This is a genomic window from Streptomyces sp. NPDC050121 (assembly GCF_044460385.1).
In the GTDB taxonomy this organism is placed as follows: Bacteria; Actinomycetota; Actinomycetes; order Streptomycetales; family Streptomycetaceae; genus Streptomyces; species Streptomyces soliscabiei.
The window spans coordinates 1-57,671 of sequence record NZ_JBITJV010000009.1; the positions used below are offsets into that span (position 1 = coordinate 1).

The 57,671-nt window shown below is 69.9% G+C and carries 44 protein-coding genes, 1 tRNA gene and 3 pseudogenes (1 of these 48 running past the window's edge); 18 read left to right on the forward strand and 30 right to left on the reverse strand.

The annotated features are described in order from the left end of the window. The first annotated feature begins 26 nt into the window (after positions 1 to 26). Positions 27 to 353, forward strand: coding sequence for a putative quinol monooxygenase (locus ACIBTS_RS15680; protein ID WP_399319735.1), 327 nt, complete (start codon positions 27 to 29; stop codon positions 351 to 353). Here the strand turns inward: ACIBTS_RS15680 and ACIBTS_RS15685 are convergent. The 4 genes from ACIBTS_RS15685 to ACIBTS_RS15700 are packed head-to-tail and all read right to left on the reverse strand — an operon-like array spanning position 336 to position 3,322. Continuing rightward, on the reverse strand, positions 336 to 1,376 hold the full coding sequence (locus tag ACIBTS_RS15685; protein ID WP_399319737.1) for an NADP-dependent oxidoreductase: 1,041 nt from the start codon (positions 1,374 to 1,376) through the stop codon (positions 336 to 338). The two genes, ACIBTS_RS15680 and ACIBTS_RS15685, sit on opposite strands and share 18 nt — an antisense overlap. 4 nt (positions 1,377 to 1,380) lie before the next feature. Beyond that, positions 1,381 to 1,596: a transposase gene (locus ACIBTS_RS15690; protein WP_399319738.1), complete on the reverse strand. Its 216-nt coding sequence runs from the start codon at positions 1,594 to 1,596 to the stop codon at positions 1,381 to 1,383. Positions 1,597 to 1,604: 8 nt separating this feature from the next. Continuing rightward, positions 1,605 to 1,931, reverse strand: a complete 327-nt coding sequence (locus ACIBTS_RS15695) for a 2Fe-2S iron-sulfur cluster-binding protein (protein ID WP_399319740.1) — start codon at positions 1,929 to 1,931, stop codon at positions 1,605 to 1,607. Beyond that, entirely contained in the window at positions 1,916 to 3,322 is a 1,407-nt protein-coding gene (locus tag ACIBTS_RS15700; RefSeq protein ID WP_399319742.1) for an SRPBCC family protein, read from the reverse strand. Before ACIBTS_RS15700 ends, ACIBTS_RS15695 begins: the two co-directional genes overlap by 16 nt. A 314-nt stretch (positions 3,323 to 3,636) precedes the next feature. Here ACIBTS_RS15700 and ACIBTS_RS15705 point away from each other — a divergent pair, with 314 nt between their 5' ends. From ACIBTS_RS15705 to ACIBTS_RS15720, 4 genes are read left to right on the forward strand one after another with little or no spacing between them, the layout of a single operon-like run. Further along, the gene (locus ACIBTS_RS15705; protein WP_399319743.1) at positions 3,637 to 4,779 is read left to right on the forward strand and encodes a substrate-binding domain-containing protein; all 1,143 of its coding nucleotides are present in this window, start codon (positions 3,637 to 3,639) and stop codon (positions 4,777 to 4,779) included. Then, positions 4,764 to 6,296, forward strand: coding sequence for a sugar ABC transporter ATP-binding protein (locus ACIBTS_RS15710; RefSeq protein WP_399319745.1), 1,533 nt, complete (start codon positions 4,764 to 4,766; stop codon positions 6,294 to 6,296). Before ACIBTS_RS15705 ends, ACIBTS_RS15710 begins: the two co-directional genes overlap by 16 nt. A 27-nt stretch (positions 6,297 to 6,323) precedes the next feature. Further along, positions 6,324 to 7,406, forward strand: a complete 1,083-nt coding sequence (locus ACIBTS_RS15715) for an ABC transporter permease (protein WP_399319746.1) — start codon at positions 6,324 to 6,326, stop codon at positions 7,404 to 7,406. Between the two features lie 2 nt (positions 7,407 to 7,408). Then, positions 7,409 to 8,452 carry an NAD(P)-dependent alcohol dehydrogenase gene (locus ACIBTS_RS15720; protein ID WP_399319748.1) on the forward strand — a complete coding sequence of 348 codons (1,044 nt, stop codon included), beginning with the start codon at positions 7,409 to 7,411 and terminating at the stop codon, positions 8,450 to 8,452. A 34-nt stretch (positions 8,453 to 8,486) separates the two neighbouring features. Here the strand turns inward: ACIBTS_RS15720 and ACIBTS_RS15725 are convergent, their stop codons facing one another. After that, positions 8,487 to 8,696 carry a hypothetical protein gene (locus tag ACIBTS_RS15725; protein ID WP_399319750.1) on the reverse strand — a complete coding sequence of 70 codons (210 nt, stop codon included), beginning with the start codon at positions 8,694 to 8,696 and terminating at the stop codon, positions 8,487 to 8,489. Between ACIBTS_RS15725 and ACIBTS_RS15730 the strand changes: the two are divergent. From ACIBTS_RS15730 to ACIBTS_RS15740, 3 genes and pseudogenes are all read left to right on the forward strand, one after another. Continuing rightward, a pseudogene (locus ACIBTS_RS15730) lies at positions 8,659 to 8,793 on the forward strand (IS3 family transposase); the annotation flags it as partial. The gene ACIBTS_RS15725 and the pseudogene ACIBTS_RS15730 overlap by 38 nt on opposite strands. 49 nt (positions 8,794 to 8,842) lie before the next feature. Then, positions 8,843 to 10,237 (forward strand): IS30 family transposase, encoded by a 1,395-nt coding sequence (locus tag ACIBTS_RS15735; RefSeq protein ID WP_399319751.1) that lies wholly within the window; start codon positions 8,843 to 8,845, stop codon positions 10,235 to 10,237. A gap of 7 nt (positions 10,238 to 10,244) precedes the next feature. Then, a pseudogene (locus ACIBTS_RS15740) lies at positions 10,245 to 10,541 on the forward strand (integrase core domain-containing protein); the annotation flags it as partial. A 126-nt stretch (positions 10,542 to 10,667) separates the two neighbouring features. On the opposite strand, the gene ACIBTS_RS15745 reads toward ACIBTS_RS15740, so the two are convergent. Further along, complete coding sequence (locus ACIBTS_RS15745; protein WP_399319753.1) at positions 10,668 to 12,041, reverse strand: hypothetical protein; 1,374 nt, start codon at positions 12,039 to 12,041, stop codon at positions 10,668 to 10,670. Between the two features lie 757 nt (positions 12,042 to 12,798). Here ACIBTS_RS15745 and ACIBTS_RS15750 point away from each other — a divergent pair. Next, positions 12,799 to 12,987 (forward strand): annotated as a pseudogene (locus ACIBTS_RS15750) (hypothetical protein); the annotation flags it as partial. A 262-nt stretch (positions 12,988 to 13,249) separates the two neighbouring features. Here the strand turns inward: ACIBTS_RS15750 and ACIBTS_RS15755 are convergent. The 14 genes from ACIBTS_RS15755 to bldG form a co-directional block, all read right to left on the reverse strand. After that, positions 13,250 to 14,125, reverse strand: coding sequence for a hypothetical protein (locus ACIBTS_RS15755; RefSeq protein WP_399319755.1), 876 nt, complete (start codon positions 14,123 to 14,125; stop codon positions 13,250 to 13,252). Then, the gene (locus ACIBTS_RS15760) at positions 14,122 to 16,404 is read right to left on the reverse strand and encodes a polymorphic toxin-type HINT domain-containing protein (RefSeq protein ID WP_399319757.1); all 2,283 of its coding nucleotides are present in this window, start codon (positions 16,402 to 16,404) and stop codon (positions 14,122 to 14,124) included. Before ACIBTS_RS15760 ends, ACIBTS_RS15755 begins: the two co-directional genes overlap by 4 nt. A 250-nt stretch (positions 16,405 to 16,654) precedes the next feature. After that, positions 16,655 to 17,830, reverse strand: coding sequence for an acyltransferase family protein (locus tag ACIBTS_RS15765; protein WP_399319759.1), 1,176 nt, complete (start codon positions 17,828 to 17,830; stop codon positions 16,655 to 16,657). A gap of 798 nt (positions 17,831 to 18,628) precedes the next feature. Next, positions 18,629 to 18,705, reverse strand: a tRNA-Thr gene (locus ACIBTS_RS15770). 108 nt (positions 18,706 to 18,813) lie between these two features. Next, on the reverse strand, positions 18,814 to 20,391 hold the full coding sequence (locus ACIBTS_RS15775) for an alpha/beta hydrolase (RefSeq protein ID WP_399319761.1): 1,578 nt from the start codon (positions 20,389 to 20,391) through the stop codon (positions 18,814 to 18,816). A gap of 131 nt (positions 20,392 to 20,522) precedes the next feature. Next, positions 20,523 to 21,728 carry a DNA polymerase III subunit delta' gene (locus ACIBTS_RS15780; RefSeq protein ID WP_399319763.1) on the reverse strand — a complete coding sequence of 402 codons (1,206 nt, stop codon included), beginning with the start codon at positions 21,726 to 21,728 and terminating at the stop codon, positions 20,523 to 20,525. An 87-nt stretch (positions 21,729 to 21,815) separates the two neighbouring features. Continuing rightward, positions 21,816 to 25,046, reverse strand: coding sequence for a dTMP kinase (gene tmk, locus ACIBTS_RS15785; RefSeq protein ID WP_399319764.1), 3,231 nt, complete (start codon positions 25,044 to 25,046; stop codon positions 21,816 to 21,818). 220 nt (positions 25,047 to 25,266) lie between these two features. After that, positions 25,267 to 28,110, reverse strand: a complete 2,844-nt coding sequence (gene topA / locus ACIBTS_RS15790) for a type I DNA topoisomerase (RefSeq protein ID WP_399319766.1) — start codon at positions 28,108 to 28,110, stop codon at positions 25,267 to 25,269. 337 nt (positions 28,111 to 28,447) lie between these two features. Further along, the gene (locus ACIBTS_RS15795) at positions 28,448 to 28,645 is read right to left on the reverse strand and encodes a hypothetical protein (protein ID WP_399319768.1); all 198 of its coding nucleotides are present in this window, start codon (positions 28,643 to 28,645) and stop codon (positions 28,448 to 28,450) included. A gap of 156 nt (positions 28,646 to 28,801) precedes the next feature. Beyond that, entirely contained in the window at positions 28,802 to 30,322 is a 1,521-nt protein-coding gene (locus ACIBTS_RS15800; protein WP_399319770.1) for a methyltransferase, read from the reverse strand. A 101-nt stretch (positions 30,323 to 30,423) separates the two neighbouring features. Beyond that, the gene (locus ACIBTS_RS15805) at positions 30,424 to 31,023 is read right to left on the reverse strand and encodes a small secreted protein (RefSeq protein ID WP_319672388.1); all 600 of its coding nucleotides are present in this window, start codon (positions 31,021 to 31,023) and stop codon (positions 30,424 to 30,426) included. Positions 31,024 to 31,217: 194 nt separating this feature from the next. Then, positions 31,218 to 33,623, reverse strand: coding sequence for a sodium-translocating pyrophosphatase (locus tag ACIBTS_RS15810; RefSeq protein ID WP_399319771.1), 2,406 nt, complete (start codon positions 33,621 to 33,623; stop codon positions 31,218 to 31,220). A 354-nt stretch (positions 33,624 to 33,977) separates the two neighbouring features. Then, a complete protein-coding gene (locus tag ACIBTS_RS15815; protein WP_079660772.1) occupies positions 33,978 to 34,412 on the reverse strand; it encodes an ATP-binding protein in 435 nt (144 codons plus the stop codon). Between the two features lie 117 nt (positions 34,413 to 34,529). Then, the gene (gene bldG, locus ACIBTS_RS15820) at positions 34,530 to 34,871 is read right to left on the reverse strand and encodes an anti-sigma factor antagonist BldG (RefSeq protein WP_009189842.1); all 342 of its coding nucleotides are present in this window, start codon (positions 34,869 to 34,871) and stop codon (positions 34,530 to 34,532) included. An 81-nt stretch (positions 34,872 to 34,952) separates the two neighbouring features. Between bldG and ACIBTS_RS15825 the strand changes: the two genes are divergently transcribed. After that, entirely contained in the window at positions 34,953 to 37,460 is a 2,508-nt protein-coding gene (locus tag ACIBTS_RS15825; protein WP_399319774.1) for a DEAD/DEAH box helicase, read from the forward strand. Here ACIBTS_RS15825 and ACIBTS_RS15830 read toward each other — a convergent pair. The 7 genes from ACIBTS_RS15830 to ssd all read right to left on the reverse strand — a co-directional run bounded on the left by ACIBTS_RS15830 (position 37,372) and on the right by ssd (position 42,716). After that, positions 37,372 to 37,857 carry an Rv3654c family TadE-like protein gene (locus ACIBTS_RS15830; RefSeq protein WP_399319775.1) on the reverse strand — a complete coding sequence of 162 codons (486 nt, stop codon included), beginning with the start codon at positions 37,855 to 37,857 and terminating at the stop codon, positions 37,372 to 37,374. The genes ACIBTS_RS15825 and ACIBTS_RS15830 overlap by 89 nt on opposite strands. Continuing rightward, a complete protein-coding gene (locus ACIBTS_RS15835) occupies positions 37,854 to 38,204 on the reverse strand; it encodes a TadE family type IV pilus minor pilin (RefSeq protein ID WP_399319776.1) in 351 nt (116 codons plus the stop codon). The genes ACIBTS_RS15830 and ACIBTS_RS15835 overlap by 4 nt, the downstream gene beginning before the upstream one ends. Before the next feature lie 58 nt (positions 38,205 to 38,262). After that, entirely contained in the window at positions 38,263 to 38,472 is a 210-nt protein-coding gene (locus ACIBTS_RS15840) for a DUF4244 domain-containing protein (protein ID WP_319672382.1), read from the reverse strand. A gap of 208 nt (positions 38,473 to 38,680) precedes the next feature. Further along, positions 38,681 to 39,466: a type II secretion system F family protein gene (locus tag ACIBTS_RS15845; protein ID WP_399319778.1), complete on the reverse strand. Its 786-nt coding sequence runs from the start codon at positions 39,464 to 39,466 to the stop codon at positions 38,681 to 38,683. 79 nt (positions 39,467 to 39,545) lie between these two features. Then, positions 39,546 to 40,406 carry a type II secretion system F family protein gene (locus ACIBTS_RS15850; protein WP_399319780.1) on the reverse strand — a complete coding sequence of 287 codons (861 nt, stop codon included), beginning with the start codon at positions 40,404 to 40,406 and terminating at the stop codon, positions 39,546 to 39,548. Beyond that, the gene (locus ACIBTS_RS15855; RefSeq protein ID WP_399319782.1) at positions 40,399 to 41,607 is read right to left on the reverse strand and encodes a TadA family conjugal transfer-associated ATPase; all 1,209 of its coding nucleotides are present in this window, start codon (positions 41,605 to 41,607) and stop codon (positions 40,399 to 40,401) included. The genes ACIBTS_RS15850 and ACIBTS_RS15855 overlap by 8 nt, the downstream gene beginning before the upstream one ends. After that, positions 41,604 to 42,716 carry a septum site-determining protein Ssd gene (gene ssd / locus ACIBTS_RS15860; RefSeq protein WP_399319784.1) on the reverse strand — a complete coding sequence of 371 codons (1,113 nt, stop codon included), beginning with the start codon at positions 42,714 to 42,716 and terminating at the stop codon, positions 41,604 to 41,606. Before ssd ends, ACIBTS_RS15855 begins: the two co-directional genes overlap by 4 nt. Positions 42,717 to 43,287: 571 nt before the next feature. On the opposite strand from ssd, the gene ACIBTS_RS15865 reads away from it, so the two are divergent. Then, positions 43,288 to 44,124 carry an HAD family hydrolase gene (locus tag ACIBTS_RS15865; protein WP_399319785.1) on the forward strand — a complete coding sequence of 279 codons (837 nt, stop codon included), beginning with the start codon at positions 43,288 to 43,290 and terminating at the stop codon, positions 44,122 to 44,124. Positions 44,125 to 44,509: 385 nt separating this feature from the next. Here the strand turns inward: ACIBTS_RS15865 and ACIBTS_RS15870 are convergent, their stop codons facing one another. After that, on the reverse strand, positions 44,510 to 45,334 hold the full coding sequence (locus ACIBTS_RS15870; RefSeq protein ID WP_399319786.1) for an oxidoreductase: 825 nt from the start codon (positions 45,332 to 45,334) through the stop codon (positions 44,510 to 44,512). Between the two features lie 101 nt (positions 45,335 to 45,435). Between ACIBTS_RS15870 and ACIBTS_RS15875 the strand changes: the two genes are divergently transcribed. Continuing rightward, complete coding sequence (locus ACIBTS_RS15875) at positions 45,436 to 46,416, forward strand: ATP-binding protein (protein ID WP_399319787.1); 981 nt, start codon at positions 45,436 to 45,438, stop codon at positions 46,414 to 46,416. Between the two features lie 14 nt (positions 46,417 to 46,430). On the opposite strand, the gene ACIBTS_RS15880 is transcribed toward ACIBTS_RS15875, so the two are convergent. Next, positions 46,431 to 47,711, reverse strand: a complete 1,281-nt coding sequence (locus ACIBTS_RS15880; RefSeq protein ID WP_399319788.1) for a hypothetical protein — start codon at positions 47,709 to 47,711, stop codon at positions 46,431 to 46,433. A 336-nt stretch (positions 47,712 to 48,047) separates the two neighbouring features. On the opposite strand from ACIBTS_RS15880, the gene ACIBTS_RS15885 reads away from it, so the two are divergent. The 6 genes from ACIBTS_RS15885 (at position 48,048) to ACIBTS_RS15910 (ending at position 56,591) form a co-directional block, all read left to right on the forward strand. Next, positions 48,048 to 50,810 carry a SulP family inorganic anion transporter gene (locus ACIBTS_RS15885; RefSeq protein ID WP_399319790.1) on the forward strand — a complete coding sequence of 921 codons (2,763 nt, stop codon included), beginning with the start codon at positions 48,048 to 48,050 and terminating at the stop codon, positions 50,808 to 50,810. 341 nt (positions 50,811 to 51,151) lie between these two features. After that, positions 51,152 to 53,110, forward strand: coding sequence for an acetate--CoA ligase (gene acs / locus ACIBTS_RS15890; protein ID WP_399319792.1), 1,959 nt, complete (start codon positions 51,152 to 51,154; stop codon positions 53,108 to 53,110). Between the two features lie 195 nt (positions 53,111 to 53,305). Continuing rightward, positions 53,306 to 54,766: a Na+/H+ antiporter NhaA gene (nhaA, locus tag ACIBTS_RS15895; RefSeq protein WP_399319794.1), complete on the forward strand. Its 1,461-nt coding sequence runs from the start codon at positions 53,306 to 53,308 to the stop codon at positions 54,764 to 54,766. A 79-nt stretch (positions 54,767 to 54,845) separates the two neighbouring features. Continuing rightward, the gene (locus ACIBTS_RS15900) at positions 54,846 to 55,334 is read left to right on the forward strand and encodes a phage holin family protein (RefSeq protein WP_079660787.1); all 489 of its coding nucleotides are present in this window, start codon (positions 54,846 to 54,848) and stop codon (positions 55,332 to 55,334) included. Next, a complete protein-coding gene (locus ACIBTS_RS15905) occupies positions 55,331 to 56,281 on the forward strand; it encodes an alpha/beta hydrolase (RefSeq protein WP_319674912.1) in 951 nt (316 codons plus the stop codon). Before ACIBTS_RS15900 ends, ACIBTS_RS15905 begins: the two co-directional genes overlap by 4 nt. A gap of 127 nt (positions 56,282 to 56,408) precedes the next feature. Next, positions 56,409 to 56,591, forward strand: coding sequence for a hypothetical protein (locus ACIBTS_RS15910; RefSeq protein ID WP_078890568.1), 183 nt, complete (start codon positions 56,409 to 56,411; stop codon positions 56,589 to 56,591). 4 nt (positions 56,592 to 56,595) lie between these two features. Here the strand turns inward: ACIBTS_RS15910 and ACIBTS_RS15915 are convergent, their stop codons facing one another. Next, positions 56,596 to 57,671: the 3' portion of a MarP family serine protease gene (locus ACIBTS_RS15915; protein WP_399319796.1), read on the reverse strand. Its footprint extends 124 nt past the window's final position; only the last 1,076 of its 1,200 coding nucleotides appear in the window; the start codon falls outside the window, past its right edge; its stop codon occupies positions 56,596 to 56,598.

The window sequence follows — 57,671 nt, forward strand, 5'->3', positions numbered from 1 at the left end:
ACCACGAAAGGAACGGGTGACGCGCCATGGAAGAGAAAACCGCAGAGGAAATCATCGTCGCCGGCTGGATGGACTACGAGCCCGGCGACCGCGACAGGATGCTGGAAAACCTGGTCGCACTGGGACACCGGACCCGTGAGGAGGAGCCGGGCTGCCTGGACTACGCGATGACCGCGGACCCCGGCAACGAACAGCGGATCCGTGTGTTCGAGCGGTGGGCCTCGCAGGAAGCCCTCGACGAGCACTTCGCCACCCCGCACATCAAGGACTTCCGGGCGGCCGTGGCCGGGCTGACGCGGGTCGGGGTCTCCTTGCGGGCCCATACCGTGACCTCGTCACGAGCCATGCGCTGACTCTCCGAGCCGCACCAGCATCTTGCCGACGTTGCCGCCGCCGAGCAGGGACAGCAGCGCTCCCGCGGCGTTCTCCAGACCGTCCACGACCGTCTCGCGCGCGGCGATCCGGCCCTCGGCGAGCCAGCCCGCGACCCGCTGCTCGAACTCCGGCCGCAGGTCGTCGTGGTCGCGGACGATGAAACCGCGCAGCGTCAGCCGCTTGAGGACCGCCTGGATCAACTGGTTGATGTCGGCGGAGCGTCGGGCGCCGCCGAACTGCGACATCATGCCGCACAGGGCGACCCGGCCACCGGTCCGCAGCGCGTGCAGGGCGGCGGCGAGCTGTTCACCGCCGACGTTGTCGAAGTACACGTCGATGCCTTCGGGCGCCAGCCGGGCCAGCGCGTCGCGCACCGGCTCGGCACGGTAGTCCGCGGCGGCGTCGTAGCCGAACTCCTTCACCAGCAGGGCGCACTTGTCCGGCCCTCCGGCGGTCCCGAGGACGCGGTCCGCGCCCAGCAGGCGCGCGAACTGGCCGGCGGCGGTGCCGACCGCGCCGGCCGCCGCCGACACGAGGACGGTGTCGCCCGGACGCAGCTCAGCGATCCGGGTCAGGCCCACGTACGCGGTGAATCCGGTCTGGCCGAGCAGGCCCAGCCAGGTAGGCAGCGGGGCGAGCCGCGGGTCGATGCGCCCCGCGCCGTCGGTGTGCGCCGCGTCCAGCACGGCCCGCTCCCGCCAGCCGAGCTGATGGCGTACGTACGTGCCCGGCGGCACCGAGGCACAGCGGCTCTCCTCCACCACGCCGAGGGCCCGGCCGTCGAGCGGTGATCCGGGGGTGAAGTTGTGCGTGTAGTGCTTCTCGGTGCTCTCCAGGCGCCCGCGCATGGACGGGTCGACGCTCATGTAGAGGTTCCGCACGAGCAGTTGCCCCTCCTCCAGGGGAGGCAGGGGGCGTTCCTCGACGGCGAAGTCACCGGGGAGCGGTTCGCCGTCGGGTCGGCGTACCAGACAGACCACCCGGGTGGTACGGGGCGTCACGGGGTCACTGCTCCGGCTGCGGGGGCGTACGCCGCTGGGCGAGGCGGCCGACCCAGCCGGCCATCTGGAGGTCGGCGTGGCGCAGTTCGCCCGACTGCCACCGGGCCTGGAAGTCGAAGACGCCCTGTGCCCCGGTCCTGGGGTCGGTCACCTCGACCAGTCCGTCCTCGGTGAGCCGGTACACATGCCCGGTCAGTGGGTGGATCACTTGCTTGGCCATGGAGGGCCTCACTCCTGCACTCGGCGGCGCACGCCGCGCTTGGTCACGGTCACCGGGCCCTCGACCCGGAGCCGGCAGGCGAGCCGGGTCAGGCCGTCCACCGGCCTGCGCAGGGCCTCGATGCCCTCGCGTTCCAGCGCGCCCACCGGGGAACAGTTCTCGGCGCCCTCCTCCACCTGGACGAAGCAGGTACGGCAGGTGCCCTTGCCGCCGCAGACGGTGGGCCAGCGGTAGCCGAGCCGCCGGGCGGCGGTGAACAGGTCCTCGCCGTCGAGGACTTCGAGCTCGACGCCCAGGGGCCTGACCGCCACCCGGTGGGTCACTTCTCCATCCATTGGTCGAGCGTCCGGTTGAAGTGGCGGATGCGGCTCTCCTGGTAGTTGGCCAGGGTGATGCCCGGCTTGCGCATCGCCTTCAGGCCCTGCTGGACGTAGGGCAGGTTCTCGCAGTCCTGGTCGAAGACGGGTCCGAGCACGCCGAGTTCGGGGATGTCGGCGAAGAGCATGTCCTCCGGCACCCAGCGGATCTTCGCCGGGGGCGGCATCTCGCCGGGCTGCTTCGGGGAGGACATGAAGATGATCTCGGCGGTGCAGGAGTCGGGGTCGAGGCCGTTGGGCCGGAACCGGTAGATGATGTTCGACTTGGCACCGCCCCAGGGGTTGAAGTTGGGGAACAGCAGGTAGTTGATGGCGTCCAGCAGTTCGGTGTCGGCGGTCTGCGAGAAGTCCTGCTGCGCGGTGGCCGCCAGTTGCTCGCGCATCCGCTCGGCGAGGACCTGGCGGGCGGTGCCGCCGGGCGGGATCGCCGGCAGTTCGTCGCCCTCCTGCATCACCAGGTCGCGGCCCTGGGCGGCGGCGTAGAACGCCCGCGAGTCGTAGAAGGTCTCCAGGACGTCCTCCTCCGTGACGGAGTCCGCCACGTGCGGGCTGGGCGCGCCCTGGATGTTGATCATCCGGTTCCAGTTCGGCTGGTCCGCCATGACGTCGTACTGCGAGTTGGCGTCGGCGAGCCACGGCAGCATCTGCGGGTGGGTGGCGATCACATGGAAGGACTCGATGAACGCGTCCTGTGCGATCTTCCAGTTGCAGGGCAGCACCTTGCCGATGTGCAGCGACTTGTAGCGGTTCTCCAGTGGCCAGATGTAGTAGTCGTCGAAGGTGCCGCGGTAGGAGTCGAAGGACTCCGCGTACGGGTCCATGTTGACGAAGACGAAGCCGCGCCAGGTGGCCACCCGGGCCTCGGGAAGGGCGAACTTCTCCGGGGTGACATGCGGGAAGTCCCAGGCGCACGGCGGGGTCTGCATCGTGCCGTCGAGGTTCCAGGCGAAGCCGTGGAACGAGCAGCGGAACTCGCTGACGTTGCCGCCGCCGGTGCGCAGTTTGCGTCCGCGGTGCAGGCAGACGTTGACGAAGGCGCGGATCTCGTCGGGGGCCGTGCGCACGACGATGAGCGAGTCGTCGCCGATCTCGTAGACCTCGTGGTCGCCGACCTCGGGAATCTCGCTCTCCAGGCAGGCGAACTGCCACACGCGCCGCCAGACCTGCCGCATCTCGCGTTCGGCCCACTCGCGGGAGGTGAAGCGGGCGTGGTCGATGTCCTCGCTGCCGAGGTGGTCGTTGCGCTCGTACCTCAGGGCGGGGGGAACGGGGCGGCTGTCCTGGTCGAGGTAGTCCTGGACGCTGGGCCCGGGGCACCGCGCAGTGGCCGGCTCCGATATTTCGTCCATCATCTCTCCTCCAGCAGAAACTTTATAGCGAGTGTAGTTACCAGTCACGGCCGGGAGCAACACTCACGTCGGCGAACGAGCCCGTACCTTCCGAGGCCATCACGTGATTCACCGTGAGCCTGGGACTTTTTACGGCCACCCTCTCCCCAAGCCCGCTGGGGCATGTCACACTCCGACCCACTTGAGGCTGTAGTGCCTCATAAGTTTCTCCGAAGGTTCCTGAATCGATCCGCCTGACCGGAGCCGACCGCCGTGGACGCGAGAGCGACGCGGGTCGCGGCAGCGCAGGCGTCACACCACGGGAGTACTCAACGATGAGTTCCAGACCCCGTCGCGCGGTCCGCCGCGCTCTCACCTCGATCGTCCCCGTCAGCGCCCTGCTCGCCCTGGCGGCGTGCGGCACCGACACGACTCCGGCCGCCGACTCGGCGAAAGCGGCGGCTTCGGACTCCCCCGGCCTGGCCGCCGCCCGCAAGGTCGTGGAGAAGTACTCCGAGCACCCGGCCCGGATCCCGGTCACCGAACCGGTGGGCGAGAAGATCCCCTCGGACAAGACGATCGACTTCATTCTGTGCGGCGTGCAGTCCTGCCAGGACCTGGCCGACTTCTTCACCGCGGGCGCCAACCAGCTCGGCTGGAAGGTGAAGCAGATCGCCACCCAGGGCACGCCCGAGTCCGTCCAGTCCGCCTACGAACAGGCCCTGCGCGACAAGCCGGACGCCGTCGTCTCCTCCGGGTTCCCGCGCGCGGTGTACGCCAAGCAGCTGGCGAAGCTGAAGGCCGCGGGTGTCCCGGTCATCCAGTCGAACGCCGACGACGTGGTGGGCGACGGCGTCTCCCTGCTCAAGAACGGGCCCGAAGACGTCGCCGTCCAGGGCGAGATGCTCGCCTCATGGGTGGTGTCCGACAGCGGCGCCCGGGCCGACACCGTCTACTTCGACCTGCCCGCCTACACCATCCTCAAGCCCGTCAAGGACACGTTCGCGGCCAAGTACAAGGAGTGGTGCGAGGGCTGCGCGCTGGACGCCGTCGACGTGCCGATCACCTCGATCGGCAAGGACATGCCGGACCGGGTGGTGTCGTACCTGCGCTCGCACCCGAAGGTGACCCACGTCGTCTTCTCGCTGGGCCTGCTCAACGTGGGCGTCCCGGCGGCGTTGAAGACCGCTGGCATCACCGGCAGGCACATCGCCGTGAACGTCGGTGACGCGCAGAACTACCAGTACATCCAGAGCGGCCTCAGCGACGCGGCGATGGCACTGAACTCGCACGAGGCCGCCTGGCTCCAGGTCGACGCGCTGGCCCGCCACTTCACTGGCCAGTCCATGGACGTGGACCAGAAGGCCGTACTGCCCAACATGCTGATCACCAAGGACAACCTCCCGAAGGCCATCGGCGACTTCCCGCTCGTCGAGGACTACGAGGCGCAGTTCAAGGCGCTGTGGGGACTGAGTTGACCGGGCCGGTGCTGCGGGTGGCCGCCCTGTCGAAGAGATTCGGCGGCACCCAGGCCCTGAAGGACGTCGATCTCGAGGTGTCGCCCGGCGAGATCCATGCCCTGATCGGACCCAACGGCTCCGGCAAGTCCACCATCATCAAGATCCTCGCCGGCTACCACCACGCGGAGCCGGGCGCGGTGGCCGAACTCGACGGCGAGCCCTTCGACCTCGGCCAGGTCACGGCCTCCCGCCACGACCGGCTGCGCTTCGTTCACCAGGAGCTGGGGCTGGTGGGCGAGTTGAGCGCCATCGACAACCTCGCGCTCAGTCACGGCTTCGCCCGCACGGCCTTCGGCAACATCCGCTGGCCGGAGATGGAGCGGCGGGCGAGCGCCCTCGTCGAACGGTTCGGCCTCGGCATCGACGTCCGCCGGCCGCTGGCGACGGCGACCCCCGTCCAGCGCACGGTGGTGGCCATCGCCGCCGCGCTGCAGGGCTGGGAGGGCCGCCGGGGTGTCCTGGTGCTCGACGAGCCCACGGCCGTGCTGCCGCCCGGGGAGGTGGCCCGTCTGTTCGACATCGTGCGGGAGGTCCGCGACGCCGGCGCCGGCGTGCTGTACGTCTCGCACCGGATGGACGAGATCTTCGCGCTCGCCGACCGGGTCACCGTGATCCGCGGCGGACGCCGGATCGCCACCCGCCCGGTCTCCGAGCTGACTCCGCGTTCGCTGGCGGAGCTGATGGCGGGCGAGGAGATGCAGACCGACCACCGTCCCACGCCTCCTCCCGGCCGCACCGACCCCGTGCTGGAGGTCCGCGACCTGTGGGCCGGGCCGCTGCGGGGAGTCGGCTTCGACCTGGCCAGGGGCGAGCGCCTGGGCGTCACCGGTCTGGTCGGCTCCGGCCACGAGATCATGCCGTACGCGGTGTGCGGGGCCCATGCCGGGCGGGTCAGCGGCAGGCTGCGGCTGCCGGAAAGCTCCGAGCGGTGGACCGAGGCGCGGGACGCCGACGGCCTGGGCCTTCCCCTGGTCCCGGCGGACCGGGCCGGCGAGGGGGTGATCGGCGACTTCTCGGTCGGCGAGAACCTCACCCTGCCGCTCCTGGACCGGCTGCGCGCCCGTTCCGGGCGGCTGCGCCGACGCCGCGAGTCCGCCTTGGCGGAGGACTGGATCCGGCGGGTCGGCGTACGTACGGGCGACCCCCGTCCAGCAGGCGCCAGGATCACCACGCTGAGCGGCGGCAACCAGCAGAAGGTCGTCATGGCCCGCTGTCTGGCCCAGCGTCCGCCGGTGCTGATGCTGTGCGAGCCCACGGCGGGCGTGGACATCGCCACCCGGCTGCAGCTGTACGACCTGATAGAGCGCCAGGCCGACGAGGGCATGGGCGTCATCGTGTCCTCCTCCGACACACAGGACCTGCTCGCGCTGTGCACCCGCGTCCTGGTGGTGCGGGACGGCCGGATCGCGCGGGAGATCAGCGGCCGGGACATCACCGAGTCCGCGCTCCTGCACGCCATGGAAGGAACCGAGTGACATGAGCCCTGGAAGGAACCGAGTGACATGACGTCCACCCCGACCCGGGCGGCGGAGGTCCCGCCGTCCGCACCGGAGAGATCCACGGTATCCGTACCGGGGACAGCGGTCCGACGGGCGGCGGCGGCCCTGTCGTTCCGCAACATCGGCGCCGTGTACGTGTGGCTGGTCATCGTCGTGCTCTTCTCCGTGTGGGCGCCGGACACGTTCCCGACCACCATCACGGTCAAGCAGGTACTCAACGGCAACGCCGTGGCGGGCCTGATGGCACTCAGCGTCGTACCGCCGCTGGCCGCACGCGTCTTCGACCTCTCGATCGCCTACACCATGTCGCTCACCAGCGTGCTGACCGCCCACTTCATGGTCTCCACGAGCCTCGGCCCCTTCGCCGCGATCGCCCTGGCGATGACCGCGGCCCTGCTGGTCGGGGTGGTCAACGGCGTCGTGGTGGTGGTCCTGCGCGTCGACTCGTTCATCGCCACCCTGGCCACCGGCGCGCTGATCCAGTCCCTGATCACCATGGTCACCAACGACAGCTCGATCACCGGTGTGCGGCTGCTCGCCGAGCCGTTCGCGAGCATCGCGCAGCTGGACGTGGGCGGCATCACCCTGCCGGTGCTGTATCTGCTGCTCGCCGCCCTGGCCATCTGGTTCCTGCTGGAACACACCGCCACCGGGCGGCGGTTGTACGCAACCGGTTTCAACGCCGACGCGGCCCGGCTGCAGGGGGTGCGCACCGACCGGCTGCGCTTTCTGACCCTGCTGGCCTCCGCCCTGCTCGCCGGTTTCGCCGGCGTCGTCTTCGCGTCCTCGGTCGGATCCGGATCGCCGACCGCGGGCACCCCGTATCTGCTGTCGGCCTACGCCGCCGCGTTCGTCGGGGCGACCCAGTTGCGCGCGGGCCGCTTCAACGCCTGGGGCACGGTGTTCGCGGTCCTCCTGCTCGGGACGGGCATCACGGGACTCGGGCTCGCCACCAGCGCGCAGTGGGCCGCGAGCCTGTTCACCGGCTCGGTCCTCATCGTGGCGCTGGTCCTCACGGGTGGCCGGATCGCCCTGCCCGCCGTACTGCGCCGCAGGCCTGCTCCGACTTCCGGCAAGGAGAACTGAGGATGAAGGCTGTTCAGTACCGGCGGGTGGGACACGCCCCCGAGGTCGTGGAGGTCCCGGTGCCCGAACCCGGCCCGGGGCAGGTGTTGTTGCGGGTGACGGCGGCGGGGATCTGCCACTCCGATCTGGCGGTGATGGGCTGGCCCGAGGAGCAGTTCCCCTACGCCCTGCCGATGACACTCGGTCACGAGGGTGTGGGGACCGTCGCGGCAGTGGGCGCGGGTGTCACGGCCGTGACGGAGGGCGAGGCGGTGGCGGTGTACGGCCCGTGGGGCTGCGGACGCTGCCCCAAGTGTGCCGAGGGCAAGGAGAACTGCTGTCCGCACTCCGCCGGGCTCGGCATCCTGCCGCCGGGGCTCGGCTCCCCCGGTGCGCTCGCGGAGTACATGCTGGTGGACTCACCCCGCCACCTGGTTCCGCTGAACGGGGTCGACCCTGTCCAGGCCGCGCCCCTCACGGACGCCGGACTGACCCCGTATCACGCCCTCCGCAGGTCCCTGCCGAAGCTGCTGCCCGGCAGCACGGCGGTGGTGATCGGCGTCGGCGGGCTCGGGCATCTCGCCGTGCAGCTGGTGCGCGCGCTGACCCCGGCCCGGGTGGTCGCCCTCGACGTGAGCAAGGAGAAGCTGGAGCTGGCGGCCAGGGTCGGCGCCCACGAGACACTGCTCTCCGACGGTGAGGCGGCCGCGCGGATCCGGGAGCTCACCGGCGGTACGGGAGCGGAGGTCGTCCTGGACTTCGTCGGGGCGCAGGCGACCCTGGCCGTGGCCGCCGCGTCGGTGGCGGTGGAGGGCGATGTCACCGTCGTCGGCCTCGGCGGGGGCACGCTGGCCGTCGGCTTCGGGGGCGGGCTGCCGTTCGAGGTCTCGGCCTCCTTCCCCTACTGGGGCAGCCGGACGGAACTCATGGAGGTCCTGGAGCTCGTGCGGCAGGGGCTGGTGTCCGCCCATGTCGAGACCTTCACGCTGGAACGGGCGCCCGAGGCGTACGAGCGTCTGCACGCCGGTGACATCAACGGCCGCGCGGTGGTACTGCCGCACGGTTGACCCCACGATGCGGACAGGCCGGCGCCGGATCCACTCAGGCGCCGGTCCTCTCCGGCGTGTCCACCACCCGCCGCACACAGCGCCGGAGCACCGTCAGGAACTCCGGTGTCTCCCACGGCCCCAGGTCCACGCGCCCGGTGTCGTCCACGCCGAGGTCCTGCACGTCGTAGCGGCCCCGGCAGTGGCCGAGGGTGAAGTAGCAGCACTCGCGGCGGGTCGTGGGCTGGTCGCTCGCCGAACACATGCGAGCCGGTCTGGTCGTCGACGCGGTGACGTCTGCCGTCGAGGCCCGCGGCGGTGTCATGCGCGGTGTCGTGTTCCACTCGGACCGCGGGGCCCAGGGCGGATTCAACTGGTCGTCGCAACACCTCGTGATCAGCGAGGTGTGGGATGGTTCGTCGTCAGCAGGCGGCCGATCGGGCGGTGCGCCCGAAGTTGAGGTCACCGGGGCATCCGAAATTTCAGCGTCATATCGAGGCGGAGTTCTGGGACGAAATCGCCAAGGGGCTTCTCGCGGAGGAAGCGGCTGGGGTTATCGGCGTGGCGCCGGCGGTGGCCACGCGCTGGTACCGGCAATGTGGCGGCATGCGACCGTTCGATCCGCAGCCGCCTTCGGGCAGGTACCTGTCGTTTTCTGAGCGGGAGGAGATCGCGCTCCTCAACGCCCAAGGCAAGGGCGTTCGTGAAATCGCGCGGGAAGTCGCACGTGATCCAGGGACGATTTCCCGCGAGTTGCGGCGCAACGCGGCCACCAGGAGCGGCAAGCGTGAATATCGGGCATCGGTCGCGCAATGGAAATCGGACTTGGCCGCACGCCGCCCGAAGACATCGAAGTTGGTGGCCAATCCACGGTTGCACGCCTACGTCCAGGAGCGACTGTCCGGACAGATCAGCACGCCCGGCGGCAAGGCGATCGCTGGACCTGCGACAGGCGGGTGGACGGGTCGGAACAAGCCGCACCGCAAGGACCGCGCGTGGGTGCAGGCATGGAGCCCGGAGCAGATCGCGAACCGGATCAGGCTTGATTTCCCCGATGATGAGTCCATGCGCATCAGCCACGAGGCGATCTACCAGGCGCTCTACATCCAGGGCCGCGGGGCGCTCAGGCGAGAGCTGATCCTGTGCCTTCGTACGGGCCGCGCGCTGCGCGCCCCGCGCGCTCGTTCGCGCCGCAAGACCTGGGCGCACGTGACACCCGAAGCGTTGATCAGCGAACGGCCTGCCGAGGTCGAGGACCGTGCTGTTCCCGGCCACTGGGAAGGGGACCTGATCATCGGGCTGGAGCGTTCCGCGATCGGCACGGTCGTCGAGCGCTCAACTCGATTCACGATGCTCGTTCACCTGCCGCGCGAGGAAGGCTACCGGCACAAACACACGGTCAAGAATGGCCCTGCACTGGCTGGTTATGGGGCGATCACGATGAAGAACGCACTCGCCAGCACGATGTCGACGCTGCCCGAGCAACTGGCACGGTCGCTGACGTGGGATCGAGGAAAGGAGATGTCGGCGCACACTCAATTCAAGGTCGAGACTGGCATTCCCGTGTTCTTCGCCGATCCGCATAGTCCATGGCAGCGCGGCACCAACGAGAACACCAATGGGCTCTTGCGCCAGTACTTTCCGAAAGGCACCGATCTCTCCAGATGGTCCGCTGAGGAAGTCGAGGCCGTCGCTCACACTCTCAACAGCAGACCCCGCAAGACGCTCGGTTGGAAGACACCCGCCGAAGCACTCAACGAGCAGCTACAGTTGATTCATCAAGCCGGTGTTGCAGCGACCACTTGAATCCGGTCAGTACACATCTGCGGCGTTCGCGGAGGTCTGCCGCACGCACGGCATACGCCGCTCCATGGGCCGAGTCGGCTCCAACTACGACAATGCCCTGGCGGAGTCCTTCTTCGCCACGTTGAAGCGCGAACTGCTTTACGGTGCACGATGGCTGACCAGGTCCGAGGCCCGCATGGCGGTCTTCGCCTGGATGGCCTGGTACAACCGCAGGCGGCGCCACTCGGCACTGGGTTACCGAAGCCCAGTCGACTATGAACGGCAGCACGCCACCACCATCGATAGCCTGGAGCTGGTCGCATAACACGCGAGTGTCCACGCAATAGGGCAAAGCCCGGACCTCCACGCTCCCCAGCACGACCGGCCCGTCGGGCTTACAAAGCTCGCCAGCAGGGTCAGCCGTGTTCATCGCCCTACTAACGCAACGGACTCACCGGCGACGACGACGAGCACTGTTGCGCGCAGACTGAGGTTGCTCCTTGCCGGTAAGCACTCCGGCCGTGAGCAGTCGGCCTTCACGGACACTCCGCGTGATCTGCTGGCGAACCAACTCCGTACTTACTCCGGCGGTGCCAATCATGCCTGTCTCCACCAGCCGGGTGAACATGGTGTTGTCCAGGTAACTGGGAACGTTGGAATAACCGAAGCGCAGTGCCCCGCCTCGGCCATCCCTCAGCCTTGAGTCGCCACGCAGACGCTGGAAGTGCTGCCGGGAAAAGTACATTCCCGGCACCATGACGTTTGCCTGCGGGATCAGCCCTTCAGGCGGGCACAACTTGATCCAACTCGGATCGGGGCTCAGCCTGTGGTCGTCGGTCGGTCGCCGGAGACGGGCAGCATAGGCGTCCACGTCTTCCATGCGCTTCAGTTCGTCGGCCAGTTTGCGGTCGCTATCCGGGTAATAGTAGCCGCCTACCCTTTCCAGCTTCTTGTACTGGACCAGGATCAGACTGCCACGGCTTTGGTGGTAGTACAGGAGGTCAGAGCCGGAATTCCCCTCTATGGCGGTGCGGTTCACGTTGGCGATCAACAGCGACTGGCCGTCTTGCCGGAAGCTCCTCCAAGCAACATGCCCAGTTCGCTCGCCGATCCATCCCAGAAACATCTCGGCATCGTGCCCGATGTGGTGATCTTCAATCGCGATGTCGTGCTGCGTGGCTGCTTGAACCCCGCCTGCTGGCGCCGTCTCCGGCCGACTGAGGAGGTCGAGATACGCTGGCGGCGGCCCGTCGTCGTACAGTTCCTCGGCTGGCGGATCCCAGCGGGCGAGCTGGGGGATGGACATCCCTGCCATACGCCCGATTCCTAGAACTGCGTCGCGCTGGGTCGCCAGGGCCTCTCCTGCTTTCGAGCGCACGGTATAGCCGTCAAGCGCCGTTCTGAGTCGACCGATCACATCGCCTGCGTCAGGCCGCAAGTCGACCAAGGCGTCGAGCAGAGCCTTGCCCGTCGCCTCAGTCTGCTGCCCCTCATCAACCAAGTGCCTGTGATGCCTCGCCGCTAAGCGAGCGATGACCTCCTTCAGCATTACCGGTTGTGACAGTGCATTGACATGTGAGATCTCCAGCTTCTGCTCCAAGTCGGCGACCTGACGTAGTCGCTTGGTGTGTCCGAGCCTGGTCACGTACAAGAGGCCATGCCTGTCGGGAGTGGCAATCAGGGTGATGTGGCCTCCCTTGGTCCAGAACTCCCTAGGTCGTGTGGCCGTCCATGTCCACTCCCGACGCCCCGCGGCCGGGAACAAGCCCTCCTGCCACTCAATATGTGCTGTCTCGGACTCCGTGCACCTGATGATCGCGACCATGCCGATCATTCTGGCCGCCGAACTCGCTCGCTGTGGTGTTCAAGCAAGAACAGCCGCTCGGGGGCGGTACCTCGAGTGCACACCAAGGCAAGCACTGGCGCGACGGTTTGCGATCCAACCGCAGTCGGCCGATCAAGAAGCCGCACCACCAGAAGGTGGGCAGCCCTGTCCGCTCACGCATCGCTCACGCAAGTCATCCGACAGCACCCCGGCCGCGCACCCCACCATGCCCCGAGCAACAGAAAACCCCAGGTCAACGACTATCTGACCTGGGGTTTGATGGAGCCGCCTTCGGGATTCGAACCCGAGACCTACGCATTACGAGACCGTGAGGGATCGTGTTGCGTGGTGCCTCGTCGTGCTGTGCAGTGATGTTTCGGCTGATCAGAGCGCGTGCGACAGGTTGGCCCGTGCCACCCCGTGATGCACCGTCCAAAGGCGTCTGTCCACCGGCTGTCCACCGGAGAGGTTGTCGCCAGCCTGCCAGCGCGACCGACGCCGGGCTGTCAGCGATGCTGTCGTCCGATCGGAGAGACGGGCGGGGGCGCTGTAAAGGCCCTACAAGCCATCCACCGGACGGCTCCTCTACGGGCTCTTCCCGGTAGTACCGCATCCCGGGTGCCACCTGCGCTTGTGCCTCGGATCCGGAATACCCGAAGGCCGTTTTCGATTGCTTCTACTGTGGTGATCTCGGGAGAGGGACGCTGGCACCGACCTGAAGCTTGTTCCGGCTGGATGCCGCTGGCTAGGAGGTGAGCTGCGGGGCTCGACGGTGGCGCTCGCGGTAGAGCTGCGGCGGCGCGTCGAGGTGGGCATGGAGTCGATGCTCGGCATCCGCTTCCTGGCGTCGGAGTACCCGACGGGACCGTGACACGGGGGGTGGATCGACTCGCTCGGCCTGGACAAGAACAGCACGCCTACGCTGATCGAATACAAGAAGGGCTCCGTCGCGTTCCGCCACTCTGAGCCCCTCTTGCACCCGTGGAAATGGTCCGGGCAGTAGTCCACGTAGAGATGGTTCGGCTAACTGCCGTCACGGCACTCAGAAGCCCCGCCAGGATTCTCCTGACGGGGCTTCATATGTACTCAAGTGACGCTTAAGCGCCCCTACTTGACCGACTCCATCTCGCATTCAGAGCCACACCGGAGTGGACATTCGAGCCGATGATCTCGGAGCTTATTGCCCATACATCATCACCGCCCACGGACTACGATTCTCCCGGGCTCTCCCACTGCCCCCTGTTTACCCCATCCTCGTCCGGCACAACGGCGCACCAACTACCCATGGCCTTGTCTGCCAGCATGAATGAGAAACCCTCACCGATAACATCGGAGAGACTGTCAGCACCACCGGGATATGCCCGGTAGACCAACTCGCCGGGCAGCAGTGGGTCCGCAAAGGCAGTGAATTCGTCTTCCAATGTCTCCGGCCCGGGTTGCAGGTCCGGCTCGGCGACCACGCAAAGGAGAGAGCGTGGTCGCACCAGCCGGGCCACTTCCCCCACGTTGTCCCGGGTCACCCGGAACCATCGGCAACCGTAAGCTCCGTGTGCCCAGCGTTCGCACAACAGCGTGGCTCGCTCGGAGACTTCCCGCACCGCATCCCAGAAACCCTCGTCCGCGACAGCGTCCACGGGCTTCGACACGTCCACCGGTTCTGGAACCGCACTGCGCCACTCGAGACTCACCTCCCCGCTTCGGAACCCCGCGAGTTCGGTGGTCACTGCCGGTGTCACGTAGAGGTGGACGGCCCCGTCCCATCCCGACTCGATGAGAAGCCGCCCCGACATGGAGAGTCGGCAGTACGGCCCCCTCCCAGCCACCATTCCCTCGACGAGATCGATCGCTTCCGAGGGAGGGACGTCGACACCGTTGCGGAGGCTCGCGTACCTGCCCGGCAAGGGCTGGCTCACCAAGAGCTCGCCGACCTCCAGGAAATCGACGTCGCTCTTCTCGATCACCGTTGCGAGCGCCCTGCGCAGTTCCGCCGCATACGCACTCCAGTCAGACGCCTCCGCCAGCTCGTCTCGCACGCTCTCGCTGCGCGGGCCGAGGACCAGTTCGGTGCTCAGTTCGGTGCTCACTTCGCCAGCCATTTGAGCCCCGTCACCTCCCCGTTCGGCGATATGTCCACTCCATACGTCCCGTCCCGAGCCGAGTCCTTGGTCGACTGGAAGGCGTCGCGGGAATTGCTGCCCTTGAACACGGCTTGCTTGTTGTGCCCGGTCCTGTCGTAGGTGATGTACTTAGGCTGGCCCCCGCCCGCCTTCTTGTTCTCCCAGATCGGGGCCCCGGTCACGGATCGCTTCTTGCTCTTCGTGTATCCCAGGAAGTTTGCGACGTCGTCGGACTGCGCACGGGTCATCGAGTTGCAGTTGTCGTTGTGAACGAGGACCGGAGTCCTGTCCGCCAGCACATAGTACGTGTGGAGGTCGGCGACGGTCAGGTTGTGCACTGTGGCCGGCTGGGTCCAGCGCTTGACCGCGGTGATGCGGACCACGGCCTTGGTGGAGGCGTGGAGGTGTTCGCCGGCGGCCAGGGCGGTGGCGTCGATCCATTCGTCGAGTTCCGGGACCCAGAACGGGTGTCCGTCCGTCGCGGTGACCGTAGCAGTCAGTTCCTTGCCATCGACCTTGATGGTCAGGGTGATCCTGACCAGGTTCTTCAGGCCCTTGCCGGTGATCTCGGCGGTGACCGTCTTGACGGTGGTGCGGCCGGTCTCCGGGTCGGTGGCGAGGACCTTGTCGCCGGTCTTCACATCCTCGATGGGCTTGGTGGTGCCGTCGGCCATGAGGACTTGTGTGCCGGGGACGAAGCTGTTGCAGGGCTTCGCTTCGCTGCCACGGGCCCCGCCGATGTATGCCAGCAGGGCGGTGGCGACGACGTCACGGATGACGTTTCCGCGTGCGACGGCCGCGGCCTTCTCGTTGCATTCCTCGGCGTTGTAGACGCAGTAGGTGGCCGCGATCTCCTTGGCCTTGTCGACGTCCTTGCCGCCGTGCAGCACGTAGAGATAGGCCTGCCGGCATCCCTCGCGCCCGTAGCAGGCTGAGCCCTCCGTAGACGACTCGTAGACCGGGTTGTACCAGAAGTCGTCGGTGAACTCCCCGTTCATCCGGGGGGACCAGTACTGGTCGGCCAGCTTGTCGATGTCCCTCGTGACCGGGGTGTTGACGGCTACCCAGTGCTTCTTCGCGGCCCGGGCGCGCTTGTGGATGGTGCCGCGGCGGTAGTCGGTCGTGCCGGACTTCGCGTCGTAGCCGACTTCCTTCTGGATGCTCTTGCTGCAGTTCGCGAGGGAGTACTCGCAGGAGTTGGGCCTGGAGCCAATCTCCGTACCCGCCGGGTCCGAGTAGGTCAGCGGGTTGTTGTTGGCGTAGGTGTAGCCGTGCATCTGCTGCGGGTCGGTTGCCGTGAAGACCGGGTCGACCGACAGGAAGCGGCCCGTGGCGGGGTCGTACTCGCGGGCGCCGAGGTGGGTCAGGCCCGTGACGGTGTCGGTGGTGCCGCCGACGAAGCCCTTGGTACCGGTCCAGGTGCCCGACCCGGTGCCGCGCAGCCCGCCGAACGGCAGGGTGCGGCGCTGGGTCAGCGCCTGGGTGCCGGCGTTGACGGACAGTTGGGCGGTGCCGTGATGGTCGGCCAGGGTGAAGGAGATGGATCCGTCGTTGGCCTGGACTGCCTGGTGGCCGCCGCCGACGTCGAAGTAGCGGGTGCCCTTCGCCGCGGTGGCGCCCTTGGCCAGGGTGATCTCCGTGGCACCGAGGTAGAGCGTGGTTTCCGTCGGGGTACGGCCGATCAGCCGGTTGCCGTCGGCGTCGTACAGGTAGTCGGTGACCTTGTCGCTGCCGCCCTCGACCGGCTGGGTGACCTTGGCCAGATGACCCTCGGCGTCCCAGTCCAGGGTCTGCGAGGTGCCGTCGCCCAGCAGCCGGGTGTGGGTGTCGCCGGACTCGTCATAGGTGAAGCTGTCGGTGGACTTCACCGTGCCGGTGGTGGTGTCCACCGAGCCCAGCGTGTGCGGCCGGACCGCTCCCGCGTCGGGGTAGTGGTAGCTGCGGCTGGTGTCCGAGGCTCCGGACGTGGTGGCGTGCTGAGTCTCGGCGAGCCGGTTGCCCACCTTGTCGTAGCTGTACGACGTCCAGTACGGGGCCGGGCCGCCCAGGACGGCGCTGGTGGGTGCGGTGGCGCAGCTGGTGGTCGGCTGGGCCCATGCCTCGGTCAGCCGACCGAGGTAGTCGTAATTGAAGCACTGGTTGTCGGTGCCGGAGCGGGAGGTGTCGGAGACGGACAGGACGTTGCCGGCCTCGTCGTAGGAGTAGGTGTTGTACTGGTCGACGCCTGCGACGTCCTGGCGGTCCACCCGTGAGGTGGCCAGCCGCTGGGTGCCCCACTGGTAGGTGCGGGCTTTGCCCTATTGCGTGGACACTCGCGTGGACGCGCCGGAGCGCGGACAGGGTGAGGTCACCGGTCAACGCCTCACCGGCCAAGTCCGCAGCCAGGCTGCCGCACTGGTCCAACGGGAGCAGACCGGGCAACGGCCCGGCGCAGCCACTACCGACGACGATCCGCCGACGAATCTGCCGGATGGACAACGAAACCGAACCGGAGCATCAGAGCCGTTGAAGGTCTCTCGCACTCCTGTCGGTCCAGTGGGAACGGCATAGCTCGATCATGGACTTCCAGGACCTGTTCCCCTTGAAGGGAATCTCGAAGATCCGGGCGAAAAGCCATGCCCCGGACACCGAGACCGGCAGGGCCACGATCAGCGTGAACCCGAAGGTGGGCAGGCCGGGCGATACGAAATGCGGGGCCACTCGACGGATCACGGCCATCACGATCGGCAGATGGATCAGGTAGAGGCTGTAGGAGAAGTCACCGAGACTCCGAATGGGCCGCGCGGTCAGGAGCCGTACGAGGACGGCGGGTCTGCCGGTGGCCACCGCGGCAATCAGCATCGTCATAGCGGGAGCGATGGCGAGATCCACCCAGAAGTAGTGGTTCACCGTCCAAACAGACCCCCGGACGACGCCGAGAGCCAGGACAGGCAGGGCGGCCAGGACGGCGAACCATCCCCAGGGCAGGCGCCGGACTCTGTCCGACGCGACCACGATGCCCGCGCCCACCACGCCGGCGACGAACACGGGAGCGAGATGCGGCGCGAGCCAGTTGGCGCCCTCCACAGGAGACGCGTCAGCCGCCATCAGGCCACGAGCGATCACCGGAAGAGTCACACACACGACCAGGACCGCCGCGCTCCACCGCCGCCGGACAAACAGGAGAAGGGGAAAGAGGACATAAAGCTCGGCCTCGACTCCGATCGACCAGAACGCGCCGTTCGGTGTCGGGGCGGTGAACATGTCCTGGCCGAGCAAGCCATACACCAGAATCGACGAGCCCGTAGGCGGTCCGAAATGCGAAGCTGGCACCACGAACCAGGAAATGATCAGGCTCATGACCAGCGCTGCCCAATACGGAGGCAGGATGCGCCAGGCGCGTCGGCGCAGGAACTGGACGACACCGCCCGACCGCCAACCGTGACGCGCCGGGGAGATCGCCAGGGAGAAACCGGACAGCACCAGAAAGAAGACGACGGCAAGACGCCCGAACATCAGCCCATCCAGCCACGGAGGCGCCGAACTGTCGGGATACCCCGGGAACGTGTACAACCAGCAGTGGAACAACACCACATACAGTGCCGCCAGGCCGCGGAGACCATCCAGACCCAGCACCTGCCGACGGATGTCTGCCCCGCTCGCCCGCTCCTCCTGCCCCACCGGGGCGGCCAAGTCGAGAGCGCTACTGACCGGACGGCTTGAATCCACTGAAATCGTTCAGCCCTTTTTCCGCACCGCGTTTGCCGCACGCCGCCGACGCCTCGACGGTCGCTGTACGATGCAACCCACGACAGGCGCATGCCCGCCGACCCGTTTCCCTGGTAGTACGCCGGGCGCCGAGATGCCACCCACCGTGACTGATACGTTGCGTCCGGCTGAGCGGTTCAACAGGCAAGTCGAGACCTTCATCTCGCCGTGGTGAACCTCCGCTCGCGGAGGAAATCCCAGTCGGGCAGGATCCCGCTCGACGAGATGCACGCCCACGCGCTCGGGGTCGCCGTGGACAGGAACTGGGCACCACCCTCGCCAGCAGGGCTCACAGATTCCCGACCATCGGAGTCGCGTCCCCTGTCGCGCACTTGATAGGACGCCACACTCACAGCCGTGATCACTGCCAGACCGAGTCGGACATGAAACTTGTCAGGACCGGACAGTTCTAGCCGTTACCGATCACCCATCGAAGATGGTCGCGTTTCACGCGTCGCCCCAGGGGCAACGATGGGTCTCTGATGGGGTGTCACGCACGCCTGTCCACCGGTTGTCCACCAAAACCCCATGCGCATGCCGGACTCAGCCCTCCCAGATGAGCAAAAGCCCAGTTCAGAGACTCGGACCGTCAATACGGTCACGGAAACCACACCTCCGGCCTACGCATTACGATGCACGGACCACAAGTGCCCGATTCGCCAGAATGCCAAGGTCAACAAAACAAGAAAACCCCAAGTCAAAGGCTTGACCTGGGGTTCACCATGGAGCCGCCTTCGGGATTCGAACCCGAGACCTACGCATTACGAGTGCGTTGCTCTGGCCATCTGAGCTAAGGCGGCACGCTGTCCGCACCATGGTGCGATCAGCAACGTCGGTAAGTCTACACAGTTTCCGAGGGTGCTCTGAACACACCCCGGAAGCCCCGCTTCCGGGGTGGACGGTGTCGGCTACTTGCAGCGTTTGCCCTGCGTGGGAGGCGTTCCGTGCAGCAGGTAGGTGTCGATCGCGGAGTCGATGCAGGCGCTGCCGCGGCCGTAGGCGGTGTGGCCGTCGCCCTCGTAGGTGAGGAGGCGGGCCGAGGCGAGCTGGTGGGCGAGGGACCGGGCCCAGCGGTACGGGGTCGCCGGGTCGCGGGTGGTGCCGACGACGACGATCGGGTCGGCGCCCTTCGCCTCGATGCGATGCGGCTCGCCCGTGGGCTTCACCGGCCAGTACGCGCAGTTCAAGGCGGCCCAGGCGAGGCCCTCGCCGAAGACCGGGGACGCCTTCTCGAAGGACGGGAGCGCCTTTTCCACCTGCTCGGGGGTGGCGAAGGTGCCGGGGAGGTCGAGGCAGTTCACGGCCGCGTTGGCCGACATCAGATTGGCGTAGCGGCCGTCGGGGTCCCGTTCGTAGTAGCTGTCGGACAGGGCGAGCAGGCCCGCGCCGTCGTTCTCCTTCATCGCCGTGGTCAGCGCCTCGCGCAGCTGCTCCCAGGTGCTCTCGTCGTACATCGCCGCGATCACGCCGGTGGTGGCGAGGGCCTCGCCGAGCCTGCGGCCGTCCGGGTCGCCGGTGGGGATCGGGTGCGCGTCGAGCTTGCGGAAGAAGGCCGTGAGGTTCTCGCCGACCTTGGCGGGAGCGGTGCCCTTCCGGCCGAGCGGGCAGTCGGGCCGGCGTGCGCAGTCCTTCGCGAACGACTGGAACGCCGTCTCGAAGCCCGCCGTCTGGTCCAGGTTCAGCCGGAGGGCGGGCAGCGACGGGTCCATCGCGCCGTCCAGGACGAGCCGACCCGCCCGGTCCGGGAACAGGCCCGCGTACGTCGCCCCGAGGAACGTCCCGTACGACGCCCCCACGTACGTCAGCTTCCGGTCGCCGAGGATCGCCCGGAGGATGTCCATGTCACGGGCCGCCTCCACGGTGGAGACGTGCCGCAGCAGCCGCGGCGAATGCGCGCCGCAGCCTTGCGCGAACTCCTTGTACGCGTCGACGAGTTCGCCGGTCTCCCGCCGGTCGTCGGGAGTGGTGTCCGTCTGCGTGTACGCGTCCATCTCACGCCCGTCGAGGCACCCCACGGGCTCGCTGCGGGCCACGCCCCGCGGGTCGACGGCGACCATGTCGTAGCGGGCGCGGACCTCGGCGGGGTAGCCGATGCCGGCGTACTGCTGGAGGTAGCCGACCGCCGAACCGCCCGGTCCGCCCGGGTTCACCAGCAGCGAGCCGAGCCGCTTGCCCCGCCCCGTCGCCTTCTTGCGGGCGACCGCGAGCCGGACGTCGCCCGCGCGCGGCTCGGCGTAGTCCAGGGGCGCCTTCATCGTGGCGCACTCGAAGCCGGGGACGCCGCAGCCGCGCCAGCTCAGCTTCTGCCCGTAGTACGGCGAGAGCGCCGACGGCGTGGCCCGCGGCAGCGCGGCGAGCGCCGCGACGGCCGTCGAACCGGCGGGACTCGTCGACCCTCCGGCGGAGCAGCCGGAGACGAGCAGCGCGGCGAGCGAGAGCAGGGTGACGCCGGTACGGTGCCTGCGGGGGAAGCGCCTGAAGTACATCCAGCGAGCGTAACTCTGCGCGACGCACCGAATGCGGTACGTACGGGAACCGCCACGGACGAGCTACCCCGTCAACCCACCGTCGGCCATCACCCTCCCCCGTCGCCCCATGATCGATCCCTCGGGCGACGTCACCCGGCTCTGAGTGCCATCGTCATCGCCTCCACCGCCAGCAGCGGAGACACGTTGCGATCGAGGGCATCTCTGCAGGCGGCGATGGCCTCGATGCGGCGCAGGGTGGTCTCCGGTCTGCTGTCGCGGGCGAGCCGCTCCAACGCGTCCTCGGCGTCCGCGTTGGCGATCGCGACACGGGAGCCGAGCTGGAGGGCGAGGACGTCGCGGTAGAAGGCGGTCAGGTCGGTGAGTGCGAGGTCGAGACTGTCGCGCTGGGTACGCGTCCTGCGGCGCTTCTGTTTGTCCTCCAGGTCCTTCATCACGCCGGCTGTGCCGCGCGGCATGCGGCCGCCCTGGGTGGCGCCCAGCGCAGCCTTCAGCTCCTCGGTCTCCTTGCCGTCCATCTCCTCCGCGAGCTGCTTGGCGTCCTCGGTGGCCGCGTCGACCAACTCCTGGGCCGCCTTGAGGCAGCCGCCGATGTCACCGATGCGCAGGGGCAGCTTCAGCACGGCCGCGCGGCGCTCGCGGGCGGCGGGGTCGGTGGCCAGGCGCCGAGCCCGGTCGACATGCCCCTGTGTCGCCCGGGCGGCTGCCGCGGCCACGGCCGGCTCGATGCCCTCGCGCCGTACGAGCATGTCGGCGACGGCGTCGACAGAGGGCGTGCGCAGGTTCAGGTGCCGGCAGCGGGAGCGGATGGTGGGCAGCACGTCCTCCAGGGAGGGGGCGCAGAGCAGCCAGACCGTGCGCGGGGCGGGCTCCTCGACCGCCTTCAGGACGGCGTTGGCGGACTTCTCGTTCAGCCGCTCGGCGTCCTCGACGAGGATGACCTGCCAGCGGCCCGTGGCGGGCGAGGTGTACGACTTGCGGACGGTGTCGCGCATGTCCTCGGCGAGGATCTGCGAGCCGACGGCGGCGACGGTGCTGACGTCGGCGTGGGTGCCGATGAGCGCCGTATGACAGCCGTCGCAGAATCCGCAGCCGGGGGCGCCGCCGAGGGCCCGGTCCGGGCTCACGCACTGCAGTGCGGCGGCGAACGCCCTGGCCACCTGGGCGCGGCCGGCGCCGGGCGGGCCCGTGAACAACCAGGCGTGCGTCATGTTCGACGCCTCGGGCGGCGGCATGGCGGAGGTGGCCGCGGTGACGAGCGCGTCGGCGTCCCGAGCGGCAGCGGCCAGCTGCTCACTCACCTTCTCCTGCCCGACGAGGTCGTCCCACACGGTCATGCGTCACGCCGCCCTTTCGTCACGTTTTCGTTGCGGGTTCCATTGTGCGGGGACCCACTGACAATCGAGCGGCGAGCCGCACAACGCTCAGCGCCGACGTCCCCGGCCCCCGCCCCGGCCGCCTCGGCCCCCGTCGTGGCCGTCGTCGTGGCCGTCGTCGTCCCGGTGCGGGCCGAGCAGTTCGTCCGCCAGCGAGGGCAGGTCGTCCAGCGGGGTCTCCTCGGCCCAGTCCCGCCGGGGCCGCTGCCGGGGCGTGCCGCTCTCGTCGATCTGCGGCAGCTCGCGCGTACGGTCGTCGCCGCCGGCCGGCCGCGACCCACTCCGCTCGTCGCGGAAGTACCCTGGCGGCACCCGGTCCGAAGGGCTGTCGTCGCGCACCGGAGGCAGTACGGCCGTCTCGTCCTCGGGGCCCTGACCGCGCACCGGAGGCAGCACCGCCGTCTCGTCCGCCGCTCCCGGCGGCACCGACGGCTGCGGCAGCTCGGCCGTGACCTCGGCGTCGGCGCCCGCGGACGGCCGGGAGGGCTGCGTCTGCTCGGGTTCCTTGTCCATCCGGATCGGCGGCAGCACGGCAGTCTCGTCCGCCGGCCCGCCCGACGCGTTCGTCGGCGTCACCACCGGCGTCGGCACGGTCGTCGCCTCCGGCGGGACCGCCGGGGTCGCGGGATTCATGGTCGTGGTGGGACGCGGCGGCTTCGGGCCGACCTGCGCCGCCGCCGCGGCCTGCTCCGCCGCGCGACGGGCCGCCTCGGCCCGCAGCAGCGCCTCCTCGGCCTTGCGCTGCTTCTCCAGACGCAGCGCCTCGGCCTCGGCGCGCAGCCGCGCCTCCTCCTCGGCCTGCTTGCGGCGCCGCTCCTCCTCCGCCCTGCGGCGGGCTTCCTCCTCGGCGCGGGCCTTCTCCTCCGCGAGGAGCCGGACCCGCTCCTCCTCGGCACGCCTGCGTGCCTCCTCGGCACGCAGCCGGGCCTCCTCGGCCTGCCGCTCGGCCTCGCGCCGCTGCGCCTCCTCCAGTTCGCGCCGCTTGCGCTCCTCCTCCTCGGCGCGCAGCTTGGCAAGCTGCTCCTGGCGCTCGCGCTCCAGGCGCTCCTCCTCGGCCTTGCGGGCGGCCTCTTCCTCGGCCTTGCGGCGGGCCTCCTCCTCGGCCTTCTTGCGCGCCTCCTCCTGGGCCTTGATCTCGGCCTCGGACAAGGGCAGCAACTGGTCGAGGCGGTGCCGGACGACGGCCGTGACGGCCTCCGGCTCCTGAGCCCCGTCGACCACCAGGTAGCGGCCCGGATCACCGGCGGCCAGCGTGAGGAAACCGGAGCGCACGCGCGCGTGGAACTCGGCCGGCTCCGACTCCAGCCGGTCCGGGGCTTCCGTGAAGCGCTCGCGGGCGTCCTCCGGGGACACGTCCAGCAGAACCGTCAGATGCGGCACCAGGCCGTTGGTCGCCCAGCGCGAGATCCGTGCGATCTCGGTCGGGGACAGGTCGCGGCCCGCGCCCTGGTACGCCACGGACGAGTCGATGTACCGGTCGGTGATCACCACCGCGCCACGCTCCAGGGCGGGCCTGACGACCGTGTCGACGTGCTCCGCGCGGTCCGCCGCGTACAGCAGCGCCTCCGCGCGGTGCGAGAGCCCGGCGCTGGAGACGTCCAGCAGGATCGAGCGCAGTCGCTTGCCCACGGGCGTGGCACCCGGCTCACGTGTGAGGACGACCTCGTGGCCCTTGGCCCTGATCCACTCGGCGAGCGCCTCGGCCTGGGTGGACTTGCCGGCGCCGTCACCGCCCTCCAGGGCGATGAAGAAACCGTTGGCGGCCGGGGTCTGCACCGGGTCGTCGCCGCCCAGCAGCGCGTCGCGCAGGTCCTGTCGCAGGGGGACGCCGGAGCGGTCGTCGACCTTGGCCAGCACCAGGGCGGCCACCGGCAGCAGCAGCGCACCGACGAGCATCAGGGTGAAGGCGGCGCCGCCGTGCGCGAACACGAACTTGCCGTGGTCCAGCCGGTGCGGCCCGATGAGCGCCGCCACCAGCGGGGCGATCACCGCGCCCAGCGCCACGACGACCCGCACGACCGCGTGCAGGTGTTCCGTCGTCCGCGTCCGGCGGTGTTCCTCCGTCTCCTGGTCGAGCAGCGTGTGCCCGGTGTTGGCAGCGACGCCCGCGCCGACGCCGGCCAGGGCCGAGATCAGCAGCACGCTGGTGACGTCCGGGACCAGTCCGGCGGCCAGCAGCGCCACGCCGGTGAAAGCGATGGCCAGCGCGAGCAGCCGGCGCCGGGACAGCGCCACCAGCACCTTCGGCGCCGTACGCACGCCGACGCCGACCCCGCCGGTCAGCCCGAGGACGAGCAGCCCGAACATCACCGGACCGCCGCCCAGGTCCTTGGCGTGCAGCACGGCCACGGCGACGGCGGCGGAGATCGTGCCGGCGACGGCGGCGCAGGCGAGGACCAGCAACGGGATCGCGCCCGTGCGGCCCGCGTCGACTCCGGAGGCCGCCCGGGGTCGGCGCAGTCCTTCGAGCGGCGACCGCGCGCGCGGGGTGCGCACCGAGGGCAGTTCAAGGAACGTCACGATGGACAGGGAGCCGGCGAACAGCCCCCCGGCGACGTAGGAGGCGAGGGCCGCCTGGTGCTGGCCGAACCAGTCGATCCCGGTGCCCAGAAGATTGTTGAACAATGCCGCGACGACCAGGGTGGCCGCACCCAGCGGGATGGTCACGAAGCCCGTGCGCAGCGAGAGGCGGCGCAGGGCGTCCATGTGGTCCGGCAAGGGGCGTACGGTCGCGCCCTCCAAGGGCGGGGCCGGCAGCAGTGCCGGAGCCGCGCTCTCGCGGGCAACCGTCCAGAACCGCTCGGCGACACCGGTCACGAACACCGTGACAAGCAGCAGGGCCAATGCGTCGTCCGGCGTCCAGTCGATCCACAGGGGCGCGACGATCAGCAGCGCGGCGCGCAGGCCGTCGGCGCCGACCATGGTCCACCGGCGGTCGAGCGGGCCGTCCGGTGAGGTCAGCGACGTCAGTGGGCCCAGAAGGACGGCGCCGAAGAGCACGGTGGCCAGAATGCGCACCCCGAAGACGATCGCCACTGCGAACGCCACGCCCCGGTAGCCGCCCCCGAAGGAGCCCTCGGCGATGGCTGTCTGGAGGACGAGGAGGACGAACACCAGGAGTGCGAGGGCGTCTCCCACACCGCCCACCAACTGCGCGCTCCAGAGCCGTTTGAGCTGCGGCTCGCGCAACAGGGCGCGCACTGCGCGCTCGCGGGAGTCCACCACCAGGGCGTTGTCCGGGGCCGGGTGGTGGGCCGTTGGCTGCTCGGCTCGCGTCATGCATTCAGCCTATCGGCCGCGACTGACAGTCCGGGGCCCCCGTCCACGCGTACGACCGCCCCGACACCAAAGTGATGCCGGGACGTTCGTTTCGCGAACCCGCCGTGGAGGAACCGTGGCTCGGCTCAGCCGGGCGATCAGTCCTCGACGGAGCGATCGGGCACCAGTCCTTCGACGAGCGCCCAGTCCTACGACGAGCGGTCAGTCCTCCGACGAGCGGTCAGTCCTCCGAGGGGGACGGGGAAGCCGTCGCCTTCTTCGCGACCGTCTTCTTCGCCGTCGCCGTCGTCTTCTTCGCGGTGGTCGTCTTCGCGGCCGTCTTCTTGGCCGCGGTCTTCTTGGCCGGGGCCGCCTTCTTCGCCGTCGCCTTCTTCGCGGGAGCCTTCTTGGCCGTCTTCTTGGCCGGCGCCTTGGCACGCTTCTCGGCGAGCAGTTCGAAACCGCGCTCCGGGGTGATCTCCTCGACGCTGTCGCCGGAGCGCAGGGTCGCGTTGGTCTCCCCGTCGGTGACGTACGGCCCGAAACGACCGTCCTTGACGACGACCGGCTTTCCGCTGACCGGGTCCGCGCCCAGCTCCTTCAGCGGCGGCTTGGCGGCGGCCCGGCCACGCTGCTTGGGCTGGGAGTAGATTTCCAGCGCCTCTTCGAGGGTGATCGTGAAGAGCTGGTCCTCGGTCTGCAGCGACCGCGAGTCGGTGCCCTTCTTCAGATACGGCCCGTAGCGGCCGTTCTGCGCGGTGATCTCCACGCCCTCCGCGTCGGCGCCGACGACCCGCGGCAGCGACATCAGCTTGAGGGCGTCCGCCAGCGTCACCGTGTCCAAAGACATCGACTTGAACAGCGAGGCCGTACGCGGCTTGACGGCGTTCTTGCCGGTCTTCGGGGTGCCCTCCGGGAGCACCTCGGTGACGTACGGGCCGTAGCGGCCGTCCCTGGCGATGATCTGGTGGCCGGACTCCGGGTCGGTGCCCAGCTCGAAGTCGCCGCTCGGCTTGGCGAGCAGTTCCTCGGCGAGCTCGACGGACAGCTCGTCGGGCGCGAGGTCCTCGGGGATGTCCGCGCGCTGGTGGCCCTCGGAGTCCTTCTCACCGCGCTCGATGTACGGGCCGTAGCGGCCGACCCGCAGCACGATGCCGCTGCCGACCGGGAACGACGACACCTCACGCGCGTCGATCGCACCCAGGTCGGTCACGAGTTCCTTGAGGCCGCCGAGGTGGTCCCCGTCGCCGTTGCCGGCGTCGGCGGCGCCGCCGTGGCCCGTACCCGTGCCCTCGCCGAAGTAGAACCGCTTCAGCCACGGCACGGACTGCGCCTCACCGCGGGCGATGCGGTCGAGGTCGTCCTCCATCTTGGCGGTGAAGTCGTAGTCGACGAGCCGCCCGAAGTGCTTCTCCAGGAGGTTGACCACGGCGAAGGACAGGAAGGACGGGACGAGTGCCGTGCCCTTCTTGAACACATAACCGCGGTCGAGGATCGTGCCGATGATCGACGCGTACGTCGACGGGCGGCCGATCTCGCGCTCTTCGAGCTCCTTGACCAGCGACGCCTCGGTGTAGCGGGCCGGGGGCTTGGTGGCGTGCCCGTCGACCGTGATCTCCTCGGCGGAGAGCGCGTCGCCCTCGCCGACCTGGGGCAGGCGGCGCTCGCGGTCGTCCAGCTCGGCGTTCGGGTCGTCGGCGCCCTCGACGTACGCCTTCAGGAAGCCGTGGAAGGTGATCGTCTTGCCGGAGGCGCTGAACTCGACGTCCCGGCCGTCGGCCGCCGTGCCGCCGATCTTCACCGTGACGCTGTTGCCGACCGCGTCCTTCATCTGGGAGGCGACCGTCCGCTTCCAGATCAGCTCGTAGAGCTTGAACTGGTCGCCGGTCAGGCCCGTCTCCGCGGGCGTGCGGAAACGATCACCCGAGGGGCGGATCGCCTCGTGCGCCTCCTGCGCGTTCTTGACCTTCCCGGCGTACGTACGCGGCTGGGCCGGCAGGTAGTCGGCGCCGTAAAGCTGCGTGACCTGGGCACGGGCGGCGGAGATCGCCGTCTCGCTCAGCGTCGTGGAGTCCGTACGCATGTACGTGATGTAGCCGTTCTCGTACAGCTTCTGCGCGACCTGCATGGTGGCCTTCGCGCCGAAGCCGAGCTTGCGGCTGGCCTCCTGCTGCAGCGTCGTCGTACGGAACGGGGCGTACGGCGAGCGGCGGTACGGCTTGGACTCGACGGACCGGACGGAGAAGTTCGTGTTCTCCAGTGCGGCGGCCAGGGCGCGGGCGTTCGCCTCGTCGAGGTGGAGGATGTTCGCGCTCTTGAGTTGTCCCAGGGAGTCGAAGTCGCGGCCCTGCGCGACCCGCCTGCCGTCGACGGTCTGCAGGCGCGCGACCAGCGACGACGGGTCCGACGGATCACCGGCGCGACCGGTCGCGAAGGTGCCCGTCAAATCCCAGTACTCAGCAGAACGAAACGCGATGCGTTCGCGTTCCCGCTCGACGACGAGTCGCGTCGCGACGGACTGGACGCGGCCGGCCGACAGGCGCGGCATGACCTTCTTCCACAGGACCGGCGAGACCTCGTAGCCGTAGAGACGGTCGAGGATGCGGCGGGTCTCCTGGGCGTCGACGAGCTTCTGGTTGAGCTGGCGCGGGTTGGCGACAGCGGCCCGGATCGCGTCCTTGGTGATCTCGTGGAAGACCATCCGCTTGACGGGGATCTTGGGCTTGAGGACCTCCTGGAGGTGCCAGGCGATCGCCTCGCCCTCCCGGTCCTCATCGGTGGCGAGGAAGAGCTCGTCGGACTCCTTGAGCAGGTCCTTGAGCTTCTTGACCTGAGCCCGCTTGTCGGCGTTGACCACATAGATCGGCTGGAAGTCGTGTTCGACGTCCACACCGAGGCGGCGGACCTCGCCCGTGTACTGGTCCGGCACCTCCGCGGCGCCGTTGGGAAGGTCGCGGATGTGCCCGACGCTGGCCTCGACGATGTAGCCGGGGCCGAGGTAACCCTTGATCGTCTTCGCCTTGGCAGGCGACTCGACGATCACGAGTCGGCGGCCGCCCTTCGCGGTCTCGCTGGTCGGGGACAACTTCGCTCTTCTCTCCGGTCGACGCTGGGGCCTCCCCAGGCCTTGCTCCCGGGGTCGGGTCATGGTGACGCTGCGGAGTGTGACGGTACATCCCGCCCCCGTGTCAAACGGGAAAAGCCCGCAACGGCCACTCGAACGGTAACCCGACTACCGCCATTCCTGCCGCCCGGAGTATCGACCGGCCCTTTTCCGTACGACCGGAACGCGTCCTCTCCTTTACCGGCGTGACCACGCTCACTCGGTCCGCACAGGGTCCGGCGCGATCCTCGAAGTCCGGCGCGAAGTCGGTCTCGGAGACGGCCCCGAAGACGCTCGGGACGTGGTCCCGGAGGTGGATTCAGAGGCGGGTGAAGCACCAGGTTCCGAGGGCCAGCGCGACGATCGCGGCCACGGTCGCGAGGGTCGCCGATGCGACGGGGCTCACACCATGGGCCACGGGTTCGCGGTGCCGCACCCGGACCCCGGTCCACATCAGCAGCGCGCCCCCGAACAGCACGAACACCGTTCCCGCGAAGATCGCCGGCCCACTCTCCATGATCGTCCGCGCCCCTTCTCTCCTACCCGCGCATGCCCCAGCCCCGGGAGACTGTCACGCACGGGCGGCGCCCCGGCGAACCCGAGGTGAACGCGGGGACCACGGGCGAACCCGGCGGACCCGGCGGACCCGGCGGACCCGGCGGAATCCGGTCGGTCACTCCGCCGGTTCGAGGAACCCCTGCTCCACCAGCAGGCGGATCTGGGCCGGAGTGCGGTCCCGCAGCAGCACCGGGTCCTCCCCCACCAGCTGGGCGATGGCATCGAGAATCCGGCCGGCGGTCAGCGAACCGTCGCACACGCCCGCGAAGCCGGCGCCGACCGTGTCTACCTTGGTGGCCCGGCGCATGCCGCGGTGCTGGCGCAGCACGACGTGCTCCGGGTCCTCGGCGCCGGGCAGCCCGACCTGCTCCTGGACGACCTCCGTGACCAGCCGGAAGCGGCCGGTGAGCAGGGCCGCGTCGTCGTGCGCGCGCAGGTAGTCGAGCCGTTCGAAGTGCGCCACGACCGTGTCACCGAGCGGCTGTTCGACCGGATGCGGCCACTCCTCCACCGTGATCACGGGCTCCGCGGCCGTCGTCCTGCGCAGCGTGATCCAGCCGAAGCCGACGGCCTTCACCTTGCGCGCCTCGAACTCGTCCAGCCATGCGTCGTAGTGCGCCTGGTACGCGGCCTCGTCGCCCCGGTGGTCACCGGCGTCCCTGAGCCAGAGCTCGGCGTACTGCGTGATGTCCTGCACCTCGCGCTGCACGATCCATGCGTCGCACCCGCGCGGCACCCATGACCTGAGCCTGTCCTGCCAGTCCTCCCCTTCGACGTGCTGCCAGTTGGCGAGGAACTGCGCGAACCCGCCGTCGTTCAGCCGTTCCCCTGCCCCTTGAACGAGCGAGCGGCACAGATCGTCCCCACCCATCCCGCCGTCCCGGTAGGTCAGGCGGGTGCCGGGCGAGATCACGAAGGGCGGGTTCGACACGATCAGGTCGTACTTCTCGTCGTCCCGGACCGGCTCGAACAGCGAGCCCTCGCGCAGATCCGCGGCCGGGGCTGCGGACAGCGCGAGCGTGAGTGCGGTGATGTGCAGGGCGCGTGGGTTGACATCGGTCGCCGTCACGCGCGTGGCGTGCTGGGCGGCGTGCAGCGCCTGGATGCCGGAACCGGCACCGAGGTCGAGGGCAGCGGAGACAGGCGTGCGGACGGTGATGCCGGCGAGGGTCGTCGACGCGCCGCCCACACCAAGGACGACGCCCTCGTCCTTACTGCCGATGCCACCGGCGCCACCGACCGCGCATCCCAGGTCGGAGACGATGAACCAGTCCTCGCCGGCCGGCCCCCCGTACGGCCGCACGTCCACGGTCGCGGCCACCTCGTCCTCCCCCGTGGGGAGGAGCCAGCCGCTCTCCACGCACGCGGGTACGGGCAGGAACGCCTCCACGCGCGCGTGCGGCACGGGCTGCTGGAGCAGGAAGAGGCGGACGAGTGTCTCCAGCGGAGTGTCGCCGCGGGTCGCGCGCAGCGCGGGCACGGTCTCGCTGCGGGCCAGGGCCGCGTAGGCGGGGGCGCCGAGCAGTTCGAGGAGACCGTCCGCGGTGAAGGAGGCCGCGAGCAGGGCCTCGCGCAGTCGCATGGCGACATCGGGGCGGTCGACGGAGGGCAGGGAAGACAGGGTGGCGTTACTCACGCCCCCATTGTCTCCCGTCCCCCCTCACCCGTCCGGACGACAGCCCCTGTCGTCGGGGCGCGGCCTCAGATCGTCGTGGCGTCTCAGATCGTCGTGGCGTCTCAGCTTGTCGTGGCGCGGGCCGAGGCGGAGGTGGCCACCTTCTTGCAGCTGTCCTGCTTGGCCATGGCGTCCTTGACGTCGCCCTGCTCGAGGTTCTTCAGCGCGGTGTTTCCGCTCTTGCTGAGCTTGCCGAGGTCGGTGGCGATGTCCTGCAGGCCGTCGGCGAACTTCCCCTGGTCCTTCGTGTCCAACGCGTCGACCTGCTTCTTCAGGGCGGCGTAGGAGGTCGAGAGGGTGGTGAGCGCCGAGACGGCGTCCTTCTGCTTCTTCTCGCCCTCGTTGACGCCGGGCGGCGCCCCGGCCTTCTGGACGGCCTGGGCGAGCGCGCTGTAGGCGTCGGACATGTCCTGGAAGGCCTGCGAGTCGGTCTTCTGGACGTTCGCCGGGGCGTTGTTGTCCGTGGCGGCCTGCTTGATCGCGGCGTTCGCCGCGTCGACCTTCGCGTCCTGCGCGGGGAGCGCGTCGCAGACCTGCTTGGCCCAGGCGTCGAGCTCCTTGTTTCCGTCGTCACTGCTGCATCCGGACAGCGCCAGTACCAGTACCGCACCGCCGGACAGTGCGGCCGCGAGCTTCTTGTTCACCGGATTGGTCCCTTCCATGGCTCTCGGCCCCGGAACATACACGCCAGCCGGGCGACGCCCCCAGGGCGAATGTCCCCTATGCGGCCTTTTGAAGCCATTTGCACCAAGAGAGAGAAGGCTCACGACACGGGCACACGAGCGACACAGCGGGCGGACGACGTGTCAACACGCGCCGTCCGCCCGCCGTTTGAACTGGGAAGGGATGAGCAGGTCTACGAAACCACCGCCGGATCGGGCGACTTGGACGCCGTTCCCGCGTTGTCTTCGTCACCTACGGCGATGCCGCGCCGCTTGGACACGTACACCGCGACCACGATGACGACGAGCGCGAGGACCGCGATCACGATCCGCACGCCGACGCTCTTGTCGTCGCCGTAGCTGAACTTGATCACCGCGGGGGCGATGAGCAGCGCCACCAGGTTCATGACCTTCAGCAGCGGGTTGATCGCGGGACCGGCGGTGTCCTTGAACGGGTCGCCGACCGTGTCCCCGATCACCGTGGCCGCATGGGCCTCGCTGCCCTTGCCTCCGTGGTGACCGTCCTCGACGAGTTTCTTGGCGTTGTCCCACGCGCCGCCGGAATTCGCGAGGAACACCGCCATCAGCGTGCCCGAGCCGATCGCGCCCGCCAGGAACGCGCCGAGCGCGCCGACACCGAGCGTGAACCCGATGAAGATCGGCGCCATGACGGCGAGGAGTCCGGGGGTGGCGAGCTCGCGCAGGGCATCCCGGGTGCAGATGTCGACGACCTTGCCGTACTCCGGCTCCTCGCTGTAGTCCATGATCCCGGGGTGCTCGCGGAACTGCCGCCGCACCTCGTACACCACGGAACCCGCCGACCGCGACACCGCGTTGATCGCCAGCCCCGAGAAGAGGAAGACGACCGCCGCGCCCGCGATGAGGCCGACGAGGTTGTTGGGCTGCGAGATGTCCATCATCAGGCTCATCGGCGCGCCGGCCCCGGAGAGCTTCTCGCCGACGTCCTGCGCGCCGGTCGTGATCGCGTCCCGGTACGACCCGAAGAGCGCCGACGCCGCCAGCACGGCGGTGGCGATGGCGATGCCCTTGGTGATGGCCTTGGTGGTGTTGCCGACGGCGTCGAGGTTGGTGAGCACCTGCGCGCCCGCGCCTTCGACGTCGCCGGACATCTCGGCGATGCCCTGTGCGTTGTCGGAGACCGGTCCGAAGGTGTCCATCGCGACGATCACACCGACCGTGGTGAGCAGACCGGTGCCGGCCAGCGCCACCGCGAACAGCGCGAGCATGATCGACGTACCGCCGAGAAGGAACGCCCCGTACACGCCCAGGCCGATCAACAGGGCGGTGTAGACGGCCGATTCGAGCCCGACGGAGATCCCGGCGAGGACGACGGTGGCGGGGCCGGTCAGCGACGACTTGCCGATGTCGCGCACCGGGCGGCGGGTGGTCTCGGTGAAGTAGCCGGTCAACTGCTGGATGACGGCGGCCAGGAGGATGCCGATCGCGACCGCGACGAGGGCGAGGACGCGCGGGTCGCCGCTCTTGCCCTGGATCGCGGCGTCGGTGACACCCTCGAGGTCGGCGTACTTGCCGGGCAGGTAGACGAAGACCGCGACGGCCACCAACACCAGTGAGATCACCGCGGAGATGAAGAAGCCCCGGTTGATCGCGGACATGCCGCTGCGGTCGGCGCGACGCGGGGCGACCGCGAAGATGCCGACCATGGCGGTGAGCACGCCGATCGCGGGCACGAGCAGCGGGAAGGCGAGCCCGGCGTCCCCGAAGGCCGCCTTGCCGAGGATCAGCGCGGCGACCAGGGTCACGGCGTACGACTCGAAGAGGTCGGCCGCCATGCCCGCGCAGTCGCCGACGTTGTCGCCCACATTGTCGGCGATGGTCGCGGCATTGCGCGGGTCATCCTCCGGAATGCCCTGCTCGACCTTGCCGACCAGGTCGGCGCCGACGTCGGCAGCCTTGGTGAAGATGCCGCCGCCGACCCTCATGAACATGGCGATGAGGGCCGCACCGAGTCCGAAGCCCTCCAGCACCTTCGGCGCGTCGGCCGCGTACACCAGCACCACGCAGGCGGCGCCGAGCAGACCGAGCCCCACCGTGAACATGCCGACGACGCCGCCCGTACGGAATGCGATCTTCATTGCCTTGTGCGAGACGGTGGTGAGATCCTTTTCGGGTTCTCCTTCTGCCGGCGTCGCTTCTCGGGCCGCCGCGGCGACGCGCACGTTACTGCGCACGGCGAGCCACATGCCGATATAGCCGGTGGCCGCGGAGAACGCCGCGCCGATCAGGAAGAAGATCGATCGTCCGGCGCGCTGTTTCCAGTCGTCCGCGGGCAGCAGCATGAGCAGGAAGAACACGACGACGGCGAATACGCCGAGTGTGCGCAACTGCCTGGCCAGATAGGCGTTGGCACCTTCCTGAACCGCCGCCGCGATCTTCTTCATGCTGTCGGTGCCCTCGCCGGCCGCGAGCACTTGACGCAGCAGCACGCCCGCGACCACGAGCGCGGCCAGCGCCACGACCGCGATGACCACCACGAGCAGGCGGTTGCCGTCGGTCAGCACGGCGGCTGCGAGGGTTGTGGAGTGGTCCAACCGCTGAGGGGTATAAAGCCCCGCCATTCGTCCTCCTTGACGCTTGGGCTGAGCTCAAGATGTGGACGGATTGTAGGTACCGCAACCTGATCAAAACAGTGCACGGTAAACGGAATTCGCCGTCGCACGCAAAACCCGCACGATCGCGCGCGGTAATGCCTTAAAGGCATTGTCGTTCGTGAATTGGTTCACGATATTCGTGGCGAAGATTCACTCGTCAAGATTCACTCCGCCAGGATTCACGCACTTCACTCACCGAGATTTCAAGATTAACTTCACGGAACCACTGTAAGCGCGGTCTTCAAGGTCCGCACATGCCGAAGGGCCCTACGAGGTAGGGCCCTTCGGGTGAAGTGTTGCGCGCGACTCGGTCAGCCGGAGTCAGGCCAGCGTCGCGGCCGCCGACGCACTCGGCCAGGTCATGCGGATGAGTCCGCCGTGTTCCCCGGCGGTGACCTCGACGTCGTCGACGAGGCCGCTGATGACCGCGAGGCCCATCTCGTCCTCCTCGGTCTCCGCGTCGGCCTCCCCGCCGGAGCCGGGCACCCGGTCGCCGGGAGCCGAACGCGGCGCCTCGTCGCCGACCTCGATGGAGAACTGCTTCTCCTCCTCGATCAGCAGCACCTTCACGGGCGCGGTGATGCCGCCGCTCTGGTGCAGTCCGACGGCACGGGTGCAGGCCTCGCCGACGGCGAGCCTCACCTCGTCGAGAACGGCCTCGTCCACTCCGGCCCTGCGCGCCACCGCTGCCGCCACCAGTCGGGCGGTCCTGACGTGCTCGGGCAGCGCGCTGAAGCGGAGTTCAACGGTGGCCATGCGTCCCCCTCGGAACTACGGGCGTGCTGTCGGGGGGCCGGACCACCGAAGCCCGGACCCCCCATGTTGTTCGACCAGCCGTGCCCGGGCCGCGCTCGGCGGCCCGGGACGGAGTGGTCAGTCGGTGGCAGCGACCGCTTCGTCGACCGAGGTGTGAATCGGGAACACCTTGGTCAGACCGGTGATGCGGAAGATCTTCAAAATACGCTCCTGGTTGCAGACCAGCCGGAGCGAGCCCTCATGGGCACGCACCCGCTTCAGTCCGCCGACCAGCACGCCGAGCCCGGTGGAGTCGAGGAAGTCCACGCCCTCCATGTCGACGACGAGGTGGAAATTGCCGTCGTTCACCAGCTCGACCAGCTGCTCGCGCAACTTGGGCGCGGTATATACGTCGATTTCGCCACCGACCTCGACGACCGTACGATCGCCGACGGTACGGGTCGACAGGGACAGGTCCACGGATCCTCCAGCACCTTGCTATCGAGCGGTCGCCCCTCGGGACACCTGGGCAGGAGCCCCCGGGACGGTACGCCAGCCGCGATGGCATTCAATCACTTACCGGCAGGCGTGCACGACGCCTTGGCTCCATTGTCCGTCACGCCAGTGACACACTCGGTGCCGATGGCCAAGAATCACCGATCCGATCGAACCTCGCCCGAGGCCGCGCCGCGCCTGTCTCCGGGCGCGATCCTGGACCGGCTCGCCCCGGGGCCGAACCGGGCGTCGCGCATCACTCATACGGAGCACTTGCCCCCGCGCGCGGGCCGCCATGCCGTCTGGCCCGACCGGATTCGTTCGGAGGTCATCGCGGCCGTGCAGGCCTGCGGCATCGAACACCCCTGGGCCCACCAGGCCCGCGCCGCCGAGCACGCCCTGGACGGCGACTCGGTGGTCGTCGCCACGGGCACCGCCTCCGGCAAGTCCCTGGCCTACCTCGTACCGGTCCTCTCGGCCCTCCTGGACGGCTCCGAGGCCCCGAACGGCCGCGGGGCCACCACGCTCTACCTGGCCCCCACGAAGGCCTTGGCGGCCGATCAGTGCCGCTCTGTGAAGGAACTTTCACAACCTCTCGGCAACGCCGTACGGCCGGCCGTGTACGACGGCGACACTCCGTTCGAGGAACGGGAGTGGATCCGCCAGTACGCCAACTACGTCCTGACCAATCCGGACATGCTGCACCGCGGCATCCTGCCGTCCCACCCCCGCTGGTCCTCCTTCCTGAAATCGCTGAAGTACGTAGTCATCGACGAGTGCCACACCTACCGCGGTGTGTTCGGCTCGCACGTCGCCCAGGTGCTGCGCCGGCTGCGCCGCCTGTGCACCCGCTACGGCGCCTCCCCGGTCTTCCTGCTGGCCTCCGCGACGGCCGCCGAGCCCGCGGTGGCCGCCGGCCGCCTCACGGGTCTCCCGGTGGTCGAGGTCGCCGACGACGCCTCACCCCGTGGTGAACTGGTGTTCGCCCTCTGGGAGCCTCCACTCACCGAGATGCTGGGCGAGAAGGGCGCCCCCGTCCGGCGTACCGCCACCGCCGAGACCGCCGACCTCCTGACCGACCTCGCCGTCCAGGGCGTGCGCACCGTCGCCTTCGTCCGCTCCCGGCGCGGCGCCGAGCTGATCTCGGTGATCGCCCAGGAGCGCCTCGCCGAGGTCGACCGCTCACTGGCCCGGCGTGTCGCGGCGTACCGCGGCGGCTACCTCCCCGAGGAGCGGCGCGCCCTGGAACAGGCCCTGCACTCGGGCGAGCTCCTCGGCCTGGCCGCCACAACCGCCCTGGAACTCGGCATCGACGTCTCCGGTCTGGACGCCGTCCTCATCGCCGGCTACCCGGGCACCCGCGCGTCCCTGTGGCAGCAGGCGGGCCGGGCCGGCCGCTCCGGGCAGGGTGCGCTGGCGGTGCTGATCGCCCGGGACGACCCCCTGGACACCTTCCTGGTCCACCACCCGGAGGCGCTGTTCGACCGCCCCGTGGAGTCGACGGTTCTCGACCCCGACAACCCTTACGTCCTGGCCCCGCACCTGTGTGCGGCGGCCGCTGAACTCCCGCTGACCGACGAGGACCTGCCCCTGTTCGGTCCCGAGACCGAGGCGCTGCTTCCGCAGCTGGAGGCCGCGAAGCTGCTGCGCCGCCGCACCAGGGCCTGGCACTGGACGCGCCGGGAACGGGCGGCCGACCTCGCCGACATCCGCGGCGAGGGCGGCCGGCCGGTCCAGGTCGTCGAGTCCGGTACGGGCCGACTGCTCGGCACGGTCGACGCGGGCGCCTCCCACACGACTGTCCACGAGGGCGCGGTCCACCTCCACCAGGGCCGCACGTATCTCGTGCGTTCCCTGGACCTGGAGGACTCCGTCGCCCTGGTCGAGGAGGCCAACCCGTCGTACTCGACGGTCGCCCGCGACACGACGTCGATCTCCGTCCTGGAGACGGACCTCGAAATCCCCTGGGGCCAGGGTCGGTTGTGCTACGGCTCGGTCGAAGTCACCAACCAGGTCGTCTCCTTCCTGCGTCGACGTGTCATCACCGGTGAAGTCCTGGGCGAGTCGAAGCTCGACCTCCCTCCTCGTACGTTGCGCACCCGCGCGGTGTGGTGGACGGTCACCGAGGACCAGTTGGACGCCGCCCGGATCAACCCCGAGATCCTCGGCGGGGCCCTGCACGCCGCCGAACACGCCTCGATCGGCATGCTGCCCCTGTTCGCGACCTGCGACCGCTGGGACATCGGCGGCGTGTCGGTCCCGCTGCACCCCGACACGCTGCTGCCGACGGTCTTCGTCTACGACGGCCATCCCGGCGGCGCGGGCTTCGCGGAGCGCGCCTTCCACACCGCCCGCGCCTGGCTGACCGCCACCCGTCAGGCCATCGCCTCCTGCGAGTGCGACGCCGGCTGCCCGTCCTGCATCCAGTCCCCCAAGTGCGGCAACGGCAACGACCCGCTGCACAAGAAGGGAGCCGTACGCCTGCTCACGGAACTGCTGCGGGAGGCTCCCGAGGAGAAGGCCGAGACGGGGGAACATGAGGCGGAAGGGACACGGGGGACCCGGGAGCCGTAGGGGGCACAGGGGACGAGCCCTGCGGCGCCGACGGCACCGCGTCCGCCGGGCCCGCCCGCGCCCTGACCTCGGCCGCGAAGAGTCCCCGTCCCGACGCCGCCGTCACGTCCGAGATCTCGCCGACGACGGCACACCGCACCAGCCGCGCGCCCTGGGCACGGGCCACCCGGTCCGCCCGGGCACAGGCCTGCTCGACGCCGTCCGGCCAGTGGTCGGCTGCCGCGAGCGCCGCGAGGTCGGCGCCGCCCGCGGCCCGGTGCCGGGCCACCACGGCCTGACCGAGGGCGAGCACGGCCCCGAACACCACGCACAGCACGGCGATCGCACCGACGCTCCACACGCTGGCGGAGCCACGATCCCCACGCCCACGGCGCCCGCCACGCCCACGGCCCTTCATGACCCCGTCTCCGCGCCCGGCGCCGCTCCCACGGCCTCCTCCGCCGCCGCCACGGCCTCTTCCCGCACCTCGAAGGGCAGCATCCCTCGCAGCACCGGCGGCTTCGCCACGACCACCACACGGACCTGGTCGCCCTCCCGGCCGACCGTCACCTGAGCCCCGCGCGGCGCCGTCTCACGGGTCACCTTCAGGACCGCGTCGGCGGGGTCCTGCCGGGCCGCCGCCCGAGCGCCGGTCCTGGCCGCGTCCACGCACTGGATCTGAACGGCCATCGCGAGCAGCCCCCACACCAGCGCCAGCGCGAACGCCGCCAGCACCGGCAGCGCGACGGCCGACTCCGCCGTCACGAACCCCCGGTCCCCGCCGAACGCCCGTCGGCCCGCGCACCGGGGCTCCCGTCGAGGCTCACGCGCCCGCACTGAGCGCCCGTTTCACGATGTCCTGAAGCTGGGCGTCGACCGCGTCGCTCGTCACCACCTGGTAGAGGAGCACCGCGAATCCCACGGCCGCCACGATCCCCATCGCGTACTCGGACGTCACCATCCCCGCGTCCTTGCGCGTCGCACGCGCCCTGCACACCAGGGCGCACAGCCGCGCCCGCATTGCCTTGTACATCTCAACCCCCGTGAGGCTCAGTCGTGTTGATCTGCGGTGTTGGTTTGTCGTGTTGATCTGTCGTGTTGGTTTGTCGTGTTGATCCGTTGCATTGATCTGTTGCCTTGATCTGTCGTCTCGCGCCACTGCTGTTCCCGCGTTACTGCTGTTCTGGCGTCACTGCTGTTCTCGCGTCACTCCCGTTTCCGCGTTCGCAGGTATCGCGCCGTCATCGCCCACCCCCTTCCAGAACCCCGCCCGCGAGCCCGATCACGATGGGCAGCACGCCGATCGTGATGAAGGCGGGCAGAAAGCACAGGCCCACCGGCGCGGTGACCATGACGGCCGCCCGCCGCGCCCGCGCCGTCGCGGCACGCGCCCACTCGGCGCGGGTGTCGGCGGCGAGCCGCGCGGCGGGTCCGGCCGCCGGCAGCCCCGACACATCGGCCCGCTCCAGCAACCGGGCCAGGGCCGCCGCGCCCGGCAGCGAGGCCAGTCGCCGCCACGCCGTGCCCGGTTCACCGCCCAGCCGTACCTCTGCGGCACCCTTCGCCAGTCCCTCCCCTACGGGGCCGCCCAGGGCCTCGCCCACGGCCTGCGCCGCGATGACCGGACCGGCGCCGGCCGCGATGCATGCGGCCAGCAGGTCGGCGGCGAGCGGGAGTTGCCGCGCGGCTAGCCGGGCTTCGGCCTCGCTCACCGCACCCGCCGCCTGTTGCCGGCGACGCCAGCGGCCGAGACCCACCGCGCCGATCAGCCCTAGCAGGAGACCGGCAACACCGCCGACCACCACCCATCCGGCGCCCACCACCGACACCTCGGGAAGCCATCGCCGTACGGCCTCCCGTACGGGCGAGCTCCGGACGTCCGCCGCCGTCTCCGTGGCCAGCAGCTCGGCCAGGCGCCGCCGTGCCCTGCGTTCGCGTCGCACGGTCTCCAGCCACCGCCCCAGCCACCAGAGGACCGTCGCGATCCCCACGGCCGCCCCCAGCCTGTGGACAACTTCCGCACTCATGCCACCTCCGTCCATGTCACCCATCCGTCATCGCCGCCGTCCACGCCGTCCACGCCGTCCACGCCGTCCGCCCGCCCCGTCATGTCGCCTCCGCGGTGCGCACGATCCGCAGCGCCCACCACATCCCCGCGCCTTCCAGCACACCGCCGACGAGCAGGCAGCCCAGCCCCGCTCCCGTGTGCAGCAGGACGCGCAGCGGGTCGGCGCCGAGCGCGGCCCCCAGCAGGAGGCCCAGGACCGGCAAGCCGGCGAGCATCACCACCGTGGCCCGCGGGCCCGCCAACTGAGCGCGCAGATCGGCCCGTTGGTCGCGTTCCGCACGCAACGCCTCTTCGAGACGGTCGAGCCCGGCCGCCAGGCCCGCGCCCTGGTCCACGGCCACCCGCCAGCAGGCGGCGAGCCCCAACAGCCCGTCGGCCCCCGGTTGCCGGGCAGCGACGGCGAGAGCCTTGGGTACGTCCCCGCCGTACCGCGCCGCCGCCATCACCGGCGCCTGCGCCGCGCCCAGCCCTCCGGAGTCCCGCGCGGCCCGCTGCAACGCCTCCCCGGGCTGCCGGCCGGCGAGCACCTCCCCGGCCAGTGCCGCACACAGCGCGATCACCGCGTCTCCTCGGCTCTCTCCCGCCCGCCGTTCCTGGGCGGCCCGCCGCGCCCGGCGCAGCAGCGGGACCCCGGCCGCCCCCGCGAGGACCGGCAGCACCGAGCCGCCCAGCAGCGCCAGGACCAGTCCGGCCGCGGGCGCCCACCACTCGGGCCGCCACCGTCCCCGGAGCCTGTGCAGTTCGCCGGTCAGGCACCGCCACGACGGGGGACCGCTGCCGACCACCCCGCCTCCGGCCAGCAGCAGCTGCGCCCGCCTGGCCCCCGAGTAGGGTCCGCCCAGCAGCCAGGCCGCCGCCCCGGCACAGGCCACCGCCGCGGCCATCGGCACCTCACTCATCCCACTCACCCGTGCCTTCGTCGTTCTCGTCGCTCAGCAGCTCCCGCAGCCGCTCCCAGCCCCGTTCGCGGGCGAAGGCGTCCGCCCGCCACCGCAGGGCCGGCACGGTCCGCACCAGCCCTGACGGGTCCCGTTCCAACACGTGCACCTCGGCGATCCGTCGCCGCCCGGCCGGGTCGCGTACGAGGTGCAGGACCACCGACAGGGCGGCCGCCAACTGGCTGTGCAACGCGGCCCGGTCGAGCCCGGCCGCCGTGCCGAGCGCCTCCAGCCGGGCGGGAACGTCCGCGGCGGCGTTGGCGTGGACCGTGCCGCAGCCGCCCTCATGGCCCGTGTTGAGCGCGGCCAGCAGGTGGACGACCTCCGGGCCGCGCACCTCGCCCACGACGAGCCGATCGGGCCGCATCCGCAGGGCCTGCCGCACCAGGTCCTCGAGCGTGACGAGCCCCGCTCCCTCCTGGTTGGCGGGTCTGGTCTCCAGGCGGACGACGTGCGGATGATCCGGGCGCAGCTCCGCCGAGTCCTCCGCGAGCACGATCCGCTCCCCCGGCCCGACCAGGCCGAGCAGCGCGCTCAGCAGGGTTGTCTTGCCGCTGCCGGTGCCGCCGCTGACCAGGAAGGACAGCCGGGCCCGCACCAGGGCCCGCAACACCCGGTCGCCGCCCGGCGGCACGGTGCCCGCGGCCACCAGTTCGCCGAGCGTGAACGCGCGCGGCCGTACGACGCGCAGTGACAGGCAGGTGCAGCCGACGGCGACCGGCGGCAGCACGGCGTGCAGTCGTGTCCCGTCGGGCAGCCTGGCGTCGGCCCAGGGCCGGGCGTCGTCCAGGCGCCGTCCGGCCACGGCGGCCAGGCGCTGTGCGAGGCGTCGTACGGCCGCGGCGTCGGGGAAGGAGACGCCAGTCAGTTCCAGGCCGCCGCCCCGGTCGACCCAAACCCGATCCGGGGCCGACACCAGCACGTCGGTCACCCGGGGGTCGGTGAGCAGCGGCTCGAGGGGCCCACTGCCGATCAGTTCGGAGCGCAGTTGCTCGGCGGCTCCGAGGACTTCCGCATCGCCGAGGACCCGCCCCTGTTCGCGCAGCGCCTGGGCCACGCGCGCGGGTGTCGGCTCTGCCCCGCTCTCGGCTAGCCACTGCCGTACGCCGTCGAGCAGGGTCCCGGAGGCCCGGATGCGTTCGAGCCCGAGCGGGGTGTTCATGAGCCGCCCGCCTCGGTCAGCGCGCGCTCCCAGAACTCCTTGCAGAAGCGAGCGAGGGGCCCGCGTGCGCTCGCGCCCGGCGGTGCTTTGCCGCCGTCCGGGCGCAGCAGTGCCGACTCGACGGGCACCTCACCGGCCAGTGGCAGTCCGAGCAGCCGGGCCACCTCACTGTCGTCGAGGCCGGGCGCGTAGGGGCCGCGCACCGCCACCCGCAGGTCGCGCAGGACCATGCCGACGGCGGAGGCCACGCGTCCGCCCGCCGCGACGGCGCGCAGTTCGGCGGGGACCACCAGGAGCCCGAGGTCGAGTTGGGCCAGGACCTCGGCGACTGCGTCGTCGATGCGGCGTGGCAGGTCGACGACGACGGTGCCGCCCCGGCGCCGGGCCGCCGCGAGCACCGCGCGCACGGCCTGGGGCGCGATGGCGACGCAGTCGCCCCGGTCCCAGCTCAGCACCCGCAGCGAGTGCAGGCTCGGCAGGGACTCCTCCAGGGCGCCGCCGCCGACCCGGCCGCGCGAGGCGGCGAACGCGGGCCAGCGCAGGCCTTCGGCGCTTTCGCCGCCGAGGAGTACGTCGAGTCCGCCGCCCAGCGGATCGGCGTCCACCAGGAGGCTGCGCAGCCCCTCGCGCGCGGAGGTGACGGCGAGGGCGCACGCGAGCGTGGACGCTCCGGCGCCGCCGCGGCCGCCGATGACACCGACGGTGAGCGCGGGCCTGCCGACTCCTTCGGCGACGTCGGCGATGCGGTCGACCAGCCATTGTTCGCCGTCGGGGAGCATCAGGACGTGGTCGGCGCCGATCTCCACAGCGCGCTGCCACACCCCGGAGTCGTCCTGGTCGCGTCCGACGAGGACCACTCCTCGTCTGCGGGCGGCCCCGCGCACCCGGCGTGCCGCGTCGTCGCCGACGAGGATGAGCGGCGCGGACTCCCAGCCGCCCCGCTGGTGCGGAACCGAGTGGTGCACCTCGGGTGTGGCACCGGCCGCGGCGCACAGGCGCAGCAGGTCGTCGAGGAGTTCCGCGTCCTCCGTGACGATCAGTGGCTTGCCCGGCCTGCCTCCGGCGGTGGGCGGCGGGTCGTGTGTGACGGCTCCGGTCACGATTTCCATCCCCCTTCGCTGCGGGTCGCGCAGTCCCTGCGGCCCCGCGATTCCCAAACGTGTGAAGAACCGCATCCGGTCTCCATATGAACGGCCGGCAGAAACCGACCGCACACGTCCGGCAAACGGAACCGGTCATGTGAAGTCGGCACAAGCGGACGTGTCGGAATCACGGTGCAGCGGACCCGGAAATCGTGTGGATCTTGGTGGAAAACTGTGGATGAGTGGGCTGTTGTGAATATCGCCATCACCCACACCGGTGAGCCCTGCATCAGCCTGTGTACAACTCCCACAGAGCAGCCCGACGACTACGCACAGTGAGGAGAGGTGGGCATGCGAAAGAGGCGACCGGAGCCGCCTCGGTGCGGCGCCACGGCCGCGTACAGAAGGAGAAAACCCACCCGGACATGCGACGACCCCCGCCGGGGGGGAGAGCGGGGGTCGTCTCCACGGCCGACTCGGGGGGGGAGGAGCCGGACCGGGTTAGCACGGTCGCGAACGATCCGTGACTTCCATGGTGTACCCGAGAGCCCTCTCAGGCAAACCCACGCGCCCACCTTACGCCGAATGGGCTGCCCCTATGCTCTTGCTTGTGGAAAACCACTCCTTGCCTCGCACAGCCGCCTTCTTTGACCTGGACAAGACGGTCATTGCGAAGTCGAGCACGCTCACCTTCAGCAAGTCGTTCTACCAAGGCGGCCTGATCAACCGCAGGGCCGCCTTGCGGACCGCATACGCCCAGTTCGTCTTCCTCGTGGGCGGTATGGACCATGACCAGATGGAGCGGACCCGCGAGTACCTGTCCGCCCTCGTGCGCGGCTGGAACGTCCAGCAGGTGAAGGAGATCGTCGCCGAGACCCTTCACGACCTGATCGACCCGCTCATCTACGACGAGGCGGCCTCCCTGATCGAGGAGCACCACACCGCCGGCCGTGACGTCGTCATCGTGTCCACGTCCGGCGCCGAGGTGGTCGAGCCGATCGGCGAACTGCTCGGCGCGGACCGCGTGGTCGCCACCCGGATGGTCGTGGGCGAGGACGGCTGTTTCACCGGCGAGGTGGAGTACTACGCCTACGGGCCGACGAAGGCGGAGGCCGTCAAGGAGCTGGCGGAGTCCGAGGGATACGACCTCTCGCGCTGCTACGCGTACAGCGACTCGGCGACGGACCTGCCCATGCTGCAGGCCGTGGGGCACCCGCACGCGGTGAACCCGGACCGGGCCCTGCGCCGCGAGGCCGTCGCGCGTGGCTGGCCGATTCTCGACTTCCACCGGCCGGTGCGCCTCAAGCAGCGCATCCCCAGGTTCTCCGTACCGCCCCGCCGGGCGCTCGTCGCGGCCGCGGCCATAGGCGCGGCGGCCACCGCGGGTCTCGTCTGGTACGCCAGCCGGCGTCGAGCGGCAACGCTGCCCGTTTAAAACCCGTTTGGACGCAAAAGCAAAGAACTGGTGCCACCACTTCCGCTTGTCCGGGTCCTGGAGTACAAAGGAGTTAACGGCCCGCGAGACCAAGGACATCCGAGAGGATCACCTTAATAACGCATTTGGCCCCACGGACCGCGCATGACCACTGGGCACCCACGCGACGTCGACCCGTCGATTACGGGCCAGCCGCACCAGGTCACGGGCGAAGTTCCCGGCCTGATGGGCAACATATCGAGGACGCTTGGTAACCGGGTGAGCATGCCAGCGGCGGTACGAGGACTCGTACCGCCGCAACCCTTTGTGAGGCCCCCGCGCGGGGGCCTTTCTCATGGCTTTGCGGTGGATTTTCCGTGACGGTGCTCCACGCGCGCGTGGAGTCTTATGCCGCCCCGCGTTGCAGTGCCTCGCAGACCGCCGTCGACTCGCGGGCACCCAGCTCGACCGCCCTCCCGCAGTGCGTGATCCAGGCCGCCATGCCGTCCGGGGTACCGGAGACATAACCGCCGAGTGCGGCCAGATAGGCCGCCCGCCCCAGCTCGGCGTGCCCCACCTCGGCCGGGCAGACCGACTTGGGGTCGAGGCCGCTGCCGATGAGCACGATGCGCTCGGCGGCCCGCGCGACCAGGCCGTTGTGGGACGTGAAGGGGCGCAGGGCCAGCAGCTCGCCGTGGACGACGGCGGCCGTCACCAGGGCGGGAGCGGACCCTCCCGCGATGATCAGCTCGGACAGCCCTTCCAGGCGTCCGGCCAGTTCGGCGGCGCTGGGCAGCGAAAGCTCGATCAGCGGCTCGTCGACCGCCTCGCCGGACTGCCGCGGACGTCCGACCTCGTCATCGTTGCTCGCCGCGGCCACCAGGTGCAGCCGCGCCAGCACCCGCAGCGGCGACTGTCTCCAGATGGACAGCAGCTGGCCCGCCTCGGCGGTCAGCCGCAAAGCGGCGCCCATGACCCGCGCCTCGTCGTCGACGCCGAAGTCGGTGCGCCGGCGCACCTCTTCCAGCGCCCAGTCCGCCCCGGAGAGCGCCGCCGAGCCGCGGGCGCCGCGCAGGGCCGCCTCGGAGGTGATCTCGGTGCTGCGGCGGCGCATGACCCGGTGCCCGTAGACCCGGTCCACGGCCTTGCGCACGGACTCCACGGACTCGGCCACACCGGGCAACGAGCCCAGGGCCGCAAGCGGATCGGCGGACGCGCCTGTCGTACTCATGAGTACGACATTACGCACCCCGGGCGCGTGCCCCACGAAGGAGTGGTCTTCTTCACGCCCGTCTGACACAGACAGCTATCTCCCCACTACCCTTGGTGAACATGAAAATTGCTTTCGTCGGGAAGGGCGGCAGCGGCAAGACCACCCTGTCCTCCCTGTTCATCCGCCACCTCGCCGCCGCCGGCGCCCCCGTGATCGCGGTAGACGCGGACATCAACCAGCATCTGGGGCCGGCCCTCGGCCTGGACGAGGCGGCGGCCGCCGCACTGCCCGCAATGGGCGACCGGCTGTCACTCATCAAGAACTACCTGCGCGGCTCCAACCCCCGAATCGCCGCCGCCGAGACGATGATCAAGACGACACCGCCCGGCGAGGGCTCCCGGTTGCTGCGGGTGCGCGAGAACAACCCGGTGTACGACGCCTTGGCCCGGCCGGTGGAACTCGACGGCGGCGCCGTCCGTTTGATGGTCACGGGCCCCTTCACGGACGCCGACCTGGGGGTCTCCTGCTACCACTCCAAGACGGGGGCGGTGGAGCTGTGCCTGAATCACCTGGTGGACGGGCGTGACGAGTACGTCGTGGTCGACATGACGGCGGGCTCGGACTCCTTCGCCTCCGGCATGTTCACCCGCTTCGACGTCACGTTCCTCGTCGCCGAGCCGACCCGGAAGGGGGTCTCCGTCTATCGCCAGTACAAGGAGTACGCCCGCGACTTCGGCGTCGAGCTGAGGGTCGTCGGCAACAAGGTGCAGGGCCAGGACGACATCGACTTCCTCCGCGCCGAGGTCGGGGCCGACCTGCTCGTGACGGTCGGGCACTCCGACTGGGTACGCGCCATGGAGAAGGGCCGGCCGCCCCGGTTCGAGCTCCTGGAGGACTCCAACCGCCACGCCCTGCGCCTGTTGCGGACGACCGTCGACTCGTCCTACGAGCGGCGCGACTGGGAGCGCTACACGCGGCAGATGGTGCACTTCCATCTGAAGAACGCCGAGTCCTGGGGCAACGAACGCACCGGGGCCGACCTGGCGGCGCAGGTCGACCCCGGATTCGTCCTCACCGAAGGCGTCACGACCTCCGTGTGACGGCTGCGTGACGGCTACCGCCTGACCGCCGGCGCCCCCGGCGCGCCCTTCGGGGCCGGGGCGGGGCCGCCGGGCAGGAAGGACGCCCAGCCCTCCTTCGGGGCCTCGCCGACCTCCAGCGTGCGCAGCCTGGCCAGGGTCTGCGGGTCCTGGGCGTCCAGCCAGTCGGCCAGCTGGCGGAAGGAAACGCAGCGCACGTCCGGTTTGTTGCAGACCTTCTCGACGACCTCCTCGATGGCGCGCATGTACGTGCCGCCGTTCCAGGACTCGAAGTGGTTGCCGATGATCAGCGGGGCACGGTTGCCGTCATAGGCCCGGTCGAAGCCCTTGAGCAGGCCGTCCCGCATCTGGTCGCCCCAGAACCCGTACTTGTCGGGGTCGCCCTGGGTGGCGGTGCCGGACTGGTTGACCATGAAGTTGTAGTCCATGGTGAGCTGCTCATAGGTGTGGCCGGGGAAGGGCACGAGTTGCATCGACAGGTCCCACAGGCCCTCCTTCTTACCCGGCCAGACCTGGTTGTCGACGCCGCTGGTGTCGTAGCGGAAGCCCAGCTCGCGGGCGGCCCTCATGAAGTTCCTCTGGCCTTCCAGACAGGGGGTACGGGCGCCGACGAGTTCCTTGTCGTAGTCGAAGGGCAGCGAAGCCGCGTTCTTCATGCCGGTGTTGGTCTTCCAGGTCTTCACGAACTGCTTGGCCTGGGCGATCTCGTCCTTCCACTCCTCGACCGACCACTCACCGACGCCGCCGTTCTTCCCGCAGAAGTGGCCGTTGAAGTGGGTGCCGATCTCGTTGCCCTCCAGCCACGCCAGGCGCAGCTGCTTCACGGTGTCGGCGATGCCCTGTTCGTCGTTGAATCCGATGTCGGAGCGGCCCGGCGAGTGCTGCGGCGGCTTGTACAGGTCGGCCTTCTCCTCCGGCAGCATGTACACGCCGCTGAGGAAGTACGTCATCGTCGCGTGGTTGGCCTTGGACACCTTGCGGAAGTGGGAGAACAGCCGCTGACTGTCCTCGCCCGCGCCGTCCCAGGAGAAGACCACGAACTGCGGCGGCTTCTCGCCCGGCTTCAGACGCTCCGGCCGCGGCAGGTGGGGCTGTGCCCCGGTGTAGGCGGTGGAGCCGTCGCCGATCAGGCGGACCGCGCTCTTGGGCGCCGGGGCGGGCTTCGCCTGCTGCGGGCCCGGCACCCCTGGCTTGGAAGCATGGGAACCATCGGTTCCCGTCGCGCAACCGGCGAGCGATGCGGCGACAGCCGCGGCGACCACTGCGCCGGCGGCGATCCTCTGGGTGGCGGCCATCCGGCGCCCACCTTCTTCCTTCTCTCGGCCAACGCCGACGAGGGCGTTCTTTGATGACGCGCCGGAACGAGCCGGCGGCGTCGTCAAGGTCGCACGAGGCCGAGAAGGAATTAGTACGACAAGCCGACAAAAAGAGTGCTTCATCCTTGCGGGTGATTAGATGCCCCATTTGCCACAAAACTCCATGATTGACCTTTACTCTGCATTACGATTCATTTACCGAGCGTTGATTTTCATCCCGCCGCTGCACGCCGTGACCCACGGCCGCGACCGCCCCCGCCACAGCCGGGGGACCACCAGTTCCGCGACCGCGCTGCCCCGGAGGAGACGGGAAACATGTCCGCCTGCGCCCCCACCCGCACTGCCCACTCGACGCGCACCGAGCGCACCCACCCACCCCACAGCCCCCCACCGGCCCCGCACCGCCGCTTCCGCATCGCGGGCGCCGACCTGTCCGCCTCGATCGCGGTCTTCCTGATCGCCCTGCCCCTGTCACTCGGCATCGCCCTCGCCACCGGCGCCCCTCTCCAGGCCGGCCTTGTCGCCGCCGCCATCGGAGGGATCGTGGTCGGCTGGGCCGGCGGATCACCACTCCAGGTCAGCGGCCCCGCAGCGGGCCTGACCGTCGTTACCGCCGACCTCATCCAGCGCTACGGCTGGCGGACGACATGCGCCATCACCGTCCTCGCCGGACTCGCCCAACTGGGCCTCGGCTGTCTGCGCGTGGCGCGCACCGCCCTCGCCGTCAGCCCCGCCATCGTGCACGGCATGCTCGCCGGCATCGGCGTCACCATCGCCGTCGCCCAAGTGCACATCGTCCTCGGCGGCAGCCCCCAGAGCTCCGTCCTCGACAACCTCCGCGCCCTTCCCGCCCAGTTGGCCCGACTGCAGCCCGCGGCCGTGGCCGTGAGCGCACTGACCCTGACCCTGCTGCTGCTCTGGCCGCGCATCCCCGGCCGGGTGGGCCGTCTGCTGCACCACGCGCCGGCCGCGCTCGTCGCCGTCACGGGCGCCACCGCGACCGCCGCGCTCACCGGCCTCACCCTGCCCAAGGTCGACCTGCCCTCCTGGAGCAGCCACGCCCTGGCCGGGCTGCCCGACGGGCGGGTGCTCGGGATCGCCGCCGCCGTCCTCACCACCACCCTGGTGTGCAGCGTGCAGTCACTGCTCGGCGCGATCGCCGTGGACAAGCTGATCGCCTCGCGCCCCGGCCTGCTCGGCTCCCGCTCCACCCGCGTCGGCCGCTCGGACCTGGACCGCGAGCTGCTCGGTCAGGGGGCGGCCAACATCGCCTCCGGCGCACTCGGCGGACTGCCGGTGGCAGGTGTGGCCGTGCGCAGTTCGGCAAATGTCCAAGCCGGTGCCGTGAGCCGGAACTCCACGATGCTGCACGGCGTTCTCGTAGTAGTCGCCGCGCTGCTGATGGTCCCGATCCTGGATCTCATCCCGCTCGCCTCACTCGCCGCCCTGGTGATGGCCGTCGGCATCCAGATGGTGTCCCTGCACCACATTCGCACGGTGACACGCCACCGAGAGGTGCTGGTGTACGCCGTCACCACCCTCGGCGTGGTGCTCCTCGGCGTCCTGCAGGGCGTCATGCTCGGCATCGCCGTGGCCGTAGCCGTCGCCCTGCACCGCCTCACCCGCACCCGCATCACGCACTACGAGAAGGAAGGAGTCCATCACGTACACGTACGAGGCCAGTTGACGTTCCTCGCCGTACCGCGGCTCAGCCGCATGCTGCACCTCGTGCCCCAAGGCACCCAGGTCGTGGTCGAGTTGGACGGCTCCTTCATGGATCACGCGGCGTACGAGTCCCTGCACGACTGGCAGAAGGCGCACACCGCGCACGGTGGCTCCGTGGAGCTGACCGGCCGCCGCACCGGCACGGGGCTCGGCACCGGAGCCGTACTCGAGACAAACGTCGACACTGGCAGCGGCAGCGGCACCGGCAGAGGTGACGGCTCCAGGGCCGAGGAGAGCGAGTCGACCGCTCCCCGAGGTCTCGGCCCGGTTCCCACCACAGACACCGCCATCGCCGACTGCCGGTGCCGTCCCTGGACGCCGTGGCGGAACCACCAGTGCGAGGTGCCACGGGAAACGACGACGACAGCGGCGCCCCGACCGCCCAAGACGGCGGACTCGACGGACACGCCGAGCTCGACAGAGCCGCCGGACACGGCCCATAGGAAGAGAAAGGAGAGGACCGAGCCCGAGGAGAGAACAGAGCTCGCCGGACATGCCGGTCAGGCCACGCACGCCGAGAACGCCGAGCACGCCCAGCACGCCCAGCACGCCCAGCACGCCGAGCAGACCAAGAACGCCGAGCTTGCCGGTCATGCCGGGCACACCGAGAACCCCAAGTACGCCGGGCACGCCGGGCCTGCCGGGCACACCGGGCCTGCCGGGCACGCCGGGCCCGCCGGGCCGAGTGGACATCAACTGGTGCGTGGCATCAGCGCGTTCCAGCGCAACACCGCGCCGCTGGTGCGGGGCGAGCTGGCGCGGCTGGCGCGGGAGGGGCAGCAGCCCACCCAGCTCTTCCTCACCTGCGCCGACTCACGACTGGTCACCTCGATGATCACCTCCAGTGGTCCCGGCGATCTGTTCGTGGTCCGCAACGTGGGCAACCTCGTGCCGCCGCCCGGCGAGGAGAGCGGGGACGACTCGGTGGGGGCGGCCATCGAGTACGCGGTGGACGTGCTGAAGGTGCGGTCCATCACGGTGTGCGGGCACTCCGGGTGCGGGGCCATGCAGGCGCTGCTGGCCTCCGAACTCGGCGGCCCCCGGACCCCGCTGAAGCGGTGGCTGCGGCACGGGTTGCCCAGTCTGGAGCGGATGGGCGACGACAGCCGCCCCTGGGCCCGGCTGGCCGGGCGGGCACCGGCGGACGCGGTCGAGCAGCTCTGCCTGACCAACGTGGTCCAGCAGTTGGAGCACCTGCGGGCCCATGAGTCGGTGGGCCGAGCCCTGCGGGCCGGGGCGTTGGAGCTGCACGGGCTGTACTTCCACGTGGGCGAGGCCCAGACGTACCTGCTCACCGGAGAGAACGGCGGCGAGCTGTTCGACCATGTGGGAGTGACGGACCTGACGGCGTGACGACGGGCGGCGTCCGCCGAGCCCCTCTCCTCGGCCGGCGCCGCCCAAGCCCAACCCCGCCCCCATCCACGCCCACACGCCCACGCACACCCGGACCCCCACCCGCACCCGCACCCGCACCCGCACCGGGGAACGGGTGTGAAAGGCGTTACACCGGCTGAACTCCGATCGGCCGCCGTCCGTGGGTATCAATGGCTCCGGGTACCGGTTACCACCGCCCCGGGACGCACGCCGACAGGTCTAAACCAATTTTTCGTCGGCCCTTGTCACCGGACCCCTGGGTCTGATGAGCTGTGGCCTGGGACACAACGGACACGGACACCCTTCGAGAGGGAGATGTCGTGAGCAACGAAAGCCTGGCCAACCTGCTGAAGGAAGAGCGCAGGTTCGCGCCGCCCGCCGAGCTGGCGGCCGACGCCAACGTCACGGCGGAGGCGTACGAACAGGCCAAGGCTGACAGGCTCGGCTTCTGGGCCGAGCAGGCCCGTCGGCTGACCTGGGCCAAGGAGCCGACGGAGACGCTGGACTGGTCGAACCCTCCGTTCGCCAAGTGGTTCAAGGACGGCGAGCTCAACGTCGCCTACAACTGCGTCGACCGGCATGTCGAGGCAGGGAACGGCGACCGGGTCGCCATCCACTTCGAGGGGGAGCCCGGCGACAGCCGCGCCATCACCTACGCCGAGCTCAAGGACGAGGTGTCCAAGGCCGCAGGCGCCCTGCTGGAGCTGGGAGTTCGCAAGGGCGACCGGGTCGCGGTCTACATGCCGATGATCCCCGAGACGGCGATCGCGATGCTGGCGTGTGCCCGGATCGGCGCCGCGCACTCCGTAGTCTTCGGCGGTTTCTCGGCGGACGCGCTGGCCACCCGGATCCAGGACGCGGACGCCAAGGTCGTCATCACGTCCGACGGCGGCTACCGGCGCGGCAAGCCGTCCGCGCTGAAGCCGGCCGTCGACGACGCGGTCGCGCGCGTGGACAACGTCGAGCATGTGCTGGTGGTCCGGCGTACCGGCCAGGAGGTCGCCTGGGACGACAGCCGTGACGTCTGGTGGCACGAGATCGTGGAGGGGCAGTCCACCGAGCACACGCCCGAGGCGTTCGAGGCCGAGCACCCGCTGTTCATCCTCTACACCTCCGGCACCACGGGGAAGCCGAAGGGCATCCTGCACACCTCCGGCGGCTACCTCACGCAGACCGCGTACACGCACCACGCCGTCTTCGACCTCAAGCCGGAGACCGACGTCTACTGGTGCACCGCCGACGTCGGCTGGGTGACCGGGCACTCGTACATCGTGTACGGCCCGCTGGCCAACGGCGCGACGCAGGTCATGTACGAGGGCACGCCCGACACCCCGCACCAGGGCCGCTTCTGGGAGATCGTGCAGAAGTACGGGGTGACGATCCTGTACACGGCGCCGACAGCCATCCGTACGTTCATGAAGTGGGGCGACGACATCCCCGCGAAGTTCGATCTCACCTCCCTCCGCGTCCTCGGCTCGGTCGGTGAACCGATCAACCCCGAGGCCTGGATCTGGTACCGCAAGCACATCGGCGCCGACCGGACCCCCATCGTCGACACCTGGTGGCAGACCGAGACGGGCGCGATGATGATCTCGCCGCTGCCCGGCGTCACCGAGACCAAGCCCGGCTCCGCGCAGACTCCGCTGCCCGGCATCTCCGCGACCGTCGTCGACGACGAGGCGAACGAGGTGCCGAACGGCAGAGGCGGTTACCTGGTCCTCACCGAGCCGTGGCCGTCGATGCTGCGCACCATCTGGGGGGACGACCAGCGGTTCCTCGACACCTACTGGTCCCGCTTCGAGGGCAAGTACTTCGCCGGGGACGGCGCGAAGAAGGACGACGACGGGGACATCTGGCTGCTCGGGCGCGTGGATGACGTCATGCTCGTCTCCGGGCACAACATCTCCACCACGGAGGTCGAGTCGGCTCTCGTCTCCCACCCGTCCGTCGCCGAGGCGGCCGTGGTGGGCGCCGCCGACGAGACGACCGGGCAGGCGATCGTCGCCTTCGTCATCCTGCGCGGCACGGCGAGCGCGGAGGACGAGGGCCTCGTCGCCGATCTGCGCAACCACGTCGGCGCCACGCTCGGGCCGATCGCCAAGCCGAAGAGGGTCCTGCCGGTCGCGGAGCTGCCGAAGACCCGCTCCGGCAAGATCATGCGTCGGCTGCTGCGGGACGTCGCGGAGAACCGCCAGCTCGGTGACGTCACCACACTGACCGACTCCACGGTCATGGACCTCATCCAGTCGAAGCTCCCGGCAGCGCCGAGCGAGGACTGACAAGGGCCGAGCGGGGACTGAGCACGCCCTTGCAGGGCACCCGGTGACAGGTGCGCGCCGGGTGCCCTTTTCGCACCTAACGTAGGAATCGCCGGATTCCTCCCAGTGCACTTTAGGTAGACTAAACAAAATAGGTGCGCCGGGAAGTCTGGTCGGCATGTGCTCAGTCCTGCCCACCGACCGGAGGTCCCCACCGTGCCCGCGCCCCGCACCCCAAGTCCCCGCAAGGTCCTGGGACGGCTGTCCCTCCCCGAACGGAATTTCGTCGCGGAGGCGTTGCGTGCCGAGACCGTCGGCGGTGTCCTGCTGCTCGTTGCCGCCGTCACCGCGCTGATCTGGGCGAACATCCCGGCGCTGCACGACAGCTACGAGAGCGTCAGCAACTTCCACCTCGGGCCCCACGCCCTCGGGCTGAACCTCTCCGTCGCACACTGGGCCGCTGACGGCCTCCTCGCGATCTTCTTCTTCGTCGCCGGTATAGAGCTCAAGCGCGAACTGGTGGCCGGTGACCTCAAGGACCCCAAAGCCGCCGCGCTGCCCGTGGTGGCCGCGCTCTGCGGGATGGTCGTACCGGCGCTCGTCTACACGCTCACCAACCTCACCGGCGGCGGCTCCCTGGGCGGTTGGGCGGTGCCCACCGCCACCGACATCGCGTTCGCGCTCGCCGTGCTCGCCGTCATCGGCACCTTCCTGCCGAGCGCGCTGCGCGCCTTCCTGCTCACCCTCGCCGTCGTCGACGACCTGTTCGCCATCCTGATCATCGCGGCGTTCTTCACGAACACGATCGACTTCGCGGCGCTGGGCGGCGCGGTCCTCGGGCTCGTCGTCTTCTGGCTGCTGCTGCGCAAGGGCGTGCGCGGCTGGTACGTCTATGTGCCGCTCGCGCTGGTGATCTGGGCGCTGATGTACAACAGCGGCATCCACGCCACGATCGCCGGTGTCGCGATGGGCCTGATGCTGCGCTGCACCACGCGCGAGGGCGAGGAGCACTCCCCCGGCGAGCGGATCGAGCATCTCGTCCGGCCGCTCTCCGCCGGTCTGGCGGTGCCACTGTTCGCCCTGTTCAGCGCGGGTGTGGCGGTCTCGGGCGGCGCGCTCGCGGATGTGTTCGCCCAGCCGGAGACGCTGGGTGTGGTCCTCGGTCTCGTCGTCGGCAAGACGATCGGCGTCTTCGGCGGGACCTGGCTGACCGTCCGCTTCACCCGGGCCTCGCTCAGCGAGGACGTCGCCTGGGCGGACGTCTTCGCCGTCGCGTCCCTCGCGGGCATAGGCTTCACCGTCTCGCTGCTGATCGGGGAACTCGCCTTCGAGGGCGACGCCGCGCTCACCGACGAGGTCAAGGCCTCCGTCCTGCTGGGCTCGCTGATCGCGGCGACCCTGGCGACGGTCCTGCTGAAGCTGCGCAACGCCAAGTACCGGCGGATATGGGAGGCGGAGGAGCGCGACGACGACCTCGACGGCATCCCGGACGTCTACGAGCAGGACGACCCGGCGTACCACCTGCGGATGGCGGAGATCCTCGACCGCAAGGCCGCCGAGCACCGCCGGATCGCCGAGGAGATCGCCCGGCGGAGCGCCCAGGAGGAGGCCGAAGCGTGCCACGGGCTTGCCGAAGTGGCGGGCGGGGCGGGCGAGGAGGGCGACCGTCCGGCATGATCTGACGGGACGGTACAAAAGAATCCAGAACGACGAGTGCAGCAGCGGATACACGTAGCAGCAGAAAAGGGAGAACGCGATGAGCGCACCCGACGGCAGCCCGGTCGGCGCCGAACGCAGCATCGGCCAGCTGTTCGCCTCGGCGACGACCGAGTTGTCGGCGCTGGTGCACGACGAGATCGCGCTGGCGAAAGCGCAGCTGAAGCAGGACGTCAAGCGCGGCGCGATGAGCGGCGGGGCGTTCTCGGTGGCCGGCGCGGTCCTGGTGTTCTCCCTGCCGATGCTGAACTTCGCGCTGGCGTACGGCATCCGGACCTGGAGCGACTGGAACCTCGCGGTCTGCTTCCTGCTGTCGTTCGCGGCGAACGTACTCGTCGCGCTCGTCCTGGTGCTGATCGGCGTGCTCTTCGCGAAGAAGGCGCAGAAGGGCAAGGGCCCCCAGAAGGTCGCGGCGTCCATGAAGGAGACCGCGGGCGTCCTGCAGAACGCCAAGCCGCACCCGCGGCCCGAGCTCCCGCAGGATCGGGTCCCGGCGGCCATCGAGGCTGTGGGACGCTCGTCGTCATGACGGACCCCGCCACCCCATCGGCCCAGCCCGCTTCGGTCGTACGGCCGGACACGGTCTTCGGCGTCCAGGTCACCCACCGCGAGGTCGCCGCGAACGGCGCGCGGTTCCACATCGCGGAGCTGGGCGACGGTCCGCTGGTCATGCTCGTCCACGGTTTCCCGCAGTTCTGGTGGACATGGCGGCACCAGCTGGTCGCGCTGGCCGACGCGGGCTTCAGAGCCGTCGCGATGGACCTGCGGGGCGTGGGCGGCAGCGACCGTACGCCCCGCGGCTACGACCCGGCCAACCTCGCCCTCGACATCACCGGCGTGATCCGCTCCCTGGGCGAGCCGGACGCCGCACTGGTCGGCCACGACCTGGGCGGCTATCTGGCGTGGACGGCGGCCGTGATGCGCCCCAAGCTCGTGCGGCGGCTCGCCGTCGCCTCGATGCCGCATCCCCGGCGCTGGCGCTCGGCGATGCTCGCCGACGTCCGGCAGACGACCGCGAGCTCCCACATCTGGGGGTTCCAGCGGCCCTGGATCCCCGAGCGGCAGCTCACCGCCGACGACGGCGAACTGGTGGGCCGGCTGATCCGGGAGTGGTCCGGGCCGCGACTGCCGGAGGACGAGACGGTGGAGACGTACCGGCGTGCGATGTGCATCCCGTCCACGGCGCACTGCGCGGTGGAGCCGTACCGCTGGCTGGTGCGCTCGATGGCCCGCCCGGACGGCGTCCAGTTCTACCGGCGCATGAAGCGGCCCGTGCGCGTGCCCACGCTCCACTTGCACGGCTCCCTCGATCCGGTGATGCGCACTCGCAGTGCGGCTGGCTCCGGCGAGTACGTCGAAGCGCCGTACCGCTGGCGGCTGTTCGACGGTCTGGGCCACTTCCCGCACGAGGAGGACCCGGTCGCTTTCTCCACGGAACTGGTCAATTGGCTGAAGGATCCCGAACCCGATCGGTGACCACGCCATCGCGCCCGGTATCCGGACCTGAACGCCTGTACTACGAACAGCCAAATGCCCGGCGCATAGGCCAATTGGCGGGCCCGAGGGCGGTTATCGACCTTGGGGCAGGGGCAGACGTCGAGGTATGGGCTGGACGCACGACTACAGTGACGCAGCACGCAACCGCCGCTCGGCCAGTGGCCTGAGCCCCCACCAACGAGGTGCCGACCCGCAACTGCCGGGTTCCGACCTCCGGGTGGGCATTCCGCGCATCCTGCGCCGCCGGGCCCGCTGGGTGTCGGTCCGCCTGCGTCACCCACGAGGCTGACCCGTCAGAGGGCGCAGCTGTCGCTGTCCACTTCCTGGCCCGCGGTACGTCCCGCGTCGATGTCCTGCTGGATCTCGTCCGCGGTGAGGGCGTAGCCGGTGTCGGCGTCGTCGAGGGACTTCGCGAAGACCACGCCGTACACCTTGCCGTCGGTGGTGAGCAGGGGGCCGCCGGAGTTGCCCTGACGGACGGTCGCGTACAGCGAGTACACGTCGCGGCGCACGGTGGTGCGGTGGTAGATGTCCGGTCCGTTGGCCGTGATCCGACCGCGTACGCGCGCGGCACGGACGTCGTACGACCCGTTCTCCGGGAACCCGGCGACGATCGCGTCGTCGCTGCTCGTCGCGTCCTTCGTGGTGAACTGCAGCACGGGCGCGTCGAGATCCGGTACGTCAAGGACCGCGATGTCGCGCTTCCAGTCGTACAGCACGATCGTGGCGTCGTACTTGCGGCCCTCGCCGCCTAGCTGGACGGTGGGCTGGTCGACACCTCCCACGACGTGCGCGTTGGTCATGACGCGGCGCTCGCCGAAGACGAAGCCGGTGCCCTCCAGGACCTTGCCGCAGCTCTCCGCGGTGCCCATGACCTTGACGATGGAGCGCTGCGCGCGCCTGGCCACGGGGCTGTTCGCCAGGGCCGGGTCGGGCGGCTGGACGTCGGTGATCGGCTCGTTGGAGAACGGGCTGAAGACCTGCGGGAAGCCGTTCTGCGCGAGGACGGAGGAGAAGTCGGCGAACCAGGTGTCGGCCTGGTCGGGCAGCGCCTCGGACACCTCGTGCAGCACCTTGGAGCTACGGACCTCCTTGCCCAGCGTGGGCAGGGTGGTGCCGGCGAGCGCGGAACCGATCAGCCAGGCCACCAGCAGCATCGCCACGACGTTGACCAGCGCGCCGCCCGTGGCGTCCAGCGCGCGGGCCGGGGACCAGGTGATGTAGCGGCGCAGCTTGTTGCCGAGGTGCGTGGTGAGGGCCTGCCCGACCGAGGCGCAGACGATCACGACGATGACCGCGACGACGGCGGCCGTGGTGCTCACCTCGGAGTTGTCGGTCAGGGCGTCCCAGATCACGGGCAGCAGATAGA

Bases quoted from the DNA above. Each gene is read 5' to 3' on its own strand.
- ACIBTS_RS15725 (WP_399319750.1), bottom strand. From the start codon at position 8,696: ATGTGTTCGGCGAGCGACCAGCCCACGACCCGCCGCGAGTGCTGCTAC.
- ACIBTS_RS15885 (WP_399319790.1), top strand. From the start codon at position 48,048: ATGTCCGCCTGCGCCCCCACCCGCACTGCCCACTCGACGCGCACCGAG.
- ACIBTS_RS15745 (WP_399319753.1), bottom strand. From the start codon at position 12,041: ATGGTCGCGATCATCAGGTGCACGGAGTCCGAGACAGCACATATTGAG.
- ACIBTS_RS15845 (WP_399319778.1), bottom strand. From the start codon at position 39,466: ATGAGTGCGGAAGTTGTCCACAGGCTGGGGGCGGCCGTGGGGATCGCG.
- ACIBTS_RS15680 (WP_399319735.1), top strand. From the start codon at position 27: ATGGAAGAGAAAACCGCAGAGGAAATCATCGTCGCCGGCTGGATGGAC.
- ACIBTS_RS15855 (WP_399319782.1), bottom strand. From the start codon at position 41,607: ATGAACACCCCGCTCGGGCTCGAACGCATCCGGGCCTCCGGGACCCTG.
- ACIBTS_RS15865 (WP_399319785.1), top strand. From the start codon at position 43,288: ATGCTCTTGCTTGTGGAAAACCACTCCTTGCCTCGCACAGCCGCCTTC.
- ACIBTS_RS15700 (WP_399319742.1), bottom strand. From the start codon at position 3,322: ATGGACGAAATATCGGAGCCGGCCACTGCGCGGTGCCCCGGGCCCAGC.
- ACIBTS_RS15775 (WP_399319761.1), bottom strand. From the start codon at position 20,391: ATGTACTTCAGGCGCTTCCCCCGCAGGCACCGTACCGGCGTCACCCTG.
- ACIBTS_RS15830 (WP_399319775.1), bottom strand. From the start codon at position 37,857: ATGAAGGGCCGTGGGCGTGGCGGGCGCCGTGGGCGTGGGGATCGTGGC.
- ACIBTS_RS15900 (WP_079660787.1), top strand. From the start codon at position 54,846: ATGAGCGCACCCGACGGCAGCCCGGTCGGCGCCGAACGCAGCATCGGC.
- ACIBTS_RS15715 (WP_399319746.1), top strand. From the start codon at position 6,324: ATGACGTCCACCCCGACCCGGGCGGCGGAGGTCCCGCCGTCCGCACCG.
- ACIBTS_RS15695 (WP_399319740.1), bottom strand. From the start codon at position 1,931: ATGGATGGAGAAGTGACCCACCGGGTGGCGGTCAGGCCCCTGGGCGTC.
- ACIBTS_RS15875 (WP_399319787.1), top strand. From the start codon at position 45,436: ATGAAAATTGCTTTCGTCGGGAAGGGCGGCAGCGGCAAGACCACCCTG.
- ACIBTS_RS15905 (WP_319674912.1), top strand. From the start codon at position 55,331: ATGACGGACCCCGCCACCCCATCGGCCCAGCCCGCTTCGGTCGTACGG.
- ACIBTS_RS15850 (WP_399319780.1), bottom strand. From the start codon at position 40,406: ATGAGTGAGGTGCCGATGGCCGCGGCGGTGGCCTGTGCCGGGGCGGCG.
- ACIBTS_RS15805 (WP_319672388.1), bottom strand. From the start codon at position 31,023: ATGGAAGGGACCAATCCGGTGAACAAGAAGCTCGCGGCCGCACTGTCC.
- ACIBTS_RS15840 (WP_319672382.1), bottom strand. From the start codon at position 38,472: ATGTACAAGGCAATGCGGGCGCGGCTGTGCGCCCTGGTGTGCAGGGCG.
- tmk (WP_399319764.1), bottom strand. From the start codon at position 25,046: ATGACGCGAGCCGAGCAGCCAACGGCCCACCACCCGGCCCCGGACAAC.
- ACIBTS_RS15880 (WP_399319788.1), bottom strand. From the start codon at position 47,711: ATGGCCGCCACCCAGAGGATCGCCGCCGGCGCAGTGGTCGCCGCGGCT.
- ACIBTS_RS15720 (WP_399319748.1), top strand. From the start codon at position 7,409: ATGAAGGCTGTTCAGTACCGGCGGGTGGGACACGCCCCCGAGGTCGTG.
- ACIBTS_RS15825 (WP_399319774.1), top strand. From the start codon at position 34,953: ATGGCATTCAATCACTTACCGGCAGGCGTGCACGACGCCTTGGCTCCA.
- ACIBTS_RS15810 (WP_399319771.1), bottom strand. From the start codon at position 33,623: ATGGCGGGGCTTTATACCCCTCAGCGGTTGGACCACTCCACAACCCTC.
- ACIBTS_RS15780 (WP_399319763.1), bottom strand. From the start codon at position 21,728: ATGACCGTGTGGGACGACCTCGTCGGGCAGGAGAAGGTGAGTGAGCAG.
- ACIBTS_RS15705 (WP_399319743.1), top strand. From the start codon at position 3,637: ATGAGTTCCAGACCCCGTCGCGCGGTCCGCCGCGCTCTCACCTCGATC.
- ACIBTS_RS15795 (WP_399319768.1), bottom strand. From the start codon at position 28,645: ATGGAGAGTGGGCCGGCGATCTTCGCGGGAACGGTGTTCGTGCTGTTC.
- ACIBTS_RS15870 (WP_399319786.1), bottom strand. From the start codon at position 45,334: ATGAGTACGACAGGCGCGTCCGCCGATCCGCTTGCGGCCCTGGGCTCG.
- ACIBTS_RS15735 (WP_399319751.1), top strand. From the start codon at position 8,843: ATGGTTCGTCGTCAGCAGGCGGCCGATCGGGCGGTGCGCCCGAAGTTG.
- ACIBTS_RS15910 (WP_078890568.1), top strand. From the start codon at position 56,409: ATGGGCTGGACGCACGACTACAGTGACGCAGCACGCAACCGCCGCTCG.
- ACIBTS_RS15690 (WP_399319738.1), bottom strand. From the start codon at position 1,596: ATGGCCAAGCAAGTGATCCACCCACTGACCGGGCATGTGTACCGGCTC.
- ACIBTS_RS15815 (WP_079660772.1), bottom strand. From the start codon at position 34,412: ATGGCCACCGTTGAACTCCGCTTCAGCGCGCTGCCCGAGCACGTCAGG.
- ssd (WP_399319784.1), bottom strand. From the start codon at position 42,716: ATGGAAATCGTGACCGGAGCCGTCACACACGACCCGCCGCCCACCGCC.